Origin of the sequence: Streptomyces sp. NPDC001401 (assembly GCF_042895385.1) — a bacterium.
In the GTDB taxonomy this organism is placed as follows: domain Bacteria; phylum Actinomycetota; class Actinomycetes; order Streptomycetales; family Streptomycetaceae; genus Streptomyces.
The window spans coordinates 1-47,280 of sequence record NZ_JBIAWI010000036.1; the positions used below are offsets into that span (position 1 = coordinate 1).

General features: G+C 68.5%; 46 protein-coding genes and 1 pseudogene. 18 read left to right on the top strand and 29 right to left on the bottom strand.

All coding sequences use genetic code 11. The features are described from left to right. Positions 1–170: 170 nt before the first annotated feature. The 3 genes from ACFY10_RS53580 to thyX all read right to left on the bottom strand — a co-directional run bounded on the left by ACFY10_RS53580 (position 171) and on the right by thyX (position 3,849). The gene (locus ACFY10_RS53580) at positions 171–1,856 is read right to left on the bottom strand and encodes a ribonuclease J (protein ID WP_390672729.1); all 1,686 of its coding nucleotides are present in this window, start codon (positions 1,854–1,856) and stop codon (positions 171–173) included. A gap of 141 nt (positions 1,857–1,997) precedes the next feature. After that, positions 1,998–2,897 carry a 4-hydroxy-tetrahydrodipicolinate synthase gene (dapA, locus tag ACFY10_RS53585; protein WP_390672730.1) on the bottom strand — a complete coding sequence of 300 codons (900 nt, stop codon included), beginning with the start codon at positions 2,895–2,897 and terminating at the stop codon, positions 1,998–2,000. 211 nt (positions 2,898–3,108) lie between these two features. After that, on the bottom strand, positions 3,109–3,849 hold the full coding sequence (thyX, locus tag ACFY10_RS53590; RefSeq protein WP_390672731.1) for an FAD-dependent thymidylate synthase: 741 nt from the start codon (positions 3,847–3,849) through the stop codon (positions 3,109–3,111). Between the two features lie 202 nt (positions 3,850–4,051). Here thyX and ACFY10_RS53595 point away from each other — a divergent pair, with 202 nt between their 5' ends. Both ACFY10_RS53595 and ACFY10_RS53600 read left to right on the top strand, forming a co-directional pair. After that, positions 4,052–4,288, top strand: coding sequence for a hypothetical protein (locus ACFY10_RS53595; protein WP_266961358.1), 237 nt, complete (start codon positions 4,052–4,054; stop codon positions 4,286–4,288). A 92-nt stretch (positions 4,289–4,380) separates the two neighbouring features. Continuing rightward, on the top strand, positions 4,381–4,935 hold the full coding sequence (locus ACFY10_RS53600) for a hypothetical protein (RefSeq protein ID WP_390672732.1): 555 nt from the start codon (positions 4,381–4,383) through the stop codon (positions 4,933–4,935). A gap of 82 nt (positions 4,936–5,017) precedes the next feature. On the opposite strand, the gene ACFY10_RS53605 is transcribed toward ACFY10_RS53600, so the two are convergent. The 7 genes from ACFY10_RS53605 to eccD form a co-directional block, all read right to left on the bottom strand. Then, positions 5,018–5,470: a hypothetical protein gene (locus ACFY10_RS53605; protein WP_390672733.1), complete on the bottom strand. Its 453-nt coding sequence runs from the start codon at positions 5,468–5,470 to the stop codon at positions 5,018–5,020. Between the two features lie 8 nt (positions 5,471–5,478). Beyond that, on the bottom strand, positions 5,479–6,231 hold the full coding sequence (dapB, locus tag ACFY10_RS53610) for a 4-hydroxy-tetrahydrodipicolinate reductase (RefSeq protein WP_390672734.1): 753 nt from the start codon (positions 6,229–6,231) through the stop codon (positions 5,479–5,481). Between the two features lie 25 nt (positions 6,232–6,256). Beyond that, a complete protein-coding gene (locus ACFY10_RS53615; protein ID WP_390672735.1) occupies positions 6,257–7,636 on the bottom strand; it encodes a M16 family metallopeptidase in 1,380 nt (459 codons plus the stop codon). Continuing rightward, a complete protein-coding gene (locus tag ACFY10_RS53620) occupies positions 7,633–9,849 on the bottom strand; it encodes a polyribonucleotide nucleotidyltransferase (RefSeq protein ID WP_390672736.1) in 2,217 nt (738 codons plus the stop codon). Before ACFY10_RS53620 ends, ACFY10_RS53615 begins: the two co-directional genes overlap by 4 nt. Positions 9,850–10,139: 290 nt before the next feature. Then, on the bottom strand, positions 10,140–10,427 hold the full coding sequence (gene rpsO, locus ACFY10_RS53625) for a 30S ribosomal protein S15 (RefSeq protein WP_030945091.1): 288 nt from the start codon (positions 10,425–10,427) through the stop codon (positions 10,140–10,142). A 199-nt stretch (positions 10,428–10,626) separates the two neighbouring features. After that, positions 10,627–12,144 (bottom strand): PQQ-binding-like beta-propeller repeat protein, encoded by a 1,518-nt coding sequence (locus ACFY10_RS53630; RefSeq protein ID WP_390672737.1) that lies wholly within the window; start codon positions 12,142–12,144, stop codon positions 10,627–10,629. Between the two features lie 136 nt (positions 12,145–12,280). After that, positions 12,281–13,744, bottom strand: a complete 1,464-nt coding sequence (eccD, locus tag ACFY10_RS53635) for a type VII secretion integral membrane protein EccD (RefSeq protein WP_390672738.1) — start codon at positions 13,742–13,744, stop codon at positions 12,281–12,283. 270 nt (positions 13,745–14,014) lie between these two features. Here eccD and eccCa point away from each other — a divergent pair, with 270 nt between their 5' ends. The 3 genes from eccCa to ACFY10_RS53650 all read left to right on the top strand — a co-directional run bounded on the left by eccCa (position 14,015) and on the right by ACFY10_RS53650 (position 18,867). Continuing rightward, positions 14,015–17,959 carry a type VII secretion protein EccCa gene (eccCa, locus tag ACFY10_RS53640; protein WP_390672739.1) on the top strand — a complete coding sequence of 1,315 codons (3,945 nt, stop codon included), beginning with the start codon at positions 14,015–14,017 and terminating at the stop codon, positions 17,957–17,959. A gap of 150 nt (positions 17,960–18,109) precedes the next feature. Then, positions 18,110–18,496: a hypothetical protein gene (locus ACFY10_RS53645; RefSeq protein WP_390672740.1), complete on the top strand. Its 387-nt coding sequence runs from the start codon at positions 18,110–18,112 to the stop codon at positions 18,494–18,496. Positions 18,497–18,573: 77 nt separating this feature from the next. Continuing rightward, a complete protein-coding gene (locus tag ACFY10_RS53650; RefSeq protein WP_389078686.1) occupies positions 18,574–18,867 on the top strand; it encodes a DUF397 domain-containing protein in 294 nt (97 codons plus the stop codon). 64 nt (positions 18,868–18,931) lie between these two features. Here ACFY10_RS53650 and ACFY10_RS53655 read toward each other — a convergent pair whose 3' ends face one another. Continuing rightward, entirely contained in the window at positions 18,932–19,366 is a 435-nt protein-coding gene (locus ACFY10_RS53655) for a hypothetical protein (RefSeq protein WP_390672742.1), read from the bottom strand. Positions 19,367–19,500: 134 nt separating this feature from the next. Here ACFY10_RS53655 and ACFY10_RS53660 point away from each other — a divergent pair, with 134 nt between their 5' ends. After that, positions 19,501–20,106 (top strand): hypothetical protein, encoded by a 606-nt coding sequence (locus ACFY10_RS53660; protein WP_390672743.1) that lies wholly within the window; start codon positions 19,501–19,503, stop codon positions 20,104–20,106. Between the two features lie 89 nt (positions 20,107–20,195). Here the strand turns inward: ACFY10_RS53660 and ACFY10_RS53665 are convergent, their stop codons facing one another. Next, positions 20,196–20,336, bottom strand: a complete 141-nt coding sequence (locus tag ACFY10_RS53665; protein ID WP_390672744.1) for a hypothetical protein — start codon at positions 20,334–20,336, stop codon at positions 20,196–20,198. A gap of 63 nt (positions 20,337–20,399) precedes the next feature. Between ACFY10_RS53665 and ACFY10_RS53670 the strand changes: the two genes are divergently transcribed. The 9 genes from ACFY10_RS53670 to ACFY10_RS53710 all read left to right on the top strand — a co-directional run bounded on the left by ACFY10_RS53670 (position 20,400) and on the right by ACFY10_RS53710 (position 33,159). Then, the gene (locus tag ACFY10_RS53670; protein ID WP_390672745.1) at positions 20,400–20,747 is read left to right on the top strand and encodes a hypothetical protein; all 348 of its coding nucleotides are present in this window, start codon (positions 20,400–20,402) and stop codon (positions 20,745–20,747) included. Positions 20,748–20,939: 192 nt separating this feature from the next. Further along, positions 20,940–26,915 carry a toxin glutamine deamidase domain-containing protein gene (locus ACFY10_RS53675; protein WP_390672746.1) on the top strand — a complete coding sequence of 1,992 codons (5,976 nt, stop codon included), beginning with the start codon at positions 20,940–20,942 and terminating at the stop codon, positions 26,913–26,915. Next, positions 26,893–27,747: an immunity 49 family protein gene (locus ACFY10_RS53680; RefSeq protein ID WP_390672747.1), complete on the top strand. Its 855-nt coding sequence runs from the start codon at positions 26,893–26,895 to the stop codon at positions 27,745–27,747. The genes ACFY10_RS53675 and ACFY10_RS53680 overlap by 23 nt, the downstream gene beginning before the upstream one ends. A 54-nt stretch (positions 27,748–27,801) precedes the next feature. Further along, positions 27,802–28,107: a hypothetical protein gene (locus tag ACFY10_RS53685; protein WP_390672748.1), complete on the top strand. Its 306-nt coding sequence runs from the start codon at positions 27,802–27,804 to the stop codon at positions 28,105–28,107. Between the two features lie 40 nt (positions 28,108–28,147). Continuing rightward, positions 28,148–30,100 carry an ATP-binding protein gene (locus tag ACFY10_RS53690; protein WP_390672749.1) on the top strand — a complete coding sequence of 651 codons (1,953 nt, stop codon included), beginning with the start codon at positions 28,148–28,150 and terminating at the stop codon, positions 30,098–30,100. Between the two features lie 173 nt (positions 30,101–30,273). Next, complete coding sequence (locus ACFY10_RS53695) at positions 30,274–31,029, top strand: immunity 49 family protein (RefSeq protein ID WP_390672750.1); 756 nt, start codon at positions 30,274–30,276, stop codon at positions 31,027–31,029. Positions 31,030–31,172: 143 nt separating this feature from the next. Further along, positions 31,173–31,904: a hypothetical protein gene (locus ACFY10_RS53700; protein WP_390672751.1), complete on the top strand. Its 732-nt coding sequence runs from the start codon at positions 31,173–31,175 to the stop codon at positions 31,902–31,904. A gap of 158 nt (positions 31,905–32,062) precedes the next feature. Continuing rightward, entirely contained in the window at positions 32,063–32,719 is a 657-nt protein-coding gene (locus ACFY10_RS53705; protein ID WP_390672752.1) for a hypothetical protein, read from the top strand. 20 nt (positions 32,720–32,739) lie between these two features. After that, on the top strand, positions 32,740–33,159 hold the full coding sequence (locus ACFY10_RS53710) for a hypothetical protein (RefSeq protein ID WP_390672753.1): 420 nt from the start codon (positions 32,740–32,742) through the stop codon (positions 33,157–33,159). Here the strand turns inward: ACFY10_RS53710 and ACFY10_RS53715 are convergent. The 4 genes from ACFY10_RS53715 to ACFY10_RS53730 all read right to left on the bottom strand — a co-directional run bounded on the left by ACFY10_RS53715 (position 33,149) and on the right by ACFY10_RS53730 (position 35,549). After that, a complete protein-coding gene (locus ACFY10_RS53715) occupies positions 33,149–33,439 on the bottom strand; it encodes a hypothetical protein (protein WP_390672754.1) in 291 nt (96 codons plus the stop codon). The genes ACFY10_RS53710 and ACFY10_RS53715 overlap by 11 nt on opposite strands. 87 nt (positions 33,440–33,526) lie before the next feature. After that, entirely contained in the window at positions 33,527–33,919 is a 393-nt protein-coding gene (locus ACFY10_RS53720; RefSeq protein ID WP_390672755.1) for a hypothetical protein, read from the bottom strand. 69 nt (positions 33,920–33,988) lie between these two features. Beyond that, on the bottom strand, positions 33,989–35,161 hold the full coding sequence (locus tag ACFY10_RS53725) for a PE-PGRS family protein (protein ID WP_390672756.1): 1,173 nt from the start codon (positions 35,159–35,161) through the stop codon (positions 33,989–33,991). Between the two features lie 52 nt (positions 35,162–35,213). Continuing rightward, entirely contained in the window at positions 35,214–35,549 is a 336-nt protein-coding gene (locus ACFY10_RS53730; protein WP_390672757.1) for a hypothetical protein, read from the bottom strand. Positions 35,550–35,719: 170 nt separating this feature from the next. Here ACFY10_RS53730 and ACFY10_RS53735 point away from each other — a divergent pair, with 170 nt between their 5' ends. The 3 genes from ACFY10_RS53735 (at position 35,720) to ACFY10_RS53745 (ending at position 37,532) form a co-directional block, all read left to right on the top strand. Beyond that, complete coding sequence (locus ACFY10_RS53735; protein ID WP_390672758.1) at positions 35,720–36,256, top strand: hypothetical protein; 537 nt, start codon at positions 35,720–35,722, stop codon at positions 36,254–36,256. 79 nt (positions 36,257–36,335) lie between these two features. Beyond that, on the top strand, positions 36,336–36,923 hold the full coding sequence (locus ACFY10_RS53740) for a hypothetical protein (protein ID WP_390672759.1): 588 nt from the start codon (positions 36,336–36,338) through the stop codon (positions 36,921–36,923). 360 nt (positions 36,924–37,283) lie between these two features. Further along, positions 37,284–37,532: a hypothetical protein gene (locus ACFY10_RS53745; protein WP_390672760.1), complete on the top strand. Its 249-nt coding sequence runs from the start codon at positions 37,284–37,286 to the stop codon at positions 37,530–37,532. Positions 37,533–37,634: 102 nt separating this feature from the next. Here ACFY10_RS53745 and ACFY10_RS53750 read toward each other — a convergent pair whose 3' ends face one another. From ACFY10_RS53750 to ACFY10_RS53810, 13 genes and pseudogenes are all read right to left on the bottom strand, one after another. Further along, positions 37,635–37,775, bottom strand: a complete 141-nt coding sequence (locus tag ACFY10_RS53750; protein ID WP_390672761.1) for a hypothetical protein — start codon at positions 37,773–37,775, stop codon at positions 37,635–37,637. A 128-nt stretch (positions 37,776–37,903) separates the two neighbouring features. Beyond that, complete coding sequence (locus ACFY10_RS53755; protein ID WP_390672762.1) at positions 37,904–39,031, bottom strand: hypothetical protein; 1,128 nt, start codon at positions 39,029–39,031, stop codon at positions 37,904–37,906. Between the two features lie 11 nt (positions 39,032–39,042). Beyond that, positions 39,043–39,201 carry a hypothetical protein gene (locus tag ACFY10_RS53760; RefSeq protein WP_390672763.1) on the bottom strand — a complete coding sequence of 53 codons (159 nt, stop codon included), beginning with the start codon at positions 39,199–39,201 and terminating at the stop codon, positions 39,043–39,045. Positions 39,202–39,837: 636 nt separating this feature from the next. Beyond that, positions 39,838–40,629, bottom strand: coding sequence for a hypothetical protein (locus ACFY10_RS53765; RefSeq protein ID WP_390672764.1), 792 nt, complete (start codon positions 40,627–40,629; stop codon positions 39,838–39,840). Positions 40,630–40,800: 171 nt separating this feature from the next. Next, positions 40,801–41,328 (bottom strand): hypothetical protein, encoded by a 528-nt coding sequence (locus ACFY10_RS53770; protein WP_390672765.1) that lies wholly within the window; start codon positions 41,326–41,328, stop codon positions 40,801–40,803. 25 nt (positions 41,329–41,353) lie between these two features. After that, positions 41,354–41,767: a hypothetical protein gene (locus ACFY10_RS53775; RefSeq protein ID WP_390672766.1), complete on the bottom strand. Its 414-nt coding sequence runs from the start codon at positions 41,765–41,767 to the stop codon at positions 41,354–41,356. Continuing rightward, on the bottom strand, positions 41,764–42,234 hold the full coding sequence (locus ACFY10_RS53780) for a protease inhibitor I42 family protein (protein ID WP_390672767.1): 471 nt from the start codon (positions 42,232–42,234) through the stop codon (positions 41,764–41,766). Before ACFY10_RS53780 ends, ACFY10_RS53775 begins: the two co-directional genes overlap by 4 nt. 155 nt (positions 42,235–42,389) lie before the next feature. Further along, on the bottom strand, positions 42,390–42,902 hold the full coding sequence (locus ACFY10_RS53785) for a hypothetical protein (RefSeq protein WP_390672768.1): 513 nt from the start codon (positions 42,900–42,902) through the stop codon (positions 42,390–42,392). A 45-nt stretch (positions 42,903–42,947) separates the two neighbouring features. Continuing rightward, positions 42,948–43,499 (bottom strand): hypothetical protein, encoded by a 552-nt coding sequence (locus ACFY10_RS53790; protein ID WP_390672769.1) that lies wholly within the window; start codon positions 43,497–43,499, stop codon positions 42,948–42,950. A gap of 15 nt (positions 43,500–43,514) precedes the next feature. After that, complete coding sequence (locus ACFY10_RS53795; protein ID WP_390672770.1) at positions 43,515–43,988, bottom strand: hypothetical protein; 474 nt, start codon at positions 43,986–43,988, stop codon at positions 43,515–43,517. A 58-nt stretch (positions 43,989–44,046) separates the two neighbouring features. Beyond that, a complete protein-coding gene (locus tag ACFY10_RS53800) occupies positions 44,047–45,717 on the bottom strand; it encodes an alpha/beta hydrolase (protein WP_390672771.1) in 1,671 nt (556 codons plus the stop codon). 285 nt (positions 45,718–46,002) lie between these two features. After that, complete coding sequence (locus ACFY10_RS53805) at positions 46,003–47,181, bottom strand: PQQ-binding-like beta-propeller repeat protein (protein ID WP_390672772.1); 1,179 nt, start codon at positions 47,179–47,181, stop codon at positions 46,003–46,005. Positions 47,182–47,198: 17 nt separating this feature from the next. Continuing rightward, positions 47,199–47,280: pseudogene (locus ACFY10_RS53810) on the bottom strand (IS5/IS1182 family transposase); the annotation flags it as partial.

Below are 47,280 nucleotides of genomic sequence, written 5' to 3' on the forward strand. Positions count from 1 at the left end.
GGGGGGGGGGGGGGGGGGGCGGGGGGGGGGGGGGGGGGGGGGGGGGCGGGGCGCGGCGGCGGCGGGGGCGGGGGGGCGGGGGGGGGGGGGGGGGGGGGCGGCCCGGCCCGCCCCCCCCCCCCCCCCCCCCCCCCGCTCCGGGTTCACACGTACGAGGGGCCGTACGTCGGTCAGACCTCCACCACGACCGGGAGGATCATTGGCCTGCGCCGATACGTGTCGGAGACCCACTTGCCGAGGGTGCGGCGGATTAGCTGCTGCAGCTGGTGCGGCTCCACCACCCCGTCCTGGGCCGAGCGCTCGAGTACCTCGGCGATCTTCGGCATCACATCGCCGAAGGCCGAGTCGTCGATGCCCGAGCCGCGGGCCTGGATGTGCGGGCCGCCCGTGATCTTGCCGGTGGAGGAGTCCACCACGACGAAGACCGAGATGATGCCCTCGTCGCCAAGGATCTTGCGATCCTTCAGCGCCGGCTCGCCCACGTCGCCGACCGAGAGCCCGTCGACGTAGACATAACCCGCCTGGACCTTGCCCGAGATCTTTGCCTTGCCCTCGACGAGGTCGACGACCACGCCGTCCTCGGCGATGACGATGCGGTCGTGCGGGACGCCGGTCATGGCGCCCAGTTCGGCGTTGGCGCGTAGGTGGCGCCATTCGCCGTGGACCGGCATCAGGTTCTTCGGGCGGCAGATGTTGTAGAAGTACAGGAGCTCGCCCGCGGACGCGTGACCCGAGACGTGGACCTTCGCGTTGCCCTTGTGGACCACGTTCGCGCCCCAGCGGGTCAGGCCGTTGATCACGCGGTAGACCGCGTTCTCGTTGCCGGGGATCAGCGACGACGCCAGGATCACCGTGTCGCCGTCGACGATGCGGATCTGGTGGTCGCGGTTGGCCATGCGGGACAGGGCCGCCATGGGCTCGCCCTGCGAGCCCGTGCAGACCAGCACGATCTCGCTGTCGGGGAGGTCGTCCAGTGTCTTCACGTCGACGACCAGGCCCGGCGGGACCTTCAGGTAGCCCAGGTCTCGTGCGATGCCCATGTTGCGGACCATCGAGCGGCCTACGAAGGCGACCCGGCGGCCGTACTCATGAGCCGCGTCCAGGATCTGCTGGATGCGGTGGACGTGGCTGGCGAAGCTCGCCACGATGATCCGCTTGCGGGCGCTCGCGAAGACCTGGCGCAGGACGTTGGAGATGTCGCGCTCGGGCGGGACGAAGCCGGGCACCTCCGCGTTCGTCGAATCGGAGAGGAGGAGATCGATTCCCTCTTCGCTCAGTCTTGCGAACGCGTGGAGGTCCGTCAGGCGACCGTCCAGCGGGAGCTGGTCCATCTTGAAGTCGCCGGTGTGGACCGCCATGCCGGCCGGCGTGCGGATGGCCACGGCGAGGGCGTCCGGGATGGAGTGGTTGACCGCGACGAACTCGCAGTCGAAGGGGCCGACACGTTCGCGGTTCCCCTCCGCCACCTCGAGGGTGTACGGGCGGATGCGGTGCTCCTGGAGCTTCGCCTCGATGAGGGCGAGGGTCAGCTTGGAGCCGATCAGCGGGATGTCCGGCTTCTCGCGCAGGAGGTAGGGGACGCCGCCGATGTGGTCCTCGTGGCCGTGCGTGAGCACGATGCCCTCGATGTCGTCGAGGCGGTCCCGTACGGACGAGAAGTCCGGCAGGATCAGGTCGATTCCGGGCTGCTCCTCCTCGGGGAAGAGCACGCCGCAGTCGACGATGAGAAGACGGCCGCCGTACTCGAAGACCGTCATGTTTCGGCCGATCTCGCCGAGACCGCCGAGCGGGGTGACCCGTAGGCCGCCCTCGGGGAGCGGCGGGGGCGGGCCGAGTTCAGGATGCGGATGACTCAAAAGACTCTCCTCACCACACGCGCCACGTACCAGTGGGCACGTGGCGCGCGTGACGTTCGTGCATGAGCAGTTGTCGTTGTGGGGTGCGGGCACCGGTGGCCCGCCTATTCAGTTGTGAAGCCTGTCGTGCCAAGTCTGGTGTCAGAGCTGTACCCCGCCTGCAGCAAGATCGATCTTGAGCTGGGCGATCTCTTCGAGCGTGCACTCCACCATGGGTGCGCGCAGGGGTCCCGCGGGCAGGCCCTGGAGGGCGAGGGCGGCCTTCGTCGTCATGACGCCCTGGGTGCGGAACATGCCCGTGTAGACCGGGAGCAGCTTCTGGTGGATCTCGGTGGCCTTCTGGACGTCGCCGGAGACGAACGCCTCGACGAGGGCGCGCAGGTCCGGAGTGACCACATGACCGACGACCGACACGAAGCCGACCGCGCCCACGGAGAGCAGCGGCAGGTTCAGCATGTCGTCGCCGGAGTACCAGGCGAGCCCGGAGCGGGCGATGGCCCAGCTCGCGCGCCCGAGGTCGCCCTTGGCGTCCTTGTTGGCGACGATACGCGGGTGCTCGGCGAGTCGGACCAGCGTCTCGGTGTTGATCGGGACGCCGCTGCGCCCGGGGATGTCGTAGAGCATGACCGGCAGCTCGGCGGCGTCGGCGACGGCCGTGAAGTGCCGGTACAGGCCCTCCTGCGGGGGCTTGTTGTAGTACGGCGTCACGATCAGGAGGCCGTGGGCGCCCACCTTCTCGGCGGCCTGGGCCAGCTCGATGCTGTGGTGGGTGTCGTTCGTGCCGACGCCGGCCACGACGTGGGCACGGTCGCCGACCGCCTCCAGTACGGCTCGTACGAGATCCGATTTCTCCGCGTCACTGGTGGTGGGGGACTCGCCGGTGGTGCCGTTGATGATCAGGCCGTCGTTGCCTGCGTCCACCAGGTGGGTGGCGAGCCGCTGCGCGCCGTCGAGGTCGAGTGCGCCGTCCGCCGTGAAGGGCGTGACCATGGCGGTGAGGACCCGCCCGAAGGGGGTCTGCGGAGTGGAGGTCGGAGCCATGGGTAACACGCTACTCGCTGCTCAATGCGTGGTCTGCCCTTGGGGTGCGGGATAAGTCAGGACAAATGCGGAGCCCGGTACTGCCTGCTCGGGGGTTCAAGCAGTACCGGGTCCGTTTGATCAGGCTAGATGAACTTCTCCAAATGCCGCAATACGGACACTTCGCGAGGCTGACCCGTACATCTGTCCTCCGTTGGGGAACGGGGGTGCGCTACGGCGCCACACGGCCGTTCGCGTTGAAGGCGGCGTAGGTGAGCGGCATGAGCCTGGCCCACTCGGCCTCCATCTTCTCGCCGACCATCTCGATCTCCCGCTGCGGGAAGGACGGGACCTTCGCCAGTTCGTGCTGGGTGCGCAGGCCGAGGAAGTGCATCAGCGAGCGGGCGTTGCAGGTGGCGTACATGGAAGAGAACAGGCCGACCGGGAGGACCGCGCGGGCGACCTCGCGGGCGACGCCGGCGGCGAGCATCTCCTGGTAGGACTCGTACGCCTGACGGTACGAGTCCTCCATGACGCGGCCGACCAGCTCCTGCTGGGCCTGGGTGCCCTCCACGAACACGTACTTGCCGGGGCGGCCCTCCTGGACGAGCTTGCGGGACTCGTCGGGGACGTAGAAGACGGGGTGGAGCTCCCGGTACCGGCCCGATTCCTCGTTGTACGACCAGCCGACGCGGTGCCGCATGAACTCGCGGAAGACGAAGATCGGGGCGCTGATGAAGAAGGTCATCGAGTTGTGCTCGAAGGGGCTGCCGTGCCGGTCCCGCATCAGGTAGTTGATCAGGCCCTTGGAGCGCTCCGGGTCCTTGCCCAGCTCGTCCAGGGACTGCTCGCCGATGGTCGAGACTCGGGCGGCGAACAGCACGTCGGCGTCGGACGCGGTGTGCTTGACCAGTTCGACGGTGACGTCACCGCGGAAGCTGGGCTTGAGGTCGTCGGCGGGGGTGTCGGTCACGGCTCGGAGGGTCCTTCCATCACTTCTCTCGGGCGGCGCCCACTCTACGGCCCGGCACTGACAACGGGGCGTTCGGTGCCGGGACGCGACATACGTCGGCGAAATTCTGTGAATTCGGCGAAACCGGGCACCTTTTGGGGCTCTCGACCGTCTGTGTTGGTGACAGTGATTCGTTCGATCCCCGAGGGGAGACGCAGCACCCATGTTCCGTCGGCGCGAGCCCGTCCCGTTCGCCTTTGTCGCCGAAGCCGACAGGTTCCGCAGCAATGTCGCTCCTCCGCCCCGTCAGCGGGCGTCCGCCGGTCAGATAGCCGGGCGCTGGCTGCTCGGACTCACCATCGTGGCCGGGCTCGTGGGCTCGCTGGTCCTCGGCATGCCTGCGCTGTCCAGCCCTGCCTCCACTCCGGCTCAGCAGTCACAGGCCTCTCAGGGGCACTGACTCCATCCGGACCCCCGCGGGTGGTGAGCAGACACATAGGCGGATAGCCTCACCGGGCACAGCCCCATGCATGGATTGAGTGAGGACCAGCCGTGCCCCTGCCCTTCCTGACGGCCGACCGTGCCTATGAGACGGCTGACGATGCCGCGCTGCCCTTCGACGACCGCGACCGCTGGCGGCGGCCCTACCGTCCCGGGCCGTGGCGTGTGGGCGTGGCGGCACTCTGGCTGCTGCTCGCCTCGTTCGTGCTGTTCGCTGCGGTCATCATCGCGTTCACCGCTTCGGCTTCCGAGGCCGGCGTGGTCTTCGGAATCGCGCTGGCCGTCATCGCGGGCTCCCTCAGGCTGCTGCGCATGGGCGCCTGGGTGAGTGCGCGCGGGCTGCGCCAGGTGGGCTTCTTCGGGACGCGTACGACGCCGTGGGAGCGGGTCGTCGCCCTGCGGACGGTGCAGCAGCCGGTGCGCTGGCTCGGGCTGCCGCGCACGGTCCAGGGGCAGGCGCTGATCCTCGTACGCAGTGACCGTCCTGCGCAGGACGCACCGGTGCTGCTGACCACGCACAACGCGGACTTCCTGGCGCGAGCCGGGTCGTTCGACCGGGCTGCGGACACGATCGAGGCGTGGGCGGCGGAGAACGGGCGCGGCTGACCCGGCGTTCGTACGAAGGGGCCGGTCCGCGGTGGGTGCGGGCCGGCCCCTTCGACGTACGGCTGAGGTGGAGTCGCGGGCCTCAGGCCTCGATCGCTCTGCCTTCGTGCAGGGCGATGGCGCGTTGCATGGCCTTGCGGGCGCGTGGAGTGTCGCGGGCGTCGTGGTAGGCGACGGCGAGGCGGAACCAGCTGCGCCAGTCGTCGGGAGCAGTCTCCGTCTCGGCCTTGCGCTTGGCGAAGACCTCGTCGGCCGAGTCGCGGTCGATACGGCCGCCCGGCGTGCGCTTGAGCTCGTCGACGGGCAGGCCGCCCTCGGCGTCGAGTTCGGCCGCGAGGGCGTTGGCCTTGCGGACGAACTGGGTGTTCTTCCACAGGAACCACAGGCCGATCACCGGCAGGATCAGCACCGCCGTACCGAAGGTGACGGTGAGGACCGTGCCGGACTGGATGAGCATGACGCCGCGGCTGCCGACCAGGACGAAGTAGAAGACCAGGACGGCGGCCGTTATGGCGTAGGAGAGCTTGGCTCGCATGGCGGGTGTCAGCCCAGGTCCAGGAAGTGTTCCAGGCCGAAGGTCAGGCCCGGGGTGGTCACCACGCGGCGTGCGCCGAGCAGGATGCCCGGCATGAAGCTGCTGTGGTGGAGCGAGTCGTGCCGGACGGTCAGCGTCTCGCCCTCGCCGCCCAGCAGGACCTCCTGGTGGGCGAGCAGGCCGCGCAGGCGGACGGCGTGGACGGGGATCCCGTCGACGTTCGCGCCGCGGGCGCCGTCCAGGGCCGTCTCGGTGGCGTCCGGCGCCTGGGCCGAGCCTGCCGCACGCCGCGCCTCGGCGATGAGCTGGGCCGTGCGCGTGGCGGTGCCTGAGGGGGCGTCGACCTTCTTCGGGTGGTGCAGCTCGATGACCTCGACGGACTCGAAGTAGGGCGCGGCGATCTGCGCGAACTTCATCGTCAGTACGGCGCCGATGGAGAAGTTGGGCGCGATCAGCACGCCCGTCTCCGGCGAGGCCGCCAGCCAGCCCTTGAGCTGCGTGAGACGCTCGTCGGTCCAGCCCGTCGTACCGACGACCGCGTGGATGCCGTGGCTCACGCAGTACTCGAGGTTGTCCATCACCGAGGCCGGCGTGGTCAGTTCGACGGCGACCTGGGCACCGGTCTCGGCGAGGGTCTCCAGCTTGTCGCCCCGGCTCAGGGCGGCCACCAGCTCCATGTCCTCGGCCGCCTCGACGGCCCGTACCGCCTCCGAGCCGATCCGGCCCTTGGCACCGAGGACCGCCACGCGCAGCTTGCTCATCTACTTGCTTCCTTCAGGAGAGGACTTACGCGACCGCTTCGTGCAGACGGGACGCCTGCTTGTCCTTCAGCGGGCCGATGACCGACAGCGAAGGCCGCTGTCCCAGGACGTCGCGCGCGACGGAGCGGACGTCGTCCGGGGTGACCGAGGCTATCCGGGCCAGCATGTCGTCGACGGACATCTGCTCGCCCCAGCACAGCTCGCTCTTGCCGATACGGTTCATCAGCGCGCCCGTGTCCTCGAGCCCCAGGACCGTCGAACCCCTCAACTGGCCGATGGCGCGGCCGATCTCGTCGTCGGACAGGCCGTGCTCGGCGACGTGGTCGAGTTCGTCGCGGCAGATCTTCAGCACGTCGTGGACCTGCGAGGGCCTGCAGCCCGCGTACACGCCGAACAGGCCGCAGTCGGCGAAGCCCGAGGTGTACGAGTAGACGCTGTACGCCAGGCCGCGCTTCTCGCGGACCTCCTGGAAGAGGCGCGACGACATGCCGCCGCCGAGGGCTGTGTTCAGCACGCCGAGGGCCCAGCGGCGGTCGTCCGTGCGGGCGAGGCCGGGCATGCCGAGGACGACATGTGCCTGTTCGGTCTTGCGGCCGAGCAGTTCGACGCGGCCCGCGGTGCGGATCGTGCGGCTGCCGTCGCGCGGGGCGATGGGGGCCGCCGTGGCGTTCTTGAAGGCGCCCGCCTTCTCGAAGGCGGCGCGCACCTGTCGTACGACCTTGTTGTGGTCGATGTTGCCGGCGGCCGCCACGACCAGGTGGGTCGGGTCGTAGTGCTTCTTGTAGAAGCGGCGGATGCGGTCGGCGGTGAGGGCGTTGACCGTGTCGACCGTGCCGAGGACCGGGCGGCCGAGGGCGTTGTCGCCGAACATCGTGTGCGCGAACAGGTCGTGCACGCAGTCGCCCGGGTCGTCCTCGGTCATCGCGATCTCTTCGAGGATCGCGCCGCGCTCGACGTTGACGTCCTCCTCGATGATCAGGGAGCCCGTGAGCATGTCGCAGACGACGTCGATGGCCAGCGGCAGGTCGGTGTCGAGCACGCGCGCGTAGTAGCACGTGTACTCCTTCGCCGTGAACGCGTTCATCTCGCCGCCGACCGCGTCGATGGCCGAGGAGATGTCCAGCGCGCTACGGCGGGTGGTGCCCTTGAAGAGCAGGTGCTCCAGATAGTGCGTGGCACCGTTCAGGGACGGCGTCTCGTCGCGGGAGCCCACGTGCGCCCAGATGCCGAAGGTCGCGGAGCGGACCGAGGGCAGGGTCTCGGTGACGATACGCAGACCGCCGGGGAGGGTGGTCTTGCGGACCGTGCCGATGCCGTTCTCGCCCTTGATGAGGGTTTGGGTACGGGCGACGGCCCGCGCCTCCGAGGAGGTGCGGGCCGTCGCCTTGAAGCCACGGGGCGTCACTTGTCGCCGTCGTCCTTCTTCTCGTCGCCTTCTTCGCCCTCGATGACCGGGATCAGGGAGAGCTTGCCGCGGGAGTCGATCTCGGCGATCTCGACCTGGACCTTCTGGCCCACGCCGACGACGTCCTCGACGTTCTCCACGCGCTTGCCGCCCGCGAGCTTGCGGATCTGCGAGATGTGCAGCAGACCGTCCTTGCCCGGGAGCAGCGACACGAACGCACCGAAGGTCGTCGTCTTCACGACGGTGCCCAGGTAGCGCTCGCCGACCTCCGGCATGGTCGGGTTGGCGATGCCGTTGATCGTGGCGCGGGCGGCCTCGGCGGCCGGGCCGTCGGCGGCACCGATGTAGATGGTGCCGTCGTCCTCGATCGTGATCTCGGCGCCGGTGTCCTCCTGGATCTGGTTGATCATCTTGCCCTTGGGGCCGATGACCTCACCGATCTTGTCCACGGGGATCTTGACCGTGATGATCCGCGGGGCGTTCGGGGACATCTCGTCCGGCGTGTCGATCGCTTCCATCATCACGTCGAGGATGTGGAGACGGGCGTCACGGGCCTGCTTCAGGGCCGCGGCCAGGACGGAGGCCGGGATGCCGTCCAGCTTGGTGTCGAGCTGGAGGGCGGTCACGAACTCCTTGGTGCCGGCGACCTTGAAGTCCATGTCACCGAAGGCGTCCTCCGCACCGAGGATGTCGGTGAGGGTGACGTAGTGCGTCTCGCCGTCGATCTCCTGGGAGATCAGACCCATGGCGATACCGGCGACCGGGGCCTTCAGCGGCACACCGGCGTTCAGCAGCGACATGGTGGAGGCGCAGACCGAGCCCATGGACGTCGAGCCGTTGGAGCTCAGCGCCTCGGAGACCTGGCGGATCGCGTAGGGGAACTCCTCGCGCGTCGGCAGGACCGGGACCAGGGCGCGCTCGGCGAGAGCGCCGTGGCCGATCTCGCGGCGCTTCGGGGAGCCGACGCGGCCGGTCTCACCGGTGGAGTACGGCGGGAAGTTGTAGTTGTGCATGTAGCGCTTGCGCGTCACCGGCGACAGCGTGTCCAGCTGCTGCTCCATGCGGAGCATGTTCAGCGTGGTGACGCCCAGGATCTGGGTCTCGCCACGCTCGAACACCGCGGAGCCGTGCACGCGCGGGATGGCCTCGACCTCGGCGGCGAGCGTACGGATGTCCGTGACGCCACGGCCGTCGATGCGCTTCTTCTCCTTGATCACGCGCTCGCGGACGAGCTGCTTGGTCAGGGAGCGGTACGCGGCGGAGATCTCCTTCTCGCGGCCCTCGAACTCCGGCAGGAGCTTCTCGGCGGCGAGCGCCTTGACGCGGTCCAGCTCGGACTCGCGCTCCTGCTTGCCCGCGATCGTCAGCGCGGAGGAGAGCTCCGGGCGGACGGCGGCGGAAAGCGCCTCCAGGACGTCGTCCTGGTAGTCGAGGAAGATCGGGAACTCGCCGGTCGGCTTGGCGGCCTTGGAGGCGAGGTCGGCCTGGGCCTTGCAGAGCACCTTGATGAAGGGCTTCGCGGCTTCCAGACCGGCGGCGACGACCTCCTCGGTCGGGGCCTCGGCGCCGCCCTTGACCAGCTGGATGGTCTTGTCGGTGGCCTCGGCCTCGACCATCATGATCGCGACGTCGCCGTCCTCCAGGACGCGACCGGCGACGACCATGTCGAAGACGGCGTCCTCGAGCTCGGAGTGCGTCGGGAACGCCACCCACTGGTTGTTGATCAGCGCGACGCGAACGCCGCCGATCGGGCCGGAGAAGGGCAGACCGGCCAGCTGCGTGGACGCGGACGCGGCGTTGATCGCCACGACGTCGTACAGGTGGTCGGGGTTGAGGGCCATGATCGTGGCGACGACCTGGATCTCGTTGCGCAGGCCCTTCTTGAAGGACGGGCGCAGCGGGCGGTCGATCAGACGACAGGTGAGGATCGCGTCCTCGGAGGGACGGCCCTCACGGCGGAAGAAGCTGCCGGGGATCTTGCCGGCGGCGTACATCCGCTCCTCGACGTCCACCGTCAGGGGGAAGAAGTCGAGCTGGTCCTTGGGGTTCTTGGAGGCGGTGGTGGCCGACAGCACCATGGTGTCGTCGTCCAGGTACGCCACGGCGGAGCCGGCGGCCTGCTTGGCCAGGCGGCCCGTCTCGAAGCGGATGGTGCGGGTGCCGAAGGAGCCGTTGTCGATGACGGCCTCGGCGTAGTGGGTCTCGTTCTCCACTAGCGTTTTCTCCGTTACTTTTCGTCTTTTGTCCCGATCCGCCCGTGTGGCGGGGGGACGTGGGCGGAGAAGCGCTCCGTCTGGTGCGGGCCGGTCTTCGATCGAAGCACCCGGGTTCGCATTGCCCGGGGGCCACTACCGAGGACCGGCGGCGGCGAGGTGCACTTCTCCTCGTGGTATTGCGTTGTGCTACCACACTACAAAGCGGGTGTGACACTCCGCACGTTTCCGTACGTACGGCAAAGGGAGCGATCCCCGATCGTTTCGGGAACCGCTCCCTTCCTCACGTCTTACTTGGCGCCCGCCGCACCACGGCGGATGCCGAGGCGGTCGACCAGCGCACGGAAGCGCTGGATGTCCTTCTTGGCGAGGTACTGCAGCAGGCGACGGCGCTGACCGACCAGGATCAGCAGACCACGGCGGGAGTGGTGGTCGTGCTTGTGGGTCTTGAGGTGCTCGGTCAGGTCCGAGATCCGGCGCGAAAGCATGGCGACCTGGACCTCGGGGGAGCCGGTGTCGCCCTCCTTCTGGCCGAACTCGGTGATGATCTGCTTCTTCGTAGCGGCGTCGAGCGACACTCGTACTCCTCGTAGTCTTCAAAGTTGCCACCGAGTGCCCCCGGTCTTTGTCTCGGGGGAGCTTCCGTTACTCGGGAGGCGGGGATCCGCTGGGCGCGGCCTCCAGGGCCGGCAGGTGAACCTGCGGGGGCTCCGGGGGTGCGTACACAAACGGCCGTCACACAGCGTACCAGCCAGTGGGGTGCCCACTTCACGGCCATTACTTCACGGCCATGCTCTCGATGCCCAGGACGAGATAGACCCACTTGGGCTGCCCCTTGGCCGGGCCGTCGACCTTCTTGACGCCGAAGAAGATGCGGCCGTCCTGGACGACGATGTCGTTGTAGTCCGTCATCGTCATCAGGTCGGCCTCCTCCGGAAGGTCGAAGTAGAGGTACGGGGTCTCCGTGCCCGTCTGCGGATCCAGGCTGACCAGCCCCGAGGGCATCACGTGCTGGTCGGTCACGCGTACGGCGAGGAGTTTGCCGCCGCTCGTCCGGACCGGGTACAGGAGGGAGCCGGGACCGGAGTCGTACTTCTTGGTGGTCTTCCCGGTCGCGAGGTCGAAGCCGATGATCCAGTTGGAGTTGATCAGCTCGCCCGACTCCTTGCTGCGCAGGAAGACCTGGCCGTCACCGACGGCGATGGTCGGGCAGTCGTCGGTGGTGAGGAAGTCGTCGTACGAGCACTCGCCGACGTAGGTGCCGTTCTGGAGGCGGATCACGGCGCGGGGCTTGCCCCGGGTGTCGAGGGAGAGCATCTCGGAGATGCCGATCTCGCCGGCCTGGACGGCCAGGACGGGCGGCTCGGCGGACGGGATGTTGAGGTCCCGGATGCCCTTCGCGGCGAAGTAGGTCCACAGGACCTTGCCCGTCTTCGGGTCGACCTTGCGTGCCTTGTAGGTGGTGGCGTCCGTCGAGTCGGCGGGGGCCTTGTCGTTCCAGCACTGCTGGCGGACGAGCAGTGCGCCGCCGCCGGCCGCGCCCATGTCCTGGCAGGAGCCGGTCGACGTCGTCTCCCAGATGCGCCTGCCGGTGTTCATGCTGTACGCGTCGGTGCCGCCGCCCCAGGTCACGACAACCGTGCCGTGCACCAGGGTCACGCTGGGGGTGTCCTGGTCGTCGCCGCCCGTCGCCAGCCCCTTGGCGTCACCGAACTCGGAGTAGGGGAAGTCGGTGTCCCACAGCTCGCGGCCGTCGTCGAGGTCGAAGAAGGCCACGTGGTTGCAGTAGGCGCCGCCCCGGTCGTTCGCGCGGAACAGGACGGCCGTGCGGTTGTCGTTGGTCACGTGGCGGGTGTAGCCGCAGATCGGGCCGTCGAGGGGGAGCTTCCACTTCTCGTCGCCGGGGGCCGCGTCGGTGCCTATGCGCAGGCCGATGACGGTCTTGTTGATGCCCTTGGCGAGGATCTTGTCCGTGGCCCACATGCCGGGCATCTGGTAGTGCTCGCCCGGGCTGAGGTCGTCCACGGAGAAGCGGAAGGCCATCTTTCCGGTGGTGCTCGCGGGCTTCTTCTCGACGGTCTCCCGGACGTCGAGCGGCCCCTGGCTAGTGGCCGACCCGTTCGACGTCTTCGTGCCGTCGCCGGCGCCCCACAGGAGCCGGCCGCCCGTGCCGAGCGCCGCGACCAGCACGAGTGCGAGCAGCGCAAGCAGCCACTTCGGGCGGCGCTTCTGCCGTGGGGGCTGCGCGGGCGGGGCAGGCTGGGCGTACATGGGAGGGGGCGGGCCGAAGCTCACGCGAGGGTCCTTTTCCTGTGAGGTTTTCCGAAGTTTCCCCGTGACGGGGCACGGATTCCGGCGCAGTGCTCACGCAGACGCCCCACGCCCTGTGTGCAGGGGGTGGGGCGTTCAGGCTTTTCTCGCCGGGCGGGTCTCAGTTCCCGATGCCGCCGCGGACCTTGCCGTAGACATCGAGGACTGCCAGGCAGACCGGGACCAGGGACAGCAGGACCAGCGAGTCCGCGAGGTCCAGCATGCGGCCCCAGAACGGGGAGAGCCCCTTCTGCGGCACGATCAGGGCGATCGCGATCAGCAGCAGCACACCGGCCCCGACCGAGGCGCCGAGCCACAGGGTCCGTACGTTGACCGGACCGTGGTTGTTCTGGAGCAGCTGGATGATGATGTCGGCCGGCGGCGAGATCGCGAGGCCGAGGACCAGCAGGCCGAGCGTGATGACACCGGCGACGAACAGGCAGGCGACCTGGGCGGTGTAGCGGAACAGGCGGGCCCGCAGCATCGCGGCGAGGCCGGTGCACAGGGCCAGCAGCTGGGCCCAGCCGCTGTCGCTGAAGCCGAGCACCGCGCCGCCCGCACCGACGATGACGGCGGCGCACCCGCCGACCAGGCCGAGCAGCAGTTCGTGGCCGCGACTGGTCTGGGCGACGATGCGCTGGACGTCGACGGCCTCGAGGTCGCCTTCGCGGCCCTCGCGACGGGCCCTGGCCAGGTCCTCGGGGTTGCGGAAGCCGATCGGCAGCTTGGCGAACCGGGACGACCAGCCGGGCAGGAAGCCCACGACCGCCAGGGCGACGACCGAGGTGCCGGCGGCGATCTCCCGCGGCGCCGCGTCGGTGAGCACACCGCAGAACACGGCGAGCGTGCCGATCGCGGAGGCCAGCGCGGCGGCCACGAACGGGGCGTCTCCCTGCGGCAGCAGCATGATCAGCACGACCGAGAGCAGCAGTACGGCGACGCAGCCGACGAGGAACTGGAGCCTTCCGGGGCCTTCGTGCGCGCCCTGCGCAATGACCCCGGAGCCCGCGATGAGCGCGTGCGGCAGTGCCGAGATGCCGAGCGCCACGGCGGAGCCCCGGTCGTCGTACACCCGGGCCCGTACCCCGGCGAGTGCCGTGAGGCCGAGTGCGGTCACGCCCGCGAGGATGCCCTGCAGGCCGTGCATGTCGTGCCGGATCGGGTCCGCGAACCAGAAGACGAAACCGAGCATGATCAGCAGCAGCGAACCGGCGACGAGGCCGGCCACCCGCATCAGGTTGTCGTTCCAGCTGCGGATGTCCTGCTTGACCGCCGCGGCGATGGCGTCCACGACGTCGTCGTGGACGGCCGGCGGCAGGGAGTCGGCGAAGGTCCGCAGCAGCAGCACCTCACCGTCCCGGACCCGGTGCTCCAGCAACGAACGACTCGCGTCGAGCACCTGACCCTCGCGGGTCACAAGGTGATAACCGGCAAGACTGGTGTCCGACTGGACCAGGCCCGAGAGCCTGATGATCTCAGGAAAGAGGTCCTGGATCGGCAGGTCCTCCGGCAGCGCGACATCGACTCGGCTGTCCGGCGCTGCGATGGTGATTCGGCAGAAACCTGTCGAAGTCCCCGTGCTCACCTGGTGTTCCCCCTGCTAGACAAGGCTGCTTCATGCAGTTCGTACAACGCGAAGCGCCACCCTATCCCTTGCCCTACGGGGTGTTGGGCCTGCCTCCCTCATTTCTCCCCGTACCCCCTCGGCATCTCCATGCTCCTGGCTCTCTTGTGGTCCGAGGGCATCAGTAGGATCGATGCCTACGCGAAAGACGCCTACGCGAACGGGAACACGTCGCGGTACAACGGGGGCGTCGATGCCAGGACGTTTCAATCACGAAGGATGAGTGCATCGGTGAGCGTCGTCATCATCAAACGGCCACCGCGGATAGTGCCCCCGGTGGTGCCGGACGGCGAGGTCAGACTGGAGACGCCCCCCGAGATCCCTCGTGAGGGCGACGAGAGCATGCTGATGAACCTGCTGCCCATGATGGGCATGCTGGGTTCTGTCGGCTTCTTCTTCATGCCCAACCTGCCCCCCTATATGAGGGTGGTCGGCGGGCTGATGCTCGCCTCGACCCTGGCCATGGCCATCGCGCAGTTCGCCAAGTCCCGGCAGGGCGGCGGCGCGGGAATGGCGCAGGACCGGCGTGACTACTTCCGCTATCTCGAGCAGGTCCGCAAGGACGTGCACAAGACCGCTGAACTGCAGCGGCAGAGTCAACTCTTCCAGCACCCCGACCCGGAGCAGCTGTGGGCGGTGGCGGCCGACGGCAAGCGGCTGTGGGAGCGGCGCCCGACCGACGCGGACTTCGCCTCCGTACGGATCGGCCGCGGCATCCAGCAGCTGAACACGCCGCTCGTCGCCCCGGACACGGCCCCCAAGGAGGAGCTGGAGCCGCTGACCGCGGCGGCCATGAAGGCCTTCCTCGACGCGCACGGCAGTCTGTCCGACCTGCCCGTGTCCATCTCGCTGCGCGCCTTCTACCACGTGACGATCTGCGGAAACAGGGACACGGTCTACGGCAACGCCCGTGCCACCATTTCCCAGTTGGCGACGCTGCACTCGCCGGAAGACCTGATGGTCGCCGTGGTGGCACACCCGTCCGCGGCGGCGGACTGGGACTGGATCAAGTGGCTGCCGCACAGCCAGCACCCGAAGGCCAAGGACGGAGCGGGCTCGTCCCGGCTCCTCTTCGACGACCTCGGGGAGCTGGAGGAGGCGCTGGCGGGCCAGCTGGACGACCGGCCCCGCTGGAACCGGGATGCGAACCCCGTCTACGACCAGCCGCATCTGATCGTGGTCCTCGACGGCGGCACCGTGCCGCCGGACTCCGAACTCGCCAGTTCCGAGGGGCTTCAGGGCGTCACCTTCCTGGAGATCGCCCCGGGCGAGCTGGAGGAGGAGCTGCGCGCCGGTCTGACCGCGTATGTGAAGCCGGACCGGATGCAGCTGTTCGTCGGCCACGAGTCGGCGTACACCGGCAAGGCCGATGTGCTGAACCCGGAGCAGGCCGAGTCCCTGGCCCGGCAGCTGGCGCCCTTCCGGGTCGGCTCCGCGGAGGAGGGCGAACCCCTTCTGTCCAACCTGGACTTCACCGACCTGATGGGCATCGGCGACGCGGGCACCGTCGAGGTCTCCCGCACCTGGCGGCCGCGCACGCTGCACGAGCGGCTCCGGGTGCCGATCGGTGTCGGCGAGAACGGCGAGCCGGTCATGCTGGACCTCAAGGAGGCCTCGCAGGAGGGCATGGGCCCGCACGGGCTGTGCGTCGGCGCGACCGGCTCCGGAAAGTCCGAGGTGCTGCGCACGCTGGTGCTCGGTCTCGCGGTCACGCACTCCTCGGAGACGCTGAACTTCATCCTCGCGGACTTCAAGGGCGGTGCGACCTTCGCGGGCATGGCGGACATGCCGCACACCGCGGCCGTGATCACCAACCTCGCGGACGACCTCACCCTCGTCGACCGCATGCGTGACTCGATCATGGGCGAGACGCAGCGCCGCCAGGAGCTGCTGCGCTCGGCCGGCAACTACGCCAACCTGCACGACTACGAGAAGGCCCGGGCCGCCGGCGCCGCCCTCGAACCGATGGCGTCGCTGGTGATCGTGCTCGACGAGTTCTCCGAACTCCTCACCGCCAAGCCCGACTTCATCGACATGTTCATCCAGATCGGCCGTATCGGCCGTTCGCTGGGCATCCACCTGTTGCTGGCCTCGCAGCGCCTGGAGGAGGGCAAGCTGCGCGGCCTGGACACCTACCTCTCGTACCGGATCGGTCTGCGGACCTTCTCCGCCGCCGAGTCGCGTACGGCGATCGGTGTCCCGGACGCCTACCACCTGCCGTCGATCCCCGGCTCCGGCTATCTGCGCTACGACACCGACACCATGGTCCGCTTCAAGGCGGCGTACGTGTCGGGGCCGTACCACGGCGAGGGCCCGTCCCGGGTGCACCGCTCGACCCAGCTGCGGCCCGCGCTGTTCACGGCGGAGCACGTGGCGCTGCCCCCGCAGCCGGTAATCGAGGAGCCGGAGGTCGACAACCGGGTGGACGACGCGCTCGCCGACACCGTCCTGGACGTTCTCGTCGGGCGGATGGTCAACCAGGGTCCGCCCGCCCACCAGGTGTGGCTGCCCCCGCTGGAGGAGGCGCCCTCTTTGGAGCAGCTCCTCCCCCAGCTCGCCGTCAGCCCGGACCGCGGCCTGACCGCGCCCGACTACACGGCCCTCGGCCGGCTCAACGTGCCGCTCGGCCTGGTGGACAAGCCGTTCGAGCAGCGGCGCGACGTGCTGTACCGCGACTTCTCGGGCGGCGCGGGCCACGGTCTGTTCGTCGGTGGTCCGCAGTCCGGCAAGTCGACGCTGCTGCGTTCGCTCATCTCCTCGTTCGCCCTCACCCACACACCGTCCGAAGTGCAGTTCTACTGCCTGGACTTCGGCGGTGGCGGTCTGATCGCGATGGAGGACCTGGCGCACGTCGGCGGGGTCGCCAACCGTCTCGACGCCGAGAAGGTCCGCCGTACGGTCAGTGAGGTCGAGGGGATCCTCAACGCGCGCGAGGAGTACTTCCGCGCGAACAACGTCGACTCGATCCAGACCTACCGGCAGCGCCGGGCCGCGGGCCATCTGCCCGACCAGATCTGGGGTGACGTCTTCCTCGTCATCGACGGCTGGGCCACCTTCAAGACGGACTACGAGCTGCTCGAGTCCACCGTCACGGAGATCGCGACGCGCGGCCTCGGCTTCGGTGTGCACGTGATCCTGACCGCCAGCCGCTACACCGAGGTGCGGCCCGCGCTCAAGGACATGCTGCAGAACCGCATCGAGCTGCGCCTCGGTGACCCGACCGAGTCGGAGATCGACCGCAAGGTCGCGCAGAACGTCCCGGCGGCCGTGCCGGGCCGCGGTCTGACCCAGGACAAGCTGCACTTCATGACCGCGCTGCCCCGGGTCGACGGCTCCTCGTCGACCGAGGACCTCTCCGAGGCGACCTCCATCCTCATCCGCGGCATCAACGACAACTGGCAGGGCAACCACGCTCCGGCCGTACGGCTGCTGCCCACGCAGCTGCCGTCGGACCGGCTGCCCAAGGGGTTCGAGCACCCGGACCGCGGTGTCGCCATCGGCATCGACGAGTCCTCGCTCGCGCCGGTCTTCGTCGACTTCGAGACGGATCCGCTGTTCATCGTGTTCGGTGAGAGCGAGTCCGGTAAGTCCGCGATGCTGAGGCTGCTCGTCAAGCAGATCACCGAGCGCTACACGCCGGACCAGGCGAAGATCGTCATGGGCGACTACCGGCGTGCGCACCTGGAGGGTGTGCCCGACTCGCACCTGTCGCGGTACTGCGCGTCGGCGCCCGCCCTGACGGAGACGCTGGAGGGCCTGGCCGGTTCGATGCACCGGCGTATGCCGGGCCCGGACGTCACGCCCGAGCAGCTGCGCAACCGCAGCTGGTACAGCAGCCCGGACGCGTTCGTCATCGTCGACGACTACGACCTGGTGGCGACCGGCGTGAATCCGCTGGCCCCGCTCCTGGAGTACCTGCCGTTCGCCCGTGACGTCGGTCTGCGCATCATCATCGCGCGCTCCTCGGGCGGTGCCAGCAGGTCGCTGTACGAGCCCGTGATGCAGCGGATGCGCGAGCTCGGCGCCCAGGGCCTCGTGCTCTCCGGCGACCGGTCGGAGGGTGCGCTGCTCGGCAACATCACGGCATCGCAACTGCCGCCCGGGCGTGGCTACTTCCACACGCGGCGACGCGGTGGGCAGCTGATTCAGACGGGCTGGCTGCCGGCTCGGTTCTGAGACCTCGGTTGCAGCTGTGCTTGCAGGAGGGGGCGGTACCCGCGCGGGTGCCGCCCCCTCCTGCGTTGTCAGTGGGGGCCGCTATGGTGGCGTTGCGAGAGAAAACATGAACCGGACGAGCCACGGGGGGCAGTTGTGTCGTCGGACCACATGGATTCCGATCCCAAAGTCCTCAAGACCGAGGGCTTCAACATGTACTCGGTCGGCCAGGACTTCTCGAAGGCCGTGACCGCGCTGCAGAACGGACTGACCGCGCTCGAGAAGGGCGACACCCCGCCGTGGGGCGACGACGACATCGGCGAGAAGTTCGGTGTCGCCTACGAGGGTCTGCGCGACGGCATGTACCAGTCGATGGGCAGCCTGGCCGAGCGGCTGGCGGGCATGGGCATCGCCTTCACCAAGATGGGCGTGGCCCACGAGCAGAACGAGGCAGAGCAGCTCGACATCTGGCAGAAGACGACCGCGGAGTTCGACGGTCAGGTGAAGCTGCCGCCCGGAGTATCACAGACCATGGTCGCCAAGACGCAAAACACCTGATCCGCGCCGGATGCGTGGTGCCCGCACATAGGGTGAGACGCGTACTTCGTTCACATGTCAGGAAGAGGCCCCGCACCATGGCGGAGACGGCAGAGCAGATCAAGGCACGCAAGGAGCGGGAGCGGGACGAGCTGTACGCCCTCGACATCTCCGGCGTGGAGTGGCACAGCGCGCCCGGTACCGAGGAGCACGAGGAGCGGGTCGAGATCGCGTACCTGCCCGAGGGCGCCGTGGCCATGCGGTCGTCCCTCGACCCCGACACCGTGCTGCGGTACACCGAGGCGGAGTGGCGGGCGTTTGTGCTGGGGGCGCGGGACGGGGAGTTCGATCTGGAGCCTGCCCCGCACAACGGGGGTGTTTCGGCCGACTAGGCACCACAGCGCCGCGCCCCCGAAGGGGCGCGGTCGAGCCCGGCGCCACCAGACAGTGCGGTGATCAGTACAGCGAGAAACCGCCGCTGTGGCGGCCCTGGTTCTTCTTGCCGGTGTGTGACGACTGGCCCTCCGCCTCCGGCCTCCTCGGCTCGGACCGGTCGGCGTGCTGGTGCCCGCCGGTCAGCGGCTCACCGTGTCTGACCTGGTCGCGTTCCTCCTCGGAGAGCGACTCCCACTGGCCGCGCAGGGACGCCATGCCGCCCCCCAGGGCGCGGGCCACCCCAGGGTCGTCGAGGGCGTCGCGCAGGGGCAGGCGGCCGGAGAGCAGCTTCTTCGCCGCATCCTGGAGGTCCTTGCCGACGCCGTCGTTCTCGGACAGCTTGCGCAGGGCGGAGTTCAGCGAACGTATCTGCTCCGGTTCGAGTGCCTCGTCCAGCACGCCTCGCTCCGGCGAAGAGCCGGACGGGGTCGGTGAGTTCTCGGGTCGCCTGGTCATGTCGCTCCGCTTCTCCTCGCCGGCGTCGTCCCTCGGACGTCCTCTGACACCCTCGGACATCCGCAGTATCTCGCGTCACGCGCGGGTGTCATGCTGGCGGCATGGGAAAAGGCGGCGGAGGCGACCGTTCCGCTGTGGGTTTCGTCGACGGGGCCCTCGGCCGTCTCGGGCGCTTGGGCGGTCTGGTCTTCCTCCTGGCGGGGCTCGCGCTGAGCGGATGGGGCGCGTACGAGGGGGCGTATCCGGCGGGGTGGGCGGGCACGCAGGGCACCCTGACCGTGAAGCAGTGCGAGGTGAGTCACCCGAACAACGCCTCCCGCAGCAGCCGTAAGAACCGCCGCCCCGTGCGCTGCGAGGGCACGTTCGTGTCGGACGACGGCAAGCACACGGACGCGGGGGCGGCCGTGCAGGTCAGGCATCGGTACGGGGCGGGCGCCGAGGTGGCGGTGCAGCAGACCGATGCGCCCGCGACGGCCACCTCCGCCGACGGCGAGTACATCCAGGCCGGGCCGGACCGGGCCTGGCGGTTCTTCGCCGCGTTCTTCGGGGGGTGGGTGCCGACGGGGCTCGGGGTCTTCTGTCTTGCCACCGGGTACGCGCCGTTCGGGCACAGCCGGGTGTCGTACGACGAGGCCTGGGACGCGGCGGGGCGGGGCGTGACCCATGTGGTGGTGATCGGGATGATCGGTGTGGGTCTGGTGGGGGCCGGGGGATCGTTCCTGGTCAGCTACTTCGTGTGAGCGGGCATGGTTGGGGGTTGGCTGACCTCGGCGTATAGCCTGCGCAGGTCATCTTCTTGGCAACAACTTCTCGTCAACCACGGGGTCTTTCAGGCATGTCGACGCCTCCGCCGCAGTATCAGAACCAACCGCCTTACGGGCAGCCGCAGCAGCCGTACGGTCAGCCCCAGCAGCCGTACGGATACCCGCAGCAGCCGCAGGTTCCGTACGGCTATCCACAGCAGCCGCACCAACCGCAGCCTCAGCCGCCGCGCGGCCCTCAACGCCCGCGGCCGGGAGGTCCGTTGCGGGTCGTGAAGTCGGCTGCCGTCGTGATCGCGGTCTTCGGTGCCCTGGCCTGGTACGTCTGGGACTACAACACCAGCCCCACCGGCGGGAAGGCGAAGGCGGAGGCCGCGGCGTCCGCACAGGCCAAGGAGGACGCGACCCACGACCCGAACATCGGCGACTGCGTCAAGGTCAAGGACCCCCAGGGCGATCCGCTGCCGACGATCGTCGACTGCAACTCCCCCGAGGCCGAGTACAGGACGGCCGACAAGCTGCTCGGCGACGACCTGAACTGCGACTCGAAGTACGCCTACGGGATCCAGGTCCACCAGAGCCATCGGCTCGACTACACGCTGTGCTTCACGAAGGTCTGAGATCCCGTCGGGCCGGTCGCACCGTCAGGATCTGCACAGGACCTGCAACAGATCTGTGACAGCAATCCTCTGAAGTTGCCCACGGGTGATTCCGTAAGCTTTGCCAACGGCTGTACTTCTGTGTGACTTCCCTTGACCGATGAGGGAGTTGTACGGCCGTGTCGTCTGACGGGGGTGCTTTCTGCTGTGTCCATGATGCTGCCGAACGAGCTCGAATGGGTTCTCGAGATGCTCGGCTACAACTGGCCGACGGCAGACGAGGACAAGCTCAAGGACTGCGCCAAGCTGTGGCGGAAGTTCGGCGACGACGTCACCGAGCTGCACACCAAGGCGAACACCAGCGCCCGCCAGGTGGTGGCCCACAACGCCGGTGAGTCGATCGACGCGTTCACCAAGACGTACGCCAAGTTCGACGGCGGGGGCGGTGACGGGTACCTCCAGAACGCCGCCCAGGCCGCGTACATCATCGCGACCGTGCTGGAGGCATGCGCCTACCTCGTCGAGTTCGCGAAATGGGCGGTCATCGCCCAACTCATCGCCCTGGCCATCGAGATCGCCGCCGCCCAGGCCGCCGCGCCCTTCACCTTCGGCCTGTCCGAGGTCGGCGCGCTGGGTGCGACGCAGGCCGCCCGGCTGATCGTGCGCCGGCTCCTCAAGGAGCTCAAGGACGCGCTTCTCGAGGCGATCGTCGAGGCGATGAAGGAACCCGCGATCTCGATGATCGAGGCGATCATCACCGACCTGATCCGCCAGACGGTGAACGTCGGCTTCGGCGCCCAGGACGGCTACGACCTCGCCACGACCGCCAAGCAGGGCGCCAACGCCGGCTGGGACGCCATCAAGCAGACCCCGCAGACTCTTGCCGAGGGCGTGCGGGACAGCCTGGGCGAGAAGGCGGGGCATCGGGCCCATCATGCGGTCGACAGCCGTATCGACGGGCATGGGTCATCGGGGGGCGATGGCGGGCACGGTGACGGGGACGGGGCTTCCAACTCGTCCGACGGTCCCGACAGTTCCGACGGTGACGGGGATTCGGACTCGTCTTCCGGTTCCGACTCGTCCTCCTCCGACTCGTCTTCGTCCGGCTCTGATTCCGGTTCCGGTTCCGACTCCGGCTCGCACTCCAACGGCTCCGACTCGTCGGGGGCGGACTCCTCCACCTCGACGCGTTCGAGCAGCGATGTGGGCTCGAACATAGGTGGCGGGATCTCCGCCGACACCGGCGGCAACAACATCGGCGGGCCGGACGTGGGTGCCGGCCCGGGCTCCGACTCGGGATCGGACTCGGGGTCCGGGTCCGATTCGGGGGCCGGGTCCCACTCCGGGGCCGCGGGGCCGACGCTCTCCCACTCGGGTCCGACCCTGTCCGACTTCGACGACCCGTCGCCCAGCGGGGCGCACTCCGGTGGCTCCGACTCCGGGGGTTCGTCCGACGGCCCGAGCACCTCCGGCCCGTCCCACTCCGGCGGCGGCTCCTCCGTCTCCGGCCTGTCGTCGCCGTCGGTGCACGCCGTGTCGGCCTCCGCGTCGCCCGGTGGTACGTCGGCGTCGACGGGCGGCCACGGCTCGATCGGCACGTCGATCGACAGCTTGGCCGCGAGCGCGCCCACGCACACCAACGCGGCGCCCACTCCTACGCCTTCGGCGAGCGATCCGTCGTCGGGGGGTGCCGGTGGCGGCCGTGCGGATGGCGGGTCGGCGGGCATGCCGACGTCACCTGTGGCGCCTTCTGTGGGGGGCGGTGTGGGTGGTTCGCATCAGGGCGGGGCTACGTCGTCGTCCGGCAGCGGCGGCCCGTCCGGGTCGAGCCCGAGCAGCCCTGCACCCAACTCCGGTGCGGCAAGGAGCAGTTCGGCCGGTACGCCCTCGCCCACGGGGTCGGGGCCTGCATCCACCCCGAGTCCCACACCGTCGACGGCGCCTCGGAGCGCTCCGGCGTCCACGCCTGCACCTACGCCCACGGCTTCGGCGGACGGCCGGGTGGCCGGTACGGCGGGTGTCGGGCTCTCGGGCGCGGGGAACGGCCGCCCGTCCGGTACGGCGAGTGCCGGAGTCTCGGGCGCCGGGGACGGGCGTGCGTCCGGTACGGCGAGTGTCGGGGACGGCCGCACGTCCGGTACCGCGGACGGCCGTACTCCTGGCACGGCGGACGGGCGGATACCGGGCCAGCGCACGCCCGGGAGTACGACGCCGGGCGACGGTACGAGGCCGGGCGACGGTACGAGGCCGGGCGACGGCACCACGTCCCGGAACAACCCCGGCGACGGTACGACGCCCCGCCAGACGCCCGGTACGAGGCCGGGGGACGGCACCACACCTCGCGGCAACACCCCGGGCGACGGCACGACTCCGCGCAACACGACACCGGGCGACGGCACCGCGCCCCGCGGCACCACCGATCCGACCGGCGGCACTCGTACCAACACCCCGGGGCAGAACCCGAGTACGGGCACGAGCACCTCGAACCCGAGCTCGTCACCTTCGTCGTCCCCCAGGACCTCGTCGCCGTCCACCGGCGCCCCCACGACGACGCCCTCCACCTCGACCGGCACGAGTTCCGGATCCGGTTCCAACCGCGACTCCGGTTCCGGCACCGGCTCGAACCCCCCGGCGTCGAGCAGCCGTACCCCCAACTCCTCGAACGCCAACCAGCCCGGCCCTGCCGCGCAGGGCACACCCGGCAGCACCGGCACGACTCCTCCCGGCAGGCCGCCCCAGGAGCCCTCGGGCAGCACCCCCAACACCCCCAACGGTCCGCAGCAGCCGGCCGCGCAGTCCAACGCGCCGACGCAGAACACCCCGCCCGGCAACCCGCAGCAACAACAGCACCAGCAGCAAGTGACGCCGGTCCCGGTCCACACGGTCATCCGGACCCCGGGTGCCTCCGCGTCGCCGTCAAACGCAACGGGCTCTGCTTCGCCCCAGGCGCCGGGCTCGCCCCAGGCCACACCGGGAAACCCGAACCACCAGCAACACCCGCAGCAGGACAGCCTTCAGGACATCCGTTCCGACCTGGACCACTACCCGGGCGGCCTGACCGACCCCGACCCCGCCGACCAGCAGGCGCTGGACGACGCCGTCCCGCGCAACGAGGACGGCACCCCGCAGCGCCACCCCGACCCGTTCGAAGGCAACTGGTCCCAGCTCCAGAACGACGGCGGCGTCAACGTCCCCGGCCGCAGCAACAACTGCGCCGACTGCTCCCGTTCGTTCCTGGAGACCTGGTACGGCAACCCGCAGGTCTCGGCGCCGCGCACCCTCGACACCGACGCGAACGGCAAGCCGGACTACTGGTCGCCCGAGGACGACGCGAACGACAACCAGATCCGCTGGACCGGCGCCGCCCACACCTACGCCGGCCCCGGCGGCGACCCCAACACCGCGAACAACATCGCCGACACCCTCCAGCAGGCCGGCCCCGGCTCGGCAGCCATCGTCCAGGTCGACTGGCCCGGCGGGGGCGGCCACGCCTTCAACGTGGTCAACCACAACGGCAACATCGTCTGGGTCGACACCCAGAGCGGCCAGGTCAGCAGCCAGCCCCTGCACATCGACCAAGCGGCGCATGTCTGGCACATCCCGCTGGACGCCGACCGGAACCCGATCGACACCAGCCAGCCGCAGGCGAACGGCTCGGAGAGCCAGAACGGTTCGGAGGACCAGAACGGTTCGGAGGACCAGAACGGTTCGGAGGACCAGAACGGTTCGGAGAGCCAGAACGGTTCGGAGGACCAGAACGGTTCGGAGAGCCAGAACGGTTCGGAGGACCAGAACGGTTCGGAGAGCCAGAACGGCGAGTCGCAGAACGAGAACAGCGACGGCTCGCAGCCGGACAACGCCGCAGACAACGAGCAACCGGAGAACGGCCAGAGCTCGCAGAGCGACGTCTCGGTCGACACTCCGAAGCAGGCCGACGAGACTGACACGGCAACCGACTCTCCCGAGTCGGCCGGTCCGGTGACCTCGGACGTCTCGAACAAGGCAGACCTCGGGCAGCCGTCGACGACCGACGAGAACACATCGCAGGGCCCGACGCACGGCGAGTCCCAGAACGAGAACGACCGACCCCAGAGCGAGACCGACAACAACCCGTCCGAGTCGGACGGCGCGCCCGATGGCGATGGCCAGGAGCCCTCCCACGACACCCCGGACAGCCGGCAGTCGCCCGAGACCTCCTCGGAACAGAACCGCCCGTCCCCGACCGAGACACCGAGTCCGTCGGACCAGCAGTCACGCCCCGACGAGGCGACGCGTCCCGACGAGCAGGACCACACCCCCCACAAGGACGCAGAGCAGCCGGCCGAGACAACGGAAGAACAGTCCCGGCCCGACTCCTCTTCGGAGCAGCGGCCGCCCGCGCACACCACGTCCGACGACACCGCCAACGGCACGCCGGACAAGACCGCCGACCCCGACCGGACCGAGACGGCCACTCCGAACGATCCCACCACGGACCGGCACACACCTCAGCAGACCACCACGCCCTCGGACCCGCGCACCACCGACCCACGCACCCCGGATCCCCGTACCCAGGACCCGCGTACGTCCGACCCCCGCACCCTGGATCCCCGCGCGCAGGATCCACGTACGTCCGATCCGCGTATGTCCGATCCCCGCACCCAGGACCCGCGCACCTCGGACCCGCAGAGGGACACCCCGCAGCGGAAGAGCCCGGAGACCGACGAGCGGTCCGACGGACGGCACCCGGACAACGAGCCGACGCCGGACCAGAAACACCCCGATCACGCGGAAGATCCGCGTCCGGCGACGCCGGACGAGAACCGGCCCGAGAGCTCGGACCAGCCTCGTCCCGACGGCCCGGACCAGTCCCCTGCCGACGACCACCGCGACCGCCCCGGCAACATGACCAAGGACTCCGCGGTTCCCCCGCGCGAGAGCCCGCCGGACGGCAGGAACGCCGATGCGGCCCGGCACATCCAGGAGTCCACGGCCGGCAAGAAACCCCTGTACGGGGAGATCGCCCCCGAGCACCCCGCGCAGACCTCGAAGCCGGAGGCACAGCACCACCCCGAGGGCCCGGCGGAACCGGCGGGCGATCCGATCAACAACCCTCGGACGGACCAGGAGTGGGTGGACCACATGGTCCACCTCGCCAACACCGACCCCAAGTTCTTCGAGAAGTACTACCGGCCGACCGACGGTCACCGGTGGTCACGCAACGACACATACATGGGTCGCCAACTGCCCATTCTGCGGGCCACCGGGGACCCGCAGAGGCCATGGATGGCAGCGAGCAACGTGCTGCCCTCTTCGCCTCCCGACTACGTCAACCCGAACGTGAAGCCGGTCGAGCGGACCGAGGGAAGCCCCTCCGACGAAACACTCGGAAAGCTCGATGACCGTGCCGCATCCAGGGCAGACGCCATCGCGGCGGACCGCGGGCCGCACGCGGCGAGGGAGGCGGCCAAGAAGGCCCTTGAGGCGAACGACACTCCCGAAAACAGAAAGGCCTTCGAAGAGGCCGACAATGTGCACAGGCCGCTGCATGCCGCGAGGGGCAAGGAGAGCGAGCGGTACGGAGACGAGGTCGCCGAGTTCCACGCGGTACCGAACGAGTTCCCAGGTGCCGTCCGTGTCGACGACCGGGCCGAGGGCAACAACCGCTTCGACCAGGTGTACACCGCGCCGCCGAACGCCACCGATTACGACTACGTGGTCGTGGAGTGCAAGGGTTCTCTCGAAGCGGGCGAGGGTGAGCGTCAGGGACTGCCGCCGGGAGCGGACGACCCGGACCGTCCCGAGCCGGGAGAAGAAGGGCATGGTGGGCAGGACGCAGACGCCGACGACAGTCAGGGGGCACCGGAGGGCAGCGACTCGGCGAACCCGGCCGTGCCGCAGGTCTCGCAGGGTACTCGCGAGTATTTCAAGACGATCCTGCACGAGATGCGCATGCGAGGCCTGCGCGGGCTGGACCAGGCAGCCGCCGAGCCCGATCCGGTGAAGGCCGAGGCCAAACGCAAGGCGGCCCAGGACGAACTGGATCTGGCACGCAACCTCCGCACGGCCCTCAAGCAGGGACGTGTGAGGTACATGCTGGTGAAGGGGAACTCCGACGAGGCCAAGAAGACACACGAGGGATACCTGATGAAGGAATACGACATCAGGCCTCCCAAGAAGGACGGAAATGACCAAGATTCCGCGTCATGATTTTCCCACCGGCGCTCTGCCTCAGGTGCTGGAAGAACTGTCGACAGGACTGGAGGAAGAACTCGAGGACCTCGCGGAGAGCCCCGAGTGGTTCACCACGGCCCTGCGCTCTGCGACGACCGTCCTCAACCGGCGCTGCTCCGGGGATCCCACGGCCGACAGACTCGAAACGTGGGAAGCCTGTGTCACCGCCATGCAGGTGGGCTCAGCCCTCTTCGCCTCGGCCCGCGCGACCACGCCGACGGTCGAGTGCCAGGTCGGCCACAAGAAACACGTCTTCCGTTCCGGGACCGGGCCCTGGGCCCACGCCGGCAACTGGCTCACGGCATTCTGGCTGGCCTGCGTATGCCGCGAGCGGCAGCGCACGAACGACCTCTGCCAGGTCCCCGTCTCCCTGCTGCGCGCATCCGGCGCGGACTTCGACGAGTACATCTACCCCTGGGTCGAAGCACTGCAGGCGTACTGGCTCAAGCAGCCCAGCCTCGGCGACAAGCTGGTCGAAGCCGTCGACGGCACCGCCCCCGAGGTCCTCCGGCCCGCCTCGCGAAGCGCCGTACTGAACCTCATGTATCCGCCCATGAACCTCCTCACCCAGCTGGTGCGCGGTGACCAGGACAGGTTCAACACCGAGCTGGCCAAAGCCGTCGAATGGCACAAGGACTACTGGACTCGCGACGAGGAAAGGGCGCGCGATTCCGACGGACTCCTCGCCTTGGGACCCCTGGCCGTCGCCTGCCTGGCCCAGGACTCGGGCTTCACCGTCGAAGTCGAATCCGAGTACCTGCCCAAGTACCTCCTCGACGGCGGCTGGTACGGCGAATTCCCCACCTAGTCGACCCGATCGACGCACCAGCCGGCCACCTCCCGATCAATGAACAGGTCACCCATGGCTCCCGACGCTCCGCCCACCACCCCGGACCAGGCCCTCGACATCGTCCGCGCCCGCTACGCGCAGCCCAGGCTCCCCGACGGCACCCCCGCCGAACTCCAGGTCCACGAGTTCGACATCGGCTACCTCGTGTACGCGGTCTTCCCGCCCACCACCGACGCGGCCGGCCGGCCCCAGCCTGCCCCGCCCGGCGGAGCCAAGATCGTGGTGTCGAAGGAGACCGGCGAGACCGCGACCGTCCCCAACTTCCCGACCGAGCAGGCGATCGCGCTGTACCGGCAGAACCTCGGCCGCAACTCCTAGCCTTCGTCCACCACTCCGGCACCCGCGAGGACCCACACCGATGACCGCCCCGACCACCGGCTACGCCCCCCATCCCTACCTGGGCGGCCGCACCGCAGTGCTGCGCGCGCTCGCCGCCTGGCGGACGGGCCGGCCGGGTGCACCCCGGGTGATCGTCCTCACCGGCAGCCCGGGCAGCGGGCGTTCGCATCTGCTGACCGGCTTCCTGATGCTGTGCGACCCGGAGTTCCGCGGGCGGCTGCCCCTGGCGGACCTCGACCCGTCGACCGTACCGCCCGAGCTCCCCGCCCCGGCGGTGCCGAGCGCGGCGGGGCTGACCGCGACGCAGCTCGGGTGGCTCATCGCGGACCACTACGGCCTCAAGGCCGACCGCCTCGAAGAGGTGTACGCCGCGCTGGGCGCCCTCGGCCGGACCGAGACCGTCGTCGTGCCCGACGTCGACCGGGCGGGTCCGGTGCGTACGACGGGCGAGCCGGCACGAGTCGCACGGGAGGTGCTGGGGCCGCTCGCCGCCACCCCGAACGTCCGGCTGCTCGCGGACGTACCACGCGAGTTCACCACCGAACTCTCCGGTGAACTCCCGCCCGGCACGGTGCAGATCATCGATCTGGACGACCCGCAGTGGGCCGACCCGCGCGGCCTGGTGCTGCAGGCGTACGCACTGCTCAGACCGGAGTCCGGGGCCCCGGAGCCACCCTTCGCCTCGGATGCTGCGACGAGGCGGACCCTGGCCGAGACGATCGGACGCCGAGCCGGAACCAGCCCCCTCACCGTGCAGCTCGCCGTCCAGAGCCTCCTGACGAGTCCGGGCTCTGTCGCCCCGTACGACGAATCCCTCCTGCCCTCGTCAGTCGGCCAGGCACTCGACCTGCACGCCGGCCGCCTCGGAGCGGACCCGCAGACCCTGCGTCAGCTGCTGGCACCCCTGGCCCTCGCCGAAGGCGACGGTCTGCCCGTCGCCCTCTGGATACGGCTCGTCAACGCCCTTGCGGGCAAGGACATGAGCGGCCCCCTCGCGGACAGCGGTGCGCTCGCCGGACCGTTCGTCGAGTCACTCCGGCCGGACGGGGACGGCAGCACTCGTACGCTGCTCCGGTTGCTGCATCCGGCCATCGGCGACGAGATGCGCGCCGGCCTGCCGAACGTCCGCGCCGCCCAGACGCAGATCGCGATGGCGCTGCTCGAGGCCGTGCCGGACCAGGACTGGAGCAAGGCCGACCCATACGTGCGCGACCACATCGCGGGCCACACCCTGGAGGCGGGCCTGCTGCCCCAACTCCTCACGGACCCCGGGCTGTTCGTCCACTCCGATCCGGTGCCGCTGCGGGCCGCCGTCGAGGCGGTGCCGGCCGAGGAACTGGGTGCACCGGCCCGAACGTACCTGCGTACGGCACCCCTGCTCACCCGCACTCAGGTGCCTGCGATGCTGCGGGCTGCCCTGCTGGAGACGGCCTTCGTCGAGGACGGACTGCCCGAGTACGCCGACGCCATCCACGGACGGCTCGGTCTCGACCTGCCCTGGCGGACCCTGTGGAGCCTGCCCGTCCCGGGCATCAGCGCGGTTTCCGCCGGCAACCTGCCCGGGGCCGAGGGGCAGTCAGTCCCGGTGGCCGTCCTCGTCGTACCAGCGGGGACGCCCGGTGCGAAGCCGCTCGGGGAGTCCGCAGGAGCGACCGATGCGGCGGTACTCGTCCACCGCCTCGCACGATCCGACGACTCCGGCGAGACCGGCCCGGACCTCGACCCCGGGCAGGTCCTGCGCCCGTCCCAGGCGGAGCGGGCCGCCGCCCCGCTGGACCTGAGTCGCGGCGCCGACTACGTGCGCGTCTGGGACCGGGCAAGTCAGAAGGTCGTGGCAGAGCTGCTCTCGGACGTCCCCTTCACGGCGGTGGACCTGTCCCTGGACGGCATCCTCGTCGTCGCCACCGAACGCGGAGCGAAGGCCCTCCGCATCCACCCGGCGGCTGCGGGGACCACGCGGCGGGCCGCGTAATCTCTCCTGCGGTTACCACCTGGGCGGCGCGGACCTGACGTCCACACCGACGACAACCCGAGCAGGCGGAGATGACCACACAAGTGACACGTCACGAAGTGCCTGCCGACCGTGTTCTCGGCGCGCAAGCACTCGTCGATGACACCGAGGCGCGGGTCCGGAAGCTCGAAACCATGCCCAGCACGTTCAACACCGGTCTGAACAGGGCACTCGCGAACGCCAAGAGTCATTGCGCCCTTGATCCCCGCGCTGCCCGGATCGAGACCTGGGAAGCCTGGGTCGCGGCCATGCAGATCGGGTCCGCACTGTTCCGGTCCGCCACCTCACCGGAACCCACCGTGGAGTGCTTGATCTCGGGCAAGCCGCGCACGATCCCCTCCACCGGCCCACAACCGTCGGCCAACGCGGGCAACTGGCTCACTGCCTTCTACCTGGCGCTCGTCTGCCGCGAAGACCAACTGGTCACAGAGCTGAGTGACGTCCCGATCCCGCTTCTGCGAGAGTCCGGGGCAGTCTTCGACGAGTACATCTACGACTGGGTCGACGCACTCCAGACGTACGGCCAACAGGGTCCTGGCGTCGGCGACAAGCTGGTGGCCGCGATCAACGGCACGGATCCGGAGGCCCTGCAGGTCGCCGACCGCAGCCTGATGCTGCGCATCCTGTACCCCCCGCTCAACCTGTTCTACCGCCTGGTCAGAGGCGACAGCCAGCTCTTCGACGTCGAACTGGTCAAGGCCCTGAAGTGGCACAAGGAGTACTGGACGGCGGAGGAGTCCACGGCTGCGCAGGTCAGCGGCCTTGTCGCGCTCGGCCCACTGGCCATGGCCTGCCTCGCCTACGACCGGGGTGTCCCCATCGACGTGGAGTCCGGCTACATGCCCAAGTACCTGCTGGAACGCGGTCGGGTCGGCGACTTCCCGACCTGAGGCGTGCAGGAGGCGTTGGCGGCACCGTGTGGAGCTGGCTCCACACCCTTCACGCAGCCCGCTCCGGCTCCGACTAGCCCCTCCTGATCTCACTGATAATTTGCTGCTCCTGCCAGTTACCTCCATTGACTCCACGGGGAATCATGAGCCAGCCGCCGTTCCAGCCGCCACCGCAGCCTGCGCAGCCACCACAACCACCACAGAACCCCGCAAACCCGTACGCCCAGCCTGCGCCTCCGCCGCAGCAGCCACCGGGCTTCGGGCCGTCCGCGCCTCAGCAGCCCCCGATGCAGGCCGGGCCCGCGCCCGTTCCCGGCCAGCCCCCGATGATGTACGGCGGACCGCAGCCGGCGTACCCGATGCAGCCCGCACCGCCGTTCCAGGCACCTCCCTTCGGGCAGCGGCCGAACGCGACCGGTAATCCGGTCGGCGCGGTCTTCCTCGGCTTCTTCGTCTCCTTCGTGATTGCACTGCTGTACACAGGCGTCATGGTGGCCACGTACAAGGACCAGACGTACGCCACTGCCAACGTCCTCTACTTCGCCCATGCGATCCTCAACGGAGCGGTCGTGGGCGCCCTGGTCGGCAAGGTCGGTCGCGACAGCAACGGTGGCCGGATCGGTGGAGCCGTCGTCGCCGCGCTCGGCGCCTTCTTCGGCTACGCCAACGCCCTCCCGGTCATCATCGTCAAGGAACAGTCGTTCATGGCCCTGAAGACCCTGCTGGAGGGAGAGCCCTTCTTCCCGGCCAAGGCCTGGTGGCACAACGATTCCCACGGCGGAGTCGACTGGCTCAACCTCCTCGGCCTCGTGGTCGCCGCGGCCGCCGCGTGGGGCATCGCCTACCTCATCGGCAAGAATCGCCGTCAGGTCTGACTCGTCGCCAGGTGCCGGTCCGGGTCCGCCGCCCCTGGCCCGGTCCCGGTCGGCAACTCGCCGCGTCACCAACAGGTGTTGCTGACATGGCGGCGGAGCCCCCAGCGATCAGCACCCGACCTGCTGGGGGTGCGAAGTCGTTCCCTACACTCCACCCCATGTCGTATCCCGGCCGGCTTTCCCCCTCCCCCACCGCCACCGTCGTCCCCACCGGCCGGCGAGCCTCGCGGCGGATGGTTCCCCTCGGCATCGTGCTCACGGCGATCAGTGCCCTGGTCCTGTTCGGCGGCATAGTGATCACCGCCGGGCTCGAGGGCGGCGAGCCGAACCCCAAGGGAATCGGGGGAATCGCTCTCGGGCTGTTCATGGGCTTCATCGGCGTCACCAGCCTGATCACCACCTGGTCGGCCCCGCACTCCAGCGTGAGCGTCGACCACCTGGGGCTGTGGGTGAGCAACGGCAGGGCGCAGAACGTCATCCCCTGGCAGAGCCTCGCCGGAGTCGGGCTGCACTGGAGCAAGATGGGCAGGGGCGGGGTGAAGGTGTACTCCGTCGAGCTGTGCCCCAACGTCCCCGTCGACCGCGACGACCCCGTCCTGTGGCCCCTGGTCCGCGACGAGGAGCCACTCCACCCCACCCTCCCGCGCCTGCGCTATCGCCTCCCCGTCCCCGCAAGTTCGCAGGCTGCCCTGGTCACCGCCATCCAGCAGCAGGTCCCGCAGCTGTGGCTCGGTGAGACCGAGCGCGAGGCCGGCTACATGGGCGTACCGGATCGCAAGGGGCACCGGGAGCGGACGGGCGGAGCGTCGCGCTGAAGTCCCGCCTCACATCCGCAGTGCCGGACGCACCCCGCACCACGGCCCCCGCCTGGCGCCACTGGTCCCTACTGGTGCCGGCCCTGGTCGTCGCCTCGGCAGGGCTGCTGGTGGCCCGCATCTCCTTCGACGGCGACACCTTCCAGCACTGCCGGTACCTGGGGCCGTCCACACGGACGTACGTCACCGCCTGGGCGGCGCCTGCCTGCGCGCTGGCGGCTTCGCTGCTCCTGCCGGCCCTCCGTCGCGGGGCGCACCGGCGGGGGCAGCGGCTGGGAGCGGTGTGGCAGGGGCGTACGGCCATGGTGGCCGCCTGCCTCATTCCCGTACTGCTGCTGGTGCAACTCGCGGCCCTCTACTGGGTGTACGAGCCGGATCCCTCCGGCGGGCAGGACTGCTCGGGGCTGACACCGGTGCATGAAATGACCGTCAGGCGTTGACGGACTTCCGGAACTTGCGCACCAGCTTCACGATGCCCCAGACCATGAGGCCGCCCCAGAGGAAGAGGACGAGGAACGCCTGCCACAGGGGCATCTTCCCCTTTCCCGAGTACGAGCTCCCGGGGTAGTGGCGGTAAGAGGAGCCGCCGCCGCTCGACTTCTGGTAGCCGCGGCTCTTGCTGAAGCCACCACCGCTGCTGCCACCGCGCCCCTTCGACGACAGGGCAACGTACGACACGGAGTCACGCCCCGGTGCCGCCTCGGCTCCCGCGGGTGCCACCCCGAACAGGACGCCGATCAGGAGGAGTACGGTCGCCGAACGCAGGAAAGACCCCGTGCCCGTGGGTCGTAACCTCGCGGACATCCCTCAGCGCCGACCCGTCCGCCCGACGCCCCCGCCGGAGCCGTGCACCGGCGCGTCCCGCTCCGCCCGCTCGCGGTCCAGGTCGGCCTGCTGCCGCGCGTCCCAGTCCGCGAACTGACCCTTGGACTGCTGGCGTTCCGCGTACGTCTGGTCGTCGGCCGCCCGCCGCATCTCGTGGAGCCGCTGGTAGACGGCCTCGGTGTAACGCGGGTCCTGGAAGGCGTCCTTGACGTCGACGTCCCCGCTCAGCACCGAACGCGCCATGTCACGCAGGGCCGGGTCGAGCGAGGTCGCGCCGGCGATGGTGCGCAGGGAGCGGTGCAGTCGTAGGGCCTGTTCGGGGTCCTGGGCGATCCCCATGAGTTCCTCGTCCTGGATCTCCCGGTCCGCGGTCATGGGTGCGTACGTCCTTCCTGTTACGGCGTGTTGGGGGTGGGGCGGCGAAAGCGGCGGGGGGGGCTGGGGTTACCCGAACTCGTTACGTGCCCAGTCCTGCGCGTTCCCGCCGCTGCGCGAGGAACCGGAGCGCGAGGCGGAGGCGGCGGCTGCCGGCCTGTTGGAGTGGGACGCCTGCGTGGTGGTGCCGCTCGAGGAGCCGGAGTCCGAGGCGGAGGAGTTGGAGGCGGAGGAATTGGACTCGGCCGCCCCGTCGGACGACTCCCCGCCCTGCCCACTGTGCCCGGACAGCGCGTCGACACCGTGCTGTACGCGGTCTCCGACCGCCCCGGTGACCTTCTCCGTCGCGGCGTCGACGGCACCGTCCACGTGCCCCTGCACGTCGGTATAGCCGGCGAGAGTCGAGCCCTCACCGCCCTTGACCTCGTTCTTGAGGCCGTCCACGTACTCGCCGGCCGCGTCCTTGGCGACGCCCGCCGTCTCGCCGAGGTCGATGCCGGACCGCTCGTCGAAGTGCGCCTCGATGCTCTGCTGGGCGACGTTCTGCGCCATGCCGATGGCGGCGTCCTTGGCCTTCTCCTTGGCGGCGTCGACCACCTTCTCCTGGACGAACTTCTTGGCCTCGTCCTTGATCTTGTCCTTGGCGAACTGCTTGACCTTCTCCTTGGTGATCTTCTCGAGCTGCTCCTTGGCGATCTTCTTCAGGGCGTCCATGGTGGCGTGCTCCATGGCCTTGGTGATCGCCTGCATGACCTCCTGCTTGAGCTTGTTCAGCAGCTCGCGGACGATGACCCGGGTGGCCTGCGTCGCGCCGAGCGCACCGACCTCGGAGAGCCCGAAGGTGAAGGGTGCCGACGCCTGCGCCGCGATGATCTCCACGGCCAGGGCGATGAGTTGGGCGATCACGGACAACTTCGCCGTCAGGACCGCGATCGCCGCCGCGTCGAAGGCGAAGGCGATCACTTCGCACGCGGTCTTCGCGTCCGGGATGTAGCTGTCCTGGCCGTTCGCGCCCGTATAGGCGCCCCACTCCTTGGTGAACATGTCGACGGCCGTACCGGCGTTGCTCGCAACGACGCTGCGCGCGAAGCCTTCGCCCTCCGTCTGGATCTTCTCGAGATCCTTGCCGAAACTCCGCCAGGCCTCGGCGACCTGGTGCAGTGCGTCTTCGTCGGCCTCGGGCCAGGAGTAGCCGAGGAGGTCGAGCACCCAGACGAGTTCGTCGGGCAGTGTAAGCGCCATGCCAATAGCCCCGTTATGTGCTTGGAGTTCTTGTGGAGTTCTTCCGGACTTCTTAGAGTTTGCCGACTTCGCTGATGATCCCGTTCAGCTGACCGCTGTTCGACATATCCGAGTCGTCGTAATTGCGGGCCATGTCCTCGAGGTTGTGACCGATCCGTGAAAGCCGTTCCGCAAGGCTGTCCATCGACGTGAAGATTCCGTCACGAATTGGCGTGTAGACCTGCCCGAAGATCTCCCCGAAGTCCGCGTCCGCCCACGGCTCACCCAGCCCGTCGAGATCATCCTGAAGCTTCTTGGAGGCTTTCGAGAAATCACCCCCGAGCTCGGCGAAGTTCTGTCCCTGTTTCTTCAGTACCGACGTTTCGACGTCAAAGGTCCCGAACTCCACTGCTCCCCCGGACTCCGTTTGCTGCAGTTCATATTGGACGACAGGCCGATACCTTAGACTCCTCGCGCACGGCTCGCCAGCCCGACAGTCAAGAGATCGTCAAGTTTCCCAGGGGGACGTCAACAGTGGTTACGACACGGCCGAGTTACGGCGGCACAGCGACCCTGTGGGTGGGAAGGCTGCTCGGCCTGGGGCTGATCCTTCTGGCCGCCGTCGTCGCCGCGGTGACCGTTCCGGAGCTCCGCAGCGAACTCGCCGGCGAGGGCACGGACGGAACCCTCACCGTTTCTTCATGCGAAGCGCACACGAAGTCTCACTACGGCACACGCAGGCGAACAACCGAACTCAAGTTCAGCTGCACGGGGACCTGGACGGCACAGAGCGGCGGAGCCACGTACAAAGACGTGACGGTGGAAACTTCCTCGCGTCTGGAAAACGGGGCGAAAATCGGAGTCGTGCAGGCGAACGACACCTTTGAACTTCCGGAGGACCGGGCCCCCGGAAAGGACATCGCGATCCTCGCGTTCTGCCTCTCCTTGCTGACATTCGGCATCTTCTGCCTCCTGACGGGCTTCGGCACCCGAAACGGCCCGGGCCTCGCGGCCTCCTGGCAGCGACTGCCGGCCCAGAAGGTGATGGGTCCCGCGCTGGGCGGCCTGTTCGTCATCGGCGCCCTGGCAGCACTCGTCTGCGCACTCGTCGTGTGACGCCGTATCCCTCAGCTGTATCCCTCAGCCGAATCCCTCGTCTGATTTCCGGCTTCCGAGTTCTGAGGAACCCTCAATAATGACCCAAGTACACGGGAACGCCACGCCCAACGCCGCCGCCCAGGGCGACCGAACGAACCTCGGCCGCCTCATCGGCGCCGGCCTGATCCTCGTGAGCGTCGTTCTCCTGGGCCTGGGCGCCTACCTCGGCCCCGTCCGCTACGCGACGTCCACGCCGGGCAAGCTCACGGTCGAGACCTGCACGGTCGACTACAAGTACCGCAGCTCGTCGAGCAGTTCGAGTTCGCGGAAGAAGACGAAGACCAGGTGGTGCTACGGCACCTTCACCTCCGACGACGGCAAGGTCAAGGACCTCAACGCCGAGCTCCGCAGCGATGCCCTGTACCAGCGCGGCCACGTCATCGAGGCCCGCAAGACCAGCGACATCTCCTACATGCAGGACCACGGCTGGGTGCACGCCATCGCCGTCGGCTGCGCATGGTGGTTCGGCGCCCTGATCGCCCTGGCCATCGGCGTCTTCGCCGCCGTCACCGGCTTCCCGTACGGACAGTCGGAGAGCCAGGGCCTGTTCCGCACTTCCTTGGTGACGGTCGCAGTGGGCGTGCTCGGCCTCGTGGTCAGCCTGCTGGTGGTGTTCTTCACGTGAGGGAGGGCCCGGCGCCGGTCGTCTGTGGGAGGACGAGAGGTGCCGGGCCGTCACCGACCCGCCTAACCGCACTCCGTGAGGTGTCTGGTGGACCGCAGGGCTTTCCCGGCCTCCACGGAGCTGGAGTCGGCGTCGTTCGCAGTCTTGCGCTGCAGGGCGTTGACCTTCTTGGTGTCGGTGCCTTCGCCCCGTGCCGTGGCCCAGATGTCGATGATCCGGGTGCTGTCCTGACGGAGGAACAGGGTCCCGTTCGCATCGACCCCAGAAGCGCTACGGCCGGGGCGCCCCCAGCGAGCACCGCGCCAATGTGGGCAGGGACTTCGACGTCGTCGGGACCTGCGACGAGATAACGTCCCGCGCATGACGACCGGCCGCCACACCCCGCGCAACACCGGGCCTCGTCCACCCCGGGACCGGGAGCCTGGCCGCCGCCAAACGGTGCCGCAGGTCCTGCTGCGGGTCGCACTGTGGCTGGCGGCGGTGGCTGCCACCGTGTTCACGATCATCGTGGTATACGGGTTCATCCAGTTCGACCATGCCGTCGACCACCCCGAGGACGGCTTCTCCGGCTGGCAGTGCGCCGCTGAGTCCGGGACCTGCGGGCCCTGAACCCAGTTGCGTCGGGGGGCCGATCCTCACGCTATGAGGGGAGGGACACGCCTCGTCTCCCTGGTCTGCGGTCTCATCTGCTTGCAACGCCCGCCTGAATGCTCAGGGCTCGCACGTCATCGAGTGCCCTGAGCACAACCAGTCGCCGTCCGGTGGCTTGTCGAGATCGTCGATGGATTGGACGAGCCCCCAGGCCGCGTAGAGCACAAAGGCGACGCAGGCCGACATCAGCAGCCACAGCACCGCTTTCTTCCCCGAGGGAAGCCGCAGCCAAGAGCGATGACGGCGTATGCGACCCGTCTCCGACCCCGTTCCGTCCGACGCGCCTGCCTTAGGTTCACGTCCGGTGTGCTGACCGACGTACCGGGGACTCAAGCCGAAGTCCTGATCGTGTCGGAGGTGCCCACGACGTCGAAGTCACGTGCAAGCCCAACAGAGTTGAGGTGCGCGAGATCGGCCTGCTCGAGTTCCATCTTGAAAGGACCACCGAACTTCTCCTGGGTGCGCCGGTGTTCACTGGGCACTCCCCAGTCGTAGCGCTTCTTCACTTCCACTTGGTACGTGATCTCGTCGCCGTGCTTCTCTCCGACGAGGCGGTACTGGAAATGGTTCAGGGCGTAGTACCAATCCATGCTCGAATCGCCGTCCGCGGTGTTCGGAGCGGTCGACCCCCACTCGGTGGTGAACGGGCCGTCGGGGCGCCTCCGCACATCCTGCTCCACCGTCTTGTCCACGTCCCGCTGGAACTGCGGAATATCCCGCATCATCTGCTGCGGCTCCACCTCGACGGTCTTGCCTGAGCCGTCAAGATAGTGCTTGACCAGGCCGGCAGCATTGGCCCAGCCACGAGCGGCCGCCGCTGCGCCGACGTTGTTGAGCTGGTTGCGCACCATCCGATCTTTGACGGTGGGCTCGAAAACGTTGTACCGGCGGTCTTCTGTTTCGAAATTGTGCGGAGTGCCGAAGATCACCTTGAGGCTTGCCGTGAGCCATTCATCAATCTTGTTCACCTCACTCAGAACCTCTTGAGCCCGGAGCTGGATGAGGTCAGCAGCCTGCTTCTTCTCCTGATACTTTGCGTCGCCGTTCGGGTCGTCGCGGTCGATCAGGATGGACCATTCGACAACGCCGTCATCGGCTATCTTCATCCCCGCATCGTGCGCACTGCGGTCGAGTTCGCGCGCGACCCGCTGCCAGCCTTCCAAGCCGTCGGTGCCTCCGGTTCCGCGTGCTCCGTCGGCCTCCTCGTCCAGAAACCTGCTCAGGGACTTGACCTCTGCGTCGAGCGCGTCGAAGCCGACCTGTATGCGGTCGCAGTACTTCTGAGCCGCCTCTCCGCCCTCGCCCCTCCAATGGTCCCTGTGCAACTTGCGCACAACATCGTCGTGGAACCCCTCACGGGCCTGCCTGACCTTTCGGTGGATGACGTCGTTCCACCGGTCGGCGAACCTCTCCAGGCCGGCGACGTCCAACTCCAGGAGTTGCGAGAAGGTGACCACTGCCCTGCCTTTCAGCGGTAGATGCCGGAGAAGTCGTGCGCCATACGGGTCTCGTTGCCGTCGTAGGCGTCCGCGCTGCTGCGGAAGTTGTCGGAAGCGCGATTCAGCCGGTCGCGCATCACCTGGTTCAGGCGCTCCCAGCGCTCGTGCATGTCGTCGATGCTCTGCACGAACCCCCAACCGGGCGCCGACCTCGCCAGATCCTCCGCAGCGTCCTTCGCCTCACCCAACGTCTTCCAAACCGTCAGAGAAGCCTCGTCACACGCGTCCGCGCAGTCTCGCAAGAACGACGAGGTCACCCCGACATCGGGATCCGATCCCCACGGAGGCGGCAGATTCGGTCCCGTGGGCGAAGGCGTCGGCTCAGGGCCGGAAGGCGCCGGGCTCGGCGCGGCGGGCGCTGGATCCGGGTCGGGTGTCGGTCCGGGTGAGGGTGACGGCGTCGGCGACGCACCGGAGGTTATGGAATAGGACAGCCTCGGGTCTACTGGATCACTCATCGCGGCCCCCACGCACATCCGTATCGTTGATCGAAGCCATGACAACCATCCTCGCAGGAAGCTTGCTGGACACGGACGTTGGGCTGCCACAGAGATCAACTGCGGCGTGCAGAACGGCTTCGAATTCGAAAGAGCGGCGGCTGGAGCGTGACCGCACCTACATCGACGACATCAAGCAACTCATCGGCCGGTGGGCAAAGTCGGGAGTGCGTCGCTCCGTACGGCGAAGCCGTGACTCATCAGGTCGCAGCGTTTCGGCCCGACGAGCAATTGTCCGTCGGGCCGTTTCAACTGCGCGACCAGGGATTACTCCTTCGGCGCCTCTTCGACCGAGCCGGAGGGCGCCTGCGCGCCTACCGGCTTGCCGAAGTCGGAGTACACCACGTCCGGCATGTCGTCACGAGTACTGTCCTCCTTGAAGAGGTACGGCTTGCCCGTGGTCGCCACGTACCACGTGACCGACTCTCCCTTCGCCGTCATGACGACCGGCACCGCCTGCTGCCCGTCCACCGTGGCGACCTTCCCCTTGGTCGCCTTGTTGCCGGCGTCAAGCGTGTCGGGTTTGGTGAACTGCTCCTCGTGGCACCAGCTGGCGAAGCCCTTCATAAGCGGGTGACTCGGCGTCCCATGGAGCCACGTGCTGGCAGAGAGCTTGGTGCCGAGCTCGGAATTGAACCCCTTCACGAGCGTCGAGTCAGGCTTGGCCCAGACGTCGTTGCCCTTGCGGATGATCTCGAAGGAACCCTTCGACATCTTGACGGAGCCGACGCATTCCGTGGCGGAGAGCAGCAGATCGGTCTTGGCGTCCCCGCGCGTCATCTGCTCCCGGAAGGATCCGGCGCCGGCGTTGGCCTTGTGACCCATGTCGTAGATCTCCTTGGCGGAGAGCTTTTCGATGCCGTTCGGCTCGGCGGCAGGACTGGCCTCTGCGGTCTTCGACGGCGTGGAGCCACCTGCGGACCCCACGGCATCGGTGTCGCCGCTATTGCAGGCCGCGAGCGACACCATCGCCGCGGCGCAGACGAGCGCGGTGGCGGCGCGTCGGACGGACAGGACAGGCGTGTGCATGAAAACCCCGTGATTATTGACCGTGTGCAAACGTGCTTGATCATCTAAGCAAAGGCCTGCTCAACGACTCCAAATAGGCCCCATATCAGTGGACTTGTCAGCCGAATCCCCTCCAGGCCTTCACACCTCAACCCCAATCGGCTCGCGCACTACGCCGATCACCGCTCCCGGGACATCCGGCTGCCCCTCGCGGAGACGACGTCACGGTGACGGCTGCGTGAGCCCCGATAGGCGTCCACCGATGTCTAGCAGGCGGTGTGCGGCCTGCTGCCAGCGTTCGTTTTCCTTGGTGCGGTGCTGGAACGTCAGAGTCACGCAGGCGGCCTGGGCGTGCTCAGTGATCGCCGGTGTGCCGGTGCACGGGCGTGGCAGCGGCTGACGCCAGTCGCCCAGGGTCGCGAGGAGAAACCGGCGCGCGAGGGGACGTACTTCGTCCCACGCCGGATCGGTGGCCAGGGCCTTGCCCCAGAGGCCGGCGCGGCAAGCGGCGTCGATCCCGCCGAGGCGACGGCCGATGGCCTGAAGAGCGCGCAGATTCTCGGGTTCAAAGGCTCCGCGCTCCGCCAGTCCTTCGGAGATGCGGCAGAGGAGCTCCACCTCCTCGACGACGGACTCCGTCCCCAACTCACGCTCGCCCAGCCAGGCAAGCTGATCCTGGGCGTCGGATGCGAGGAGGGCCATGAATCGCAGCGTCCAGGTGCGCAGGTGCGCGTCGCCGAGATGGTTCATACATGCTCCTCCCGAGGCCCGTCGCTCACCCCCCGGCCACCCGAGAGCCGTGGACGCGCCGGAGGCTGCGCAGTTCGGCGAGGGCCTCCAGCCAGCGGGCGGTCTCCTCGTCGCCGTCGACCCCGTCGGCGATGGTGGCCGCGGACTCCAGCCACGCACGCACCATGGACGCCGCCTCGTCGCCCGGCACCGGCTCGCGCAGCTCGGCCGCGTACCGGACACCTCCGCTGCGTACCACCTTGGCGAGGAAAGCCACCGCCCGCGGCTGGATGCCGAGCCGGTCCAGCAGGACGGCGGCGCCCACCGCGCCGTCGCCGAAGAGGGCGGTGCGGTGCGGGCCGGCGAAGGAGAGGCCGTAACGCAGCATCGCCGGGATGTCCGACTGCGCCAGCTCGTCGTCGGTCCGGCCGAGGGGCGAGGCCTGCGCGGCGGAGGTCATGGCTTTCTCACGGTGACGGTGAAGGTGTGGATGGTGGCTCGGTACTTCTCTTGGAGGATGGGGCTGCCGCTCGGGACAGGGGACGGGGTGACGGGACCGCCGGCATCGCCACCGCCGGCGCAGGCACCGGGCGGGCACTGGATGAGGCTGATCTTCGTCGTGCCCGGACCGACGGCCTTGAAGCCGAAGGAGTCCGTTCCGCTCCCGCTGCCGACGGCGTCGTCGGCCTCGCTCTCCTCCCGCTTGTCCGTCTTGCGGACGACGTCAGGGTCGGGCTGCGGCGATGTCAGGTACCACCATTCACCCATCGCGGTGTCGACCGGAAGGGACAGCGTGAACTCCTTCCCCTCAGCCACCTGTATGTGCTTCTCGCCCAGCTGGTAGGTGTCCGGCCCGGTGCTGCCGCAGCCCGCGAGCAAGGTCATCAGCAGGGCGGGGAGGGAGAGTCGGCGCAGGGCGCTGGTCATGACGCTCACTTATCGGTCGGCGGCCACATGGACGGCGTACGCGTCGGGCATGCGGAAGTCGGAGGCCTTGTCCATGTGGCCGTTGACGAAGCGGAACAAGCTCAGTCGAGTGGGTGCGGCGCGCGCGTCCAGAGCAGTCAGGCAGGAGTGGCGACTCAGCCGAAGTCGTTCGTGCCTGGCGTGGGTCGGGTGCTGATGGTCTCGTCGTACGTCGGCATGTTCGTGCCGTACGAGGTGCGCGGGTCCGGTGCCGCGCTGTCGGGCGACCGGCCGACGGGGTCGAAGTCCGGGTGCCCGACGGGGTGACCCCCGCTGGGGCGCAGCACCGCGGGCATCTCACCGGGGGTGGCCTGAGTCGAGGTGTCCGTGCCGGTCTTCTCGAAGTCCTGGGAGACCCGCTCGTCGTTCCACTCATGACCGTCCGCCGACGACCTGAGGTTGTCCCCGCCGGCCTGGATACGAGCGTGCAGACCATCGAGCGCGGGCTTCCAGCTGGTGGCGATCTCCGTCAGAGCGGGTCCCATCGACCAGCCATTGAGCGAACCGCCCGCTGCCCCGGCCTCCTTGACCGCCTTGTCGGCGGGGCCCTTCATGGTTCGGGCTATGCCGTCGCACGCCCCGGCGGAGGCGCGGAGCTCTGCCGGGTCGACATCGGTGCGCTGGGACACGTCCGGTTCCTCTCGGTTCTTCTCAGGCCGGTTCTTCTCAAGCGTTCAGAACTGCTGCTGCTTGGCGCCGGGCGGGAGCATGCAGGGGGTACGTACGGCGAAGGAGAAACGCTGAGGCTTCGTCTTACCGGAACCGACCGTCTCCGCCTCCACGCTGTAGCCGTTCTTCTTGTTGCGAGCCCGGAGCACCGCGGACGCGTAGGCACTCTTGAACTCCCGGTACGAGGTCACCTCGTAGCCCTGCTTGGGGAGTTCGCTGCGGAGCTTGCGCACTATGCGGGTGTGATCCGTGGCGGGGGCAGGCGAATAGACGTAATAGAAGAGGCTGTACCGGCCGTCCTCAGCCACCTCGTCGTTCTCACCGATGCATGCTTCAAAGTGCACCTTGGCCGTGTCGGGGAGCAGTTCGACGTCCGTGAGCTCGGCCATGTGGGCGGTGGAGTCCTTGGCCCACTTCAACGCATCGTCCTTGGCCATCCTGGGCAGCGGGGTGTTCGGGTCGTCCTGGGAGGAGCAACCACCAGCCAGAAGCAGGACGGCGGAAACGGCGATCGCCGCGTGGCTGGCTGCCGTTGTGCCACGAGCCCCTGATTTCATCAGCGTCGACCTGCTTCAGAACTGCTGCTGCTTGGCACCGGGCGGGAGCATGCATGGCGTGCGCACGGAGAAGGAGAGCGCTTGCGGCTTCGTCTTGCCGGAGCCGACGGTCTCGGCCGTCACCCGATAGGAGTTCTCCTTGTTGTTGGCCCTGAACACCGCTGATTCGTAGGCGTCCTTGAACTCTCGGTATCCCGTGACCTCGTACCCCTCCTGGGAGAGCTCCCGGCGAAGCGTCCGCACGACGCGTGTGTGTTCCGTGACGGGCGCCGGCGAGTTGACGTAGTAGAAGAGGCTGTACCGGCCGTCCTCGGCCACCTCGTCGTTCGCCCCGATGCAGGCCTCGAAGTGCGCCTTGGCTGTTGAGGGGGTGAGCTCGACAGCGGCGATCCGGGCCATGTACGCGGTGTAGTCCTTGGCCCACTTCAGCGCGGCGTCCTTTTCCATGCGCGGCAGCGGGGCGTTCTTCGAGTCATCACTCTGAGACACACAGCCTCCAGTCAAGAGCAGAGCCGCACAGACAGCTAGGACCGTGCGGAGAAGGGGGTTACAGACCGGGGACGACTGGGCCGTACGGCGGCAGGTCACTGCCCTTCGGGTCCTCCGTGGGCTTCCTGCCCGCAATGATCGCTCCTTGGTTGTCGAGGGATTCGCTGGGTCCATTCGGGCCTCTGTCCCAGTAACCGCTGTGGCCGTGGGTGTCGACCGTGAAATTGTGACCGCCGAAGTCCGCGCCCGACGGGTCGCTGCCGAGGGTGTAGCCGGCCGTGTTGTTGGCGATGTCGTCGTCCGCGGCCTTGCCGATCCACACGTGATCGGGGTCCACCTGTAGATACTGCGCCTCGCTCACCGTCATCCCCGGGCTGCCGACCGCCACGACGTCGTCCGCGCCCAGACCGGAGCCCCCGGAAGCGGCGGCGCCGACGACCGTGGAGCCATAACTGTGCCCGATGACGGTGGTGTGACTCGGCGACGCGTCGTGCGAGGCGTGTGTGCCCGCCACAAACTGCCGCAGGTCCGGAGCGGCGTCCTCGGCCCGCCCGGTTCCGCCGACGCTGTTGAAGTCGGTCATGGACGCCTCGGGGGCGTCATAACCGAGCCAGGTGATCATCGCGACGCTCTCGCCGTGGGACCGGCTCTCCGCCGCCGACTGCAACCGGTCGATGCGGTCGAGCTGACCGGGTACGGCGTCCATGTTGGTGTTGGTGCCCGGCACCAGGATGCCGGTATGCGCGGCGGTGTCCGGGTTGCCCATGGCGATGATGGCCTGCCCGTCGTCCTTGGAGTTGTAGCCAAGCAGGTACAGCTCCTTGCCCTTGGGGGCGCCATCTGCGGCGTCGAGCCGCTCATTGAGCACCAGCATGTTGTTCAGGCGCCTGTTGACGGTTTCCACGCTGTCACCCGGGAACCCTTCGGCGTAGTTGCCCGCCTCGGCCATATTGAGCTCCTGGGCGAGGGCCGTGCGATTGGCGTCGTCCCGCACGTCCGTCGGCAGGCCGTCGGTCGCGCCGATCTCCTTCGGGTAGAGCGTGGTGTAGGTCTGACGCTCCTCGGGGCTGAGTGCCTTCCACCACTCGGCGGCGGCTTTCGGGTCGTTCTCGGGAATCTGCGGAGATCGGACCCCGATCGCCTTCATCGCATTCCTTACGTCCTGCCCGGACTCCGCTGCCGCGTCGTCGTTGAACGGGTCCGTGAGGATGTCGCCGTTCAGCCCGGCGAGGGCCTTCGCGCCATTGTTACTGGCCTTCTGCGCGTCGGCCAGAGCCGTGTCGATGGCTGCACGGTGCTCGCCGAGCAGGCCGCTGCGATCGGCGATGATCTGCTGTGCGTCGGGGTCCTGGTGGGGCAGCCCGGCGGTCGTCGGGTCGCTGACCCAGCCGTCGCCGTCGACCTCGAAGTGGTCCTCTTCCGCCCGCCGCACCGCGTTGCGCAAGTCGGTCTGGGCCTGCTCCATCCAGAACTTCGTGGTGTCCAGGACCCCGGCGACGGCCATCGCCTCCGTCTCGACCACACCGATCCGCGACTCGACGTCCTCCAGATAGAAGAGGGCCGCGTCGGCGTCGTCGCCCTTCCAGGAGGCGTGCAGTGGCCCGGTGACCTGCCGACGATGGCGGTCGGTAAGAGAGTCCATGGTCGTCGACAGGTCACGCCAGGTCTTGGCCGCCGCTTCCAGGTCGGAGAAGTCCTGGTTCATCAGTCGGGAGAAGTCAGACGCCATGTCGGCCCCTGCCTGACCTGCTCAACTGCCCTTCAGGGCATGGAAGGTCCACGCAAGTGGACATAAGACAACCCCCGTTGCTCCTGCTCACTCATGAGTTCGAGGCGATCAGAGTAGCCGATGGTTTCCTCACAGGGACAAGCCGAGTGTTCTTGGTCCGGCCGACGGTGGGGCGCGCTGATCGACGCCGAGACGATCGGAATGCCGCTGTTTACCGCCCGGATCGCGACGGTGCGCGACGGCGAGGCAGACGAATCGCGGTCTGCTCCGCCGCCGAGCCGGTGCCTAAGAAGCGGTCGTGGGCAATGCCACAAGGGCGTAGGAATCGCCTTGCACGCTGCCGCCAACTGAGCTGACGTAGAGCACGCCGTTGTGCCAGAACGGCCTCTCGCTGCCGCCCATGTGCGTGTGGACCTCTTCGGGATACTCGACGACTGTCGTCATCGCGCCGTTCTTGGGGTTGAACTCCACCAGTTTCGGGGTATTCGCGCCGTCGGTGACGTACGCCAACAGACGCTTGCTACCTGTGTCCCCTAGCGGAACGTACTCAATTGTGTTGGAAGCCGGTGCCTTCCACAGTTCTTTTCCACTGTCCAGGTCGTAGGCAACCAGCGTCTTCGATTCCCCTTTGGTACTCCCTTGCTCGGCCGTCCCGATGAGAAGGATGTTCCCGACACCTGCGACCTGACCCATCGGGCTACCGTCTTCCTCAGGGAGGACGTAGTACTTGTCCGTCATCCCCTGGAACTTGCCACGCCGCTCACCGGTCTTTTCATCGAGTGCGAACACGCCCTTCGCATCTCCGCTGATGACGAGAGGGGAAGTGGAAATCGCGACGTCCGCTTCATCCTCGCCAAATCGCTTCGTCCACTCTGCCTTGCCGGTGGCCGGGTCAACGAGCGATACCTCGGTCCACGGCTTGCCGGTGAAAGCGTCTCCCTCGATGCACGATGTCGTGCGGATCAGATTCTTGCCGCCGGTGTACGTGCCGGCGTTGCAGGCGCTCGGGACGACCTTCTTCACGTCCCAGGCCTTGTTGCCGTCAGCCGCCTTGAGCGCCACCTGCTCCCGGTCGGTGGTGATCACGACCGTCTCGCCCGTGCGAGCCACCGCCAGTTTCGTGCCGGAGTTGAACTCGTCCTTCACCTTGAAGCCCTGGTGCCACAACTCCTTGCCGGAGTTGAGGTCGTATGCCGCTACGTGATCGCACTTGCCGTGGGATCCCGCCGCACCCGAGGCGCCATAGGCAACGACGCCGATCCCGCCATCGGAGACGGAGGGGGCGACGCAGGCCTGGTTACCCGCGCCGGGCAGCGGCGTGGCCCACAGCCGCTTTCCGGTGTCACGGTCGTAGGCCTTCACACCATCGGACAGGGTCTGAACCACAGCCTTGTCGGTGAACCAGGTGCCGTCCACCTCCCGGTCGCTCAAGGACCAATCAGCGTTCGTCGGCACGCTCCACATCGGCTCAGTGAGCTTCTTCAGCGTTGCCGCTCCAGGGTGAGGACGGCTTTGGCGATTGACGTCATGCGGTTTGGACTGCATCGGGATCTGCGGAAGATC

What these genes read in the sequence shown, in the direction of transcription:
- dapA (WP_390672730.1), bottom strand. Translation starts at nt 2,897, where the DNA reads ATGGCTCCGACCTCCACTCCGCAGACCCCCTTCGGGCGGGTCCTCACC.
- ACFY10_RS53595 (WP_266961358.1), top strand. Translation starts at nt 4,052, where the DNA reads ATGTTCCGTCGGCGCGAGCCCGTCCCGTTCGCCTTTGTCGCCGAAGCC.
- ACFY10_RS53605 (WP_390672733.1), bottom strand. Translation starts at nt 5,470, where the DNA reads ATGCGAGCCAAGCTCTCCTACGCCATAACGGCCGCCGTCCTGGTCTTC.
- dapB (WP_390672734.1), bottom strand. Translation starts at nt 6,231, where the DNA reads ATGAGCAAGCTGCGCGTGGCGGTCCTCGGTGCCAAGGGCCGGATCGGC.
- ACFY10_RS53645 (WP_390672740.1), top strand. Translation starts at nt 18,110, where the DNA reads ATGGATTCCGATCCCAAAGTCCTCAAGACCGAGGGCTTCAACATGTAC.
- ACFY10_RS53650 (WP_389078686.1), top strand. Translation starts at nt 18,574, where the DNA reads ATGGCGGAGACGGCAGAGCAGATCAAGGCACGCAAGGAGCGGGAGCGG.
- ACFY10_RS53655 (WP_390672742.1), bottom strand. Translation starts at nt 19,366, where the DNA reads ATGACCAGGCGACCCGAGAACTCACCGACCCCGTCCGGCTCTTCGCCG.
- ACFY10_RS53675 (WP_390672746.1), top strand. Translation starts at nt 20,940, where the DNA reads ATGATGCTGCCGAACGAGCTCGAATGGGTTCTCGAGATGCTCGGCTAC.
- ACFY10_RS53680 (WP_390672747.1), top strand. Translation starts at nt 26,893, where the DNA reads ATGACCAAGATTCCGCGTCATGATTTTCCCACCGGCGCTCTGCCTCAG.
- ACFY10_RS53685 (WP_390672748.1), top strand. Translation starts at nt 27,802, where the DNA reads ATGGCTCCCGACGCTCCGCCCACCACCCCGGACCAGGCCCTCGACATC.
- ACFY10_RS53690 (WP_390672749.1), top strand. Translation starts at nt 28,148, where the DNA reads ATGACCGCCCCGACCACCGGCTACGCCCCCCATCCCTACCTGGGCGGC.
- ACFY10_RS53695 (WP_390672750.1), top strand. Translation starts at nt 30,274, where the DNA reads ATGCCCAGCACGTTCAACACCGGTCTGAACAGGGCACTCGCGAACGCC.
- ACFY10_RS53700 (WP_390672751.1), top strand. Translation starts at nt 31,173, where the DNA reads ATGAGCCAGCCGCCGTTCCAGCCGCCACCGCAGCCTGCGCAGCCACCA.
- ACFY10_RS53705 (WP_390672752.1), top strand. Translation starts at nt 32,063, where the DNA reads ATGTCGTATCCCGGCCGGCTTTCCCCCTCCCCCACCGCCACCGTCGTC.
- ACFY10_RS53720 (WP_390672755.1), bottom strand. Translation starts at nt 33,919, where the DNA reads ATGACCGCGGACCGGGAGATCCAGGACGAGGAACTCATGGGGATCGCC.
- ACFY10_RS53725 (WP_390672756.1), bottom strand. Translation starts at nt 35,161, where the DNA reads ATGGCGCTTACACTGCCCGACGAACTCGTCTGGGTGCTCGACCTCCTC.
- ACFY10_RS53740 (WP_390672759.1), top strand. Translation starts at nt 36,336, where the DNA reads ATGACCCAAGTACACGGGAACGCCACGCCCAACGCCGCCGCCCAGGGC.
- ACFY10_RS53745 (WP_390672760.1), top strand. Translation starts at nt 37,284, where the DNA reads ATGACGACCGGCCGCCACACCCCGCGCAACACCGGGCCTCGTCCACCC.
- ACFY10_RS53770 (WP_390672765.1), bottom strand. Translation starts at nt 41,328, where the DNA reads ATGAACCATCTCGGCGACGCGCACCTGCGCACCTGGACGCTGCGATTC.
- ACFY10_RS53775 (WP_390672766.1), bottom strand. Translation starts at nt 41,767, where the DNA reads ATGACCTCCGCCGCGCAGGCCTCGCCCCTCGGCCGGACCGACGACGAG.
- ACFY10_RS53780 (WP_390672767.1), bottom strand. Translation starts at nt 42,234, where the DNA reads ATGACCAGCGCCCTGCGCCGACTCTCCCTCCCCGCCCTGCTGATGACC.
- ACFY10_RS53790 (WP_390672769.1), bottom strand. Translation starts at nt 43,499, where the DNA reads ATGAAATCAGGGGCTCGTGGCACAACGGCAGCCAGCCACGCGGCGATC.
- ACFY10_RS53800 (WP_390672771.1), bottom strand. Translation starts at nt 45,717, where the DNA reads ATGGCGTCTGACTTCTCCCGACTGATGAACCAGGACTTCTCCGACCTG.
- ACFY10_RS53805 (WP_390672772.1), bottom strand. Translation starts at nt 47,181, where the DNA reads ATGTGGAGCGTGCCGACGAACGCTGATTGGTCCTTGAGCGACCGGGAG.